Origin of the sequence: Duganella margarita (assembly GCF_009857535.1) — a bacterium.
GTDB lineage: Bacteria > Pseudomonadota > Gammaproteobacteria > Burkholderiales > Burkholderiaceae_D > Rugamonas > Rugamonas margarita.
In genome coordinates this window covers 393,909-451,579 of record NZ_WWCS01000002.1, presented here as the reverse complement: position 1 = coordinate 451,579, position 57,671 = coordinate 393,909, and the positions used below count along the sequence as shown (strand labels likewise).

Below are 57,671 nucleotides of genomic sequence, written 5' to 3'. Positions count from 1 at the left end.
CGATGGTTTCGGTACCGGTACGCACCTGGCTGACGATGTCGCGCAGGCTGTTGCGCATTTCACGCATTTCCACGACCAGGCTGTTCTTGTCGGCGCCGGTGGTGTTGATCGAGATCGACAGGTCGCCAGCGGCGATGCTGCCGGCGATCGAGGCGGTGTAGTCCGGCTCGCCGCCCAGCTGCTTCAGCAGGCCGCGGGTGATGACCAGCGCAGCCACGACCGAGATCGCCACGGCCAGCAGGCCCATGATGATCATAAAGGTACGGGCGCTGGAGAAGCCATTGGCGGCATCCACCTGCATCTGTGCGTTCATCTTGTCTTCCAGCGCGCCCAGTTGCTCCAGGGACGCCATCCATTTTTTCTGGGCTGGACGAATTTCTTTCACCAGCACGCGGGTGGCTTCTTCAGGCTTGCTGGCCAGCCACAGTTCCGAGGCCTTGGCGATGGCCGGCATGGCGACCGCTTCCGCTTCCTTGACTGCGACCAGCAGGTTTTTCTCTTCCGGCAGCGATTCCTCCGCGAACTGCTTGCTCAGCTTGTTTTGGAACTCGGTATAAGTAACCGACAGTTCCTTGATGCGCTTCATGTCCTGTTCCATGTCGGCCGGATCGGCAATCATGGTCAGCACGCGCAGCGAGTTGATGCGCTCGGCGACGTTGTTGCGCATGTCCACCACCAGGCGGGAGACGACGTTGTTGACGCTGATGACGTGGTCCAGACGGTTCTGGATCTGCGACATGCGCAGGATGCCGACAGCAGTCACGGCCACCAGGAATACCAGCACCAGGGCGAATCCGAGGCCCAGGCGGGTACCGACTTTCATTTTTGCTAAATTCATTTCGTCTTCTTCTTAAGTGACACAGTTGATAGAAGTTGCCATGGATGACACAACGCTTGGGATGTCATCGGAACAAAACCCTTGCTGCTAAGTAATAAGCTGTGACAGTAGCAAACAATGACTGCGAATGCAAAAATTTGCAGCTCCACCAGCAGCCAGCGTGTCGTTTTTTGGAACCCCAATACATCACGAAAGTCGGTGGATATGTGTGTATATTCAGGAATTATAGATGCAAATTTTGCCTCAAAGCAAGCAATTACTGCCCGGAAAATACGCAAACGAACTTTCTGTGTGGAAATGCCACCACAGCCAATGAAAGTTTGTCAATATACGTAGTTCTACGCAGCAATACGCAGTCGGGCTGCGGCTTCGAGCAGGAGATTGGCGTCGCCGAGGGCGAGCTTTTTGGAGTCGGACAACGTCTGACGGAAGGCGCGGGCGCCCGGCAGGCCGGTCATGATGCCGAGCATGTGACGGGTGATGGAATTGAGCTTGAGGCCGAGCGGGCCGTACTGCGCCAGCTGGGCCTGGATGTAGGGAATCATGGCTTCCAGCACCTGGTCGCGGGTCAGCGGCGCACGGCTGTCGCCGTAGTAGCGCTGGTCGAAGTTGGCCATCACGAACGGGTTGTGATACGCCTCGCGGCCCAGCATCACGCCGTCCAGATGCTTCAGGTGCTCATCGATTTCGGCCTCGGTCTTGATGCCGCCGTTGATGATGATTTCGAAGTCAGGGAAGTCGCGCTTGAGCTGGTACGCATAGTCATACTTCAGCGGCGGGATTTCGCGGTTTTCCTTCGGCGACAGCCCTTTCAGGATCGCATTGCGGGCGTGGACGATGAAGGTGGTACACCCCGCATCCGCCACTTTACCGACGAAATCGCGGACGAAGTCATAACTTTGCACGTCATCGATGCCGATGCGGTGCTTGACGGTGACGTCGATCGACACCGCGTCGCGCATCGCCTTGACGCAGTCCGCCACCAGTTGCGGCTCGGCCATCAGGCAGGCGCCGAACGCGCCCTTCTGCACGCGCTCCGACGGGCAACCGCAGTTGAGGTTGATCTCGTCGTAGCCCCACTGCTCGCCCAGTTTGGCGCTGGTGGCCAGGTCGGTCGGGTCGCTGCCGCCCAGTTGCAGGGCCACCGGATGCTCTTCCTCGTTGAAGCGCAGGTGGCGTTCTACGTCGCCATACACCAGCGCGCCGGTGGTCACCATCTCGGTGTACAGCCAGGTGTGCTTGCTGATATGACGGTGGAATACGCGGCAGTGGCGGTCGGTCCAGTCCATCATCGGTGCAACGGACAGGCGGCGGCTTGGCACTACGGGTGCTTGGTCGGCGGTCGGCAAAGTGATGATGGTCATGGAGGCAACTGAAGTAAACAATCAGGGGGTCGTCATTATACAGCGAAAAGCCGGCCTGCCGCCGGGCCTGTCACGCCGCCGGGTAACGATATTCTTGCATATTCCACCATATTCACCTTTCCATTCTTGCATGAATACCCAAGAATACGTTCCATGTTCACCGTCGAAAGGTCTTGAGTATGAATTTTGGAGAAAAGCTGAAGCAGATCCGCACAGCGAGAAATCTGACGCAGCCGCAGTTTGCGGAAGCGATCGGCATTGAGCAGTCGTATCTGTCCAAACTGGAAAATGACAAGTCGCAGCCGTCGGCCGATATGTTCAGCAGCATCGTCAAGGCGCTGCAATTGGCGCCACAGGAGTTGCTGGCCGATATAGACCGGGCGATCCTGCAAAGCTCGTTGCGCCATATTCCGGAGGTCAGCCAGTTCCTCAACGGCGAAGTGCAGCGGCGTTTGCATGACGCCCGCAAATACATCTGGGGTGCGGCGGCGGCCTGCCTGCTCGGTTTTGCGATGATGCTCGCTGCCAACGATGGCATTTTCTTCGCCAATAATCTGTACAAATATAAGTCACAGGGCGTGATTCTGGACGGCGAATCGGACCAGATCTTCGAACAGTTCCCCAAAATCCAGGATCTCAAAATGGCCGCGCGCATTATCACCATGGAAGAGTCGATGCGTTCGCAGGCCGAGTTCCAGGCCAACCGCGGCAAGGTGCAGACCATCGAGGTCTGGGGCAATCGCGGCGGCGTGTTTTTCGAGCCCGCCGGCAACGGCAAACGCAAATTTGAACTGGTCGATGTGACTTATGTCCACTCGTCAAAAAACATCCTCCTGCAATACCTCGGCGCGCTGCTGATGTTTAGTGGACTGTTGCTGGCAGTGGTCGAGTGGCGCATGCGCAAAGCCGGTGGAGGTCGCCATGTCGCAGCTTAAGACCTTCCTGGCCGGCGCCGCCGCCATGGCCGGCGGCCTCATCGCGGTAGTCCTGCTGACCGGCGCGCGCGATCCCGGCAAGCTGGCCGCGTTTGACGAAATCACCGTCGGCCGCATCAACGTCGTCGAGCCGGACGGCACCAGGCGGCTGGTGATTTCCAACCGCGCGCAGTTCCCCGGCGATTTCATGCAGGGCAAGGAGGGCGAGCGGCCCGACCGCCGCGCCTTCGCCGGCATGCTGTTCATTAATGACGAAGGCACCGAGAACGGCGGCCTGATCCAGAAAGGCAGCATCAGCGCCGACGGCAAGGTCTCGTCCGGCCTGTCGCTGACCTTCGACCGCTTCCGCCAGGACCAGGCGCTGCAACTGTTGAATAACGACAGCGCCAACCACCGGCAGACCGGTGTCAGGATCAACGACGTGCCCTACTTCCAGAAAACCTCGATGGCCGACATCCAGCGTTTCGGCGAGGAGGCGCGCAAGCTGCCGGCCGATCAGCGCGACGCCTACTGGCAAAAGCTGAGCGACGAAGGACGCCTGAGCGTCAACCGCATCTGGCTGGGCAATACGCGCGACAAGGGCTCGGCGCTGCAACTGAAGGACGCCCAGGGCCGCGTGCGCATGATGCTGCTGGTAAGCGCAGACGGCGCGCCATTGATCCAGATGCTGGACGAACGCGGCAACGTCAGCAAAACCATTTCGCCCGGCTCGAAGGATTAGCCGGCAGGCGGGGAGCGGCGGAGTTGGCTATGCAGGTAAATGCCGACGCCCGCCGCCCCCATCCAGCCAAACAGCACGGCGATCAGCGCCAGCGCCAATGCCAGCAGCTGTCGATGGCTGTGCACGGCAATCAGGTAGACAAACACGGCGTTGAGCACCAGCATGAGCAAGGTCAGCCACCGCAATGCCATATCGGCGACCAGCGACAAATCAACGTGGGCCAACGCCAGCAGCAGCGGCATGAGCTGCATCAGCAAGGTCAGCCCCAGCACCACGCGCGATAGTTTCACCAGTTGTGCTGACGGCGCGTCTGCCATCGGCACCGGTGGCGGCGTGGCGTCCCGCCCCCGCCTGAAATACAGTGCGGCGGCGCCGAGAAATAACAGCGGCCATAGCAACACGGCCATGCCGGCAGCGGTCCACATGGCCCCGTAACCGCACCCGCCTTCGAAACTGGAGCCAAACCACCGACACGGCATCCACTCCAGCGCGAGGTAGGCGGCGATCACCGTCACCAGGCCGGACAGCAATAGCATCGCGACCAGCATGGCAATGGAACGGGCAGGCGTGCGGGCGGGCGCGTGGGGAGCAGTAGGCGGGGTCATGCATGAATGGTAACGCGTAGTTTTTTTCCAGTCCACGCGATACGCCGCTCCGTGACGGCCGCTATACTAGCTCCATGCACATCACCTTTGAATCCCCCAACCAGCCGGACGTGATCGCCCTGATCGCCGATCTCGATGCTTACCACCTGACGTTGTATCCGCCGGAATCCGTCTACGCGCTGGACCTGAATGCGCTGATGCAGCCGGAAGTAAAGTTCGCCGTGGCGCGCGGCGTGGACGGCGTGATCGCCGGCTGCGGCGCGGTGGTGCTGTCCCCTGCATACGGCGAGATCAAACGCATGTACGTGCAGCCGGCGGCGCGCGGCCAGGGGCTGGCGGGCCGGCTGATGGAAACGCTGGAACAGGCCGCGCGCGACGCCGGCTGTCCGCTGATGGTGCTGGAAACCGGGCCGTCGCAGCCGGCAGCGCTCGCTCTCTACGAGCGCCACGGCTTTGAGCGCTGCGGCCCGTACGGCGACTATCCGGACGATCCCTGCAGCGTCTTCATGCGCAAGCAGCTGCGCTAGGCTGCTGCCGGCCTAGCCCCCCTTCTTCTTGCCGTTCACCACCGCCAGCTTGGGCGCCGCCGGGCCGAAGATGTCGGCGATCCGCTCCAGCCGCGCGGCGGCGTCGCCGGTCAGCGTGCCGGTGGCGCCGGCGACCTGGCGCACGATGCTCAGCGCGGTCGCGCGCGCTTCGGGCTCCTCCGGCAACAACAGCGGCAAGTCCGCCAGCGCCGCCGCCTCGTTCAGCTGCAACATCACATACTGTTCCCGCAGGATGCGCTTGAGCACGGTTACGCTCATCTCCTTGTCGTCCGTGGTGCGCAGGCGCAGCTGGCGCATCGCCGCGAACGCGCGCTCGTCGGCCGCGCTCATTTCCGGGCTGCGGAAGATGTACAGCAAGCCGCGGATGATGGCCTCGGTCGTGCCGCCCTCTTTGGTCAGCAACGCCGCCGCCGCGCGGTGCGCGGTGACAGCGGCCTCGCGCGCGATGTCGCGGCCGATGCGGCGCGGCTTGCCGCCATCGGTGCTCAGCCCCACCAGCGACTGCAGCAACGGCGAACCATACACGCCGAGGAAGGTGCTTTCGGTGAGCTGGTCGCGCAGATCGCGGTAGCGGTCCAGCGACTCGACGATCTGCTTCGACCACGCCTCCTGCAGCTGCATGAACACATTGTCCTTGGCCACTGGCCGCCGTTCGGCGCGCACCTTCTCGGCCAGCGCCGGAATGTGGTTCAGCAGCGGGTTCTTGCTGGAGAACGCGGTGTAGCGCATGCGCAGCGGATGGGCCTCGCGCAGGTGTTCGGCGCTGGTCTCGGTGACCAGGCTTTTCACCACCGGACTCAGCAGGGTCTGGTACAGGCCCTTGTTGATTTCCGACACGCGGGCGACGGTGGCGAAGCGGCGCTCGTCGGCCACGTCGTTGCCGCCCAGCGCGCGCAGCGCATCCAGGTTGCGGCGTTCAAAACGCATCACGTAGTCACCGGCCGCCAGGTCGCCGGCGGCGATTTCCGCCTGCAGCATTTCCTCGTCTTTATCGAGGAACACCGCTTCGTACAGGCCGGGCGGCATGATGTCGATCATGTCCATCGCGGCGGTGAATTCTTCATGCTCCTTGTTGGCCACCGAGGCCGAGACGAAGATGCCCAGGTGACCGATGCTCTGGTGCATGGAATAGATGATGGTCTGGCCGCCGGCCACCAGCGCCGCGTCGTCCTCGTACAGGTCGAGCACCCAGCCCAGCGCCTGCTGCGGCGGCGTGATGTCGTCGCCCCACGAGCAGAACACCACGATCGGCGACTTCACGTTGCGCAGATCGATGCGGTGGCCGGCGCTGTCGAGCAGCGCGGCGTCGCTCAGGCGGTTGCCGACGAACAGCGAGTCGGCGATGTATTGCATCTCGCCGGCGTTCAGCAGCACCGGATTGCCCCACCATTTTTCAAAGTCGAGGAAGCGCTGCGCTTCGGTATCGATCTTCGAGTAGACGTTGTAGTTCTTGCTCCACAGTGTATTCGACGGATTCATCTTCTCGAAGTTTTCGACCAGTTGCGCGCCGTCGAAAATGCCGTTGCCCAGGTCGCCCGCCAGTGCCGTCATCCAGGTGCCGCCGAGAATGCCGCCGAGATAGCGCAGCGGATTCTTGCCGCGCACGCCGGCCCAGTACGACAGCGGCGCACCGGCCAGCACCAGCGGTCCGACCAGGTCGGGATTGAGCGCGCTGGTCATCATGATCTGCCAGCCGGCCTGGCAGTTGCCGATCAGCGCCGGCTTGCCGTCGGCGTGCGGATGCAGCTCGGCCACTTTGGCGATGAATTGCGCTTCGGCGCGGCACACGTCTTCAATCGTCTGGCCGGGCACCGGGTGCGGCGTGAAGCCGACGAAATAGCACGGGTGGCCGGCTTTCAGCACCACGCCGATTTCACTGTCGTGCTTCATGCCGCCGATGCCGGGACCATGGCCGGCGCGCGGATCGAACACGATAAACGGGCGCTTGGTGGGATCGGGCTGGACGCCGTCCGGCTGCTGGATGTGCAGCAGGCCGTAGTTGACTGGACGCTCGAGGTGACGGCCGTCCATCACCACGTCGAAGGCAAAAGTCAGCACGTGCGGCGCGGTCTGCTCGGCACGGTGGTTGCGTTCATCGCCGCGTTGGCGCAGCACGTCCATGAACAAGACCGAGCGCTGCGCAGCGTCGATCCAGTAATCGCTTGCCTGCTGGGCAAGGTTGAAGGGATTGCCTGGCCAATTCAGCCAGGGATTGCTCTTGTCTTCGCTCACCGGGATCCTCCATTGCGTTTATGCTGCCACGCACAAAAGTACCCCAGCGGAACGGAAAAGGCAAACAAAAACCGCAGCCGAGGCTGCGGTTTCCGGTGACGTGGCGCCCTGTTGCCGGCGCCATGACACAGGCTTAGAACTTGTGGTTGTATTCCACGGTGAACTTGGCATAACGTGGCGATTGGTAGCTCATCACTTCACCGTATTTGGCGGTGATCACGCTGCTATCGCCGTCGTCATAGGTTGGGTTGGTGCTGATCGGCACTTGCTTGTTCAACACGTTGAACACGTCCACTTTCACGGTGAAGCCTTTGAGGTAGGCCGGCGCGTAAGCCAGGTTCAGGTCCAGACGTTTTTCCCAAGGCATACGCCCCAGGCTGCCACGTGGGCTTGGCTTGTCGCCGCAGTAGTAGTACTCGGCGCCATAACCAGGACCGCCGTAGATCTGACCCAGCGGGTACGCCGGGTTGCTGCCGTTGTCGGACGCATCATTGGTGCCCAGGCACAGCTTGGGACGACCCGACTGCAGCAGCGCGAACGCACCTACCGTCACTTCAGGCGTGATCTGGTAGAAGCCGTACATCTTCAGCTGATGCTTGCGGTCGTTCGGCAGCAGGCCATCGGAACCTGGCGCAAACTCTGGGAAGTCCCAGCCTGCCGAGGTGCCGACGTCGGTCTGGCCGGTGTCGGAACGGGTCTGGCCTTCCATGTTGCCGGTGCTACGCGACAGCGTATAGTTGATGCGGCCATACCAGCCGTTGCGCATCGGGTGCTCGGCGAAGAAGTCCAGTGCGGCGTAGGTACGCTTGGCGTCTGGTTCGCCGATTTCCGCAGCGCTGAAGTGGGCAATCTGGCCTTTGCCGGTGACCACCGGATTACCGGCTGCATCGTTGCCGTCCACCCACAGGCTGACATCGCGGCCTGGATTGAAGATGAAGCAGTTGACGGCCCCGGTGTTCTGAATATCGATACCGTGTTCGGCTGCGAATTTCAGAATCGGACGGGTGTCGCAGCTGTCGTCGATACCGGCGCCCAGTTTGCGGTAGGTGCCTTTGATACCAAAGTTCAGGTCAGGGCTGAAGGCTTTTTCGAAGCCCAGCGTGATTTCGTCCTGATAGTTAGGCTTCAGATCTGCCGCCACCACCGACTGCACGTTCTTGGCCTGGCCGTATTCGCCGTCCGACGAGACCGGGGTGTTGACTGCCTTCAGGCCCAGCGGTACGCCGGTATTCGGATCGATGCCGGTGTAGGTGAACTCCTGGGTGGTGTAGGTCGAACGACTGGCGGCACGGGCAGCTACCTGGGTCGGCAGTTGCAGGTAGTAACGGCCAGCGCTACCGTAGATCTTCAGCGAGGCGTCGCCGTTGGCATCCCACGACGCCGAGAAGCGTGGCGCCACTTCGTGCTTCATATCGACGAACTTGGCGCCGTCACCGGTGGAGTTGCTATACGAATCGTTACGCAGACCCAGCGTCAGCAGCAGGTCCTTGCGTACTTGCCAGCGGTCTTCCACATACTGCGCCGATTGCTTCGCAGCAGCCGAGGTCAGCGAGTTGAAGATCGATTGCGACACGTAGTAGCCGGCGGTACCGGAGCCGCCGAAGTCGGCGACGTTGCCAGGACGGGCGCCCGACAGGTTGATGGTCTGGCCGACGTTGGCGGCGCCAACGTATTTATATGCCCACGACGAGCCGCCACTGCGGACCTGACCGGCAGCCGATGTATTCAGCTTGGCGGAATCGATACCGGCGCGCAGCGTGTGATTGTCCAGTTTGTATTCCAGATCGAAACGTGCCGCTTTGGTTTCATCTTCGCCAGGGCTGCTGATGTAGCCAGGGAAGATATTGTAGTTGCGGTACAGCGCTGGATCGATCGCGCCCCACTTGGCGGTGGTGCCGTAGGTAATGGTCGGCGGTACGCCACCGGTGCCGGCATTGGCGCCCAGTGCTTCGTAGCTGACGCCGTGTTTGCTCTTCAGTACGCCGTACAGGCCGGTGATCACCAGGTTGTCGGTCAGGTTGCCGGTGTACTTCAGCATGTTGACGGTAGCGCCTGGGGTGCCTGGGAATTCAGGATCGGTCGGGCCCAGGTTTTTGCCCACGGCCGACGAGTACAACTGGCCGTTCGGTACGCCATCGAGTTGCGCCGCAGCGTTAGGATTGTTCGGATTCAGCGTGTAGCCGTATTTCTGGTAGCGGGTCTGGCTGCTGTCGCCGGCACTGGTGAATTCCAGGCGGTGATCGTCATTGATGTTCCAGTCCAGCTTGCCCAACCAGCGGTTTTCCTGCGAACGGTTCCGGTTCCAGCCGCTCTGGTTGATGGTGGCCGGGTTGGTGACCGAGGTCGAACCGACATACGAATCCTTGCCGATGGTCTGGTCACCGGCAATGAACATGAACAGCTTGTCCTTGATGATCGGGCCGCCCAGGTAGGCGCCATACTGCTGGCTGCTGACCGAACGGTTGTCGCGGCGCAGGTCCAGCTTGCCGTCGGTGCCGACGTTGTTGACGTCGCCGGTCTTGGCGTAGTTGATGTTTTTATACGAAGCGCGCATGCTGGCTGGCTCGATGCTGTACATCGCGCCGCCTTCCCAGGTGTTGGTGCCGCTCTTCGAGGTCACGCTCAACACGCCACCGATCGAACGGCCATATTCGGCGCCGAAGCCGCCGGTCATCACCGACGCTTGCTGGATCGCACCGAATGGCAGTTCCATCGAACCCAGCTGGCTGAGTGGATTGGTGATCGGGAAGCCGTTAAGGTAGAACGAGTTTTCCGACACGCCCGAACCGCCAAACGACGAGGTATTGCCGAACGCGGAGTCACCCTTGGTGGTGTTCGGCGCCAGCAGCACGATGGCGTTCAACGTCTGGGCCACCGGCAGTTTCTCCAGTTCCTTGGCGGTGAAGATCGCGCCGTTGTTGGTGTTGGAGACGTCGATGCGGTTGCGGCGACCGGTCACTTGCACGGCCTGGACGGCCGCAGCGGTGAAGGACGCGTTAGCGCCCTGGCCGGCCAGGACATCCACTTCCGTGGTTTGCGCAACTTTGCCATCGCGCAGCAGCTCCACGCGGTAGTGGCCGGCTGGCAGCGCGGTGGCCTGGTAACGGCCGCTGGCGTCCAGGCTGATGGCGCGCTTCAGACCGGTTTCGGTATTGGTCAACGATACCGAGGCGCCGGCAGGCGCATCGATCGAACCGTAGATGTTACCGCTGGAGTTCGACTGCGCCATAACTGGCTGGACGACACCCGCAGCGACAATAACGCTACCAAACGCGATGGTTAAGGCGCGCGCGATCACAGTTTTTCTCAACATAGTTTTATCAATTCCCGATTAGTAGGCTGGCGGTGGTGAGTGGGTGTGTTTCCACCGTCCAGCTTTTTTAGTCATTCGACTTTTTGTAACCAAAAAGCGCTTTTTCTACCAACTTTTAGAGGGCGTTTCTTAACAATCTAAGAATGAGCCCGTGGAATGATCAGACCATGTTGCTCAAACTGATGTCAATTGCACAGGAATAATTTCATCATTAATACAACGTTGCAGTGTTGTTTTGTCGAAAAATGCACCATATAAGTGCAATAAATCACCATTTTGTAGCGTTCGTGCACCGTGATTTTTAGCCATAAATTTTACTTAACATGGTTTAACGGCGTTTTAAATTAGATTAAACCAAATAATTAGAAATTTAATTTAGTTAAAAGGCCATCACCCAGAATGGTGCAGTTGGCGGACGATCCGCGCTATGCGTACCATTGTATCGTCATGCACCGTTTTGTATCGCCGGTAACGAAATGTAAATTCCTGCGTAACGTAATGTAACTGCGAGTAACACCAAGTAGCAAAAAATACCGTCAGAAATAAAAAAAACCGCCCGGTTTGCACCGGGCGGTTTCTTTAACAGCGCTCTAAGATCGGCTTATGCTTCGCGCGAAGCCTTCTTACGCTCGTGCTCTTTCAGGAAGCGCTTGCGCAGACGGATCGATTTCGGGGTGATTTCCACCAGCTCGTCGTCGTCGATGAATTCCACGGCGTATTCCAGCGACATCTGGATCGGCGGCACCAGGCGCACGGCTTCGTCGGTACCCGACGAACGCACGTTGGTCAGCTGCTTGCCCTTGATCGGGTTGACCACCAGATCGTTGTCGCGCGAGTGGATACCGATGATCATGCCTTCGTACACCGGGTCGTTGTGGACCACGAACATACGGCCGCGATCCTGCAGTTTCCAGATCGCGTAAGCAACAGCGGCGCCGTCATCTTGCGAGATCAGCACGCCGTTGCGACGGCCGCCCAGTTCGCCCTTGGTGTTGTCGACCGGAGCGTAGGCATCAAACACGTGCGACATCAGGCCGGTACCGCGGGTCAGGGTCATGAATTCGCCCTGGAAGCCGATCAGGCCACGCGCTGGAATACGGTATTCCAGGCGCACACGGCCCTTGCCGTCGGATTCCATGTTCTGCAGGTCGCCACGACGACGGCCCAGTTCTTCCATCACGCCGCCCTGGTTGGCTTCTTCCACGTCAACCGACAGCTGCTCGAACGGCTCATGGCGCACGCCATCGACCATTTTGAACACCACGCGCGGACGAGATACGGCCAGTTCGAAACCTTCACGACGCATGTTTTCGATCAGGATGGTCAGGTGCAGCTCGCCGCGACCCGATACTTCGAAGGTGGTGTCGTCGTCGGTTGGCGCAACGCGCAGCGCCACGTTGGCTTTCAGTTCTTTGTCCAGACGGTCGCGCAGCTGGCGCGAGGTCACGAACTTGCCTTCGCGGCCGGCCAGTGGCGAGTTGTTGACCATGAAGTTCATGGTCAGGGTCGGCTCATCGACGGTCAGCATCGGCAGCGGATCAGGGGTGTCGGTGGCGCACAGCGTCGAACCGATACCGATTTCATCGATACCGTTGATCAGGCAGATGTCGCCGGCCACGGCTTCGTCCACCAGCACGCGCTCCAGGCCCTTGAAGTTCAGCACCTGGTTGATGCGGCCCTTGATCGGGGTGGCGCCTGGGCCATTGATGACCAGCACGTCCTGGCCGACCTTGATGGTGCCGCGGTTGACGCGGCCAATGCCGATTTTACCAACGTAGGACGAGTAGTCCAGCGAGGTGATTTGCATCTGCAGCGGGCCTTCCGGATTGTCGTCACGGACTGGCACGTGTTCCAGGATGGCGTCGAACAGCGGCTTCATGTCGCCCGAACGTACGTCTTCGGTCAGGCCGGCGTAGCCGTTCAGGCCCGAAGCGTAAACAATCGGGAAGTCCAGTTGTTCGTCGGTGGCGCCCAGCTTGTCGAACAGTTCGAAGGTCTGGTTGATGGCCCAGTCGGCGCGCGCGCCCGGACGGTCAACCTTGTTGACCACGACGATCGGCTTCAGGCCCAGGGCCAGCGCTTTACGGGTCACGAAGCGGGTCTGTGGCATTGGGCCTTCCTGGGCATCCACCAGCAGCAGAACCGAGTCCACCATCGACAGTACACGTTCCACTTCGCCGCCGAAGTCGGCGTGGCCTGGGGTGTCGACGATGTTGATGTGGGTGCCTTCGTACTCAACCGCGCAATTCTTCGACAGAATCGTAATGCCGCGCTCTTTTTCGAGGTCGTTCGAGTCCATCACGCGGGTATCAACCGCCTGGTTTTCGCGGAAGGTGCCGGACTGGCGCAGCAGTTGGTCAACCAGGGTGGTTTTACCGTGGTCAACGTGGGCGATGATTGCAATATTGCGAATTGCGCGTTTAGTAGTAGACATGGTCGTTATCTTGGGGAAAAACTTCAGGTGCGTACAAGTCGTACGGGTAGCCAGCTAGTATAGCATGTTGCGATGCAACTTCATCGCTTTATTCGGCGACAAAGGCGATTAATCGTTCCGGTTGCAGGATGCTGTACTCGCCGAGGATGGCCGTGCCCAGCAGCTTGGCGTCCAGGTACACGCGTACCCTGCCCTGCCCGGCCGGCACGCTGACCGACGGCTCCTTGCCCAGCGCCAGGCGCTGGCCGTTGAGGAAGCGCTTGGCCAGTTCGGCGTTCAGTTGCACCGCCGGAAAGCTGGACAGCAGCGCGTCGACCGGCGACAGCAGCGTCAGCGGCGCTGCGTGCGCGACCAGCTCCTCCAGCGTAATCATGTGCTCGGTGGTCAGCGCGCCGACCTGCGTGCGGCGCAGCGCGTTCAGATGGGCGCCGCAGCCGAGCGCTTCGCCGATGTCCTGGCCCAGCACGCGGATGTACGTGCCCTTGCTGCAGGTGACCGACAGCTTCAGGAACGGCGCGTCATACGCAATCAGCTCCAGCTTGTGGATGGTGACGTCGCGCGCTTCGCGTTCCAGCGTGATGCCTTCGCGGGCATATTCATACAGCGGTTTGCCGTCGCGCTTGAGCGCCGAATACATCGGCGGCACCTGCTTGATCGGACCGCGGAACTGCGCCAGCACGGCGTGGATCTGCTCCAGCGTGACGTTGACGTCGCGCGTATCGATCACTTCGCCTTCAGTGTCGCCGGTGTCGGTGGTCTGGCCCAGGTGCACGGTGGTGTCGTAGGCCTTGTCCGCCTCCAGCAAGTCCTGCGAGAACTTGGTGGCCTCGCCGAAACACAGCGGCAACAGGCCGGTGGCAAACGGGTCGAGCGTGCCGGTGTGGCCGGCCTTCTTGGCGTTGAGCACGCGCTTGGCCTTGATCAGCGCATCGTTGCTGGAAAAGCCCACCGGTTTGTCGAGCAGCAGCACGCCGTCCACCAGATCGCGGACTTTTTTGGGATGGTTTTGCTTCATATTCGCTTCAGCATAGGTTCCCGCCTGCGCGGGAACGACGGTCGCTCCCGCGCCGGCGGGAGCCCATAGAACGGTTGATTACTCCTGGCCGTCGTCCAGCGAGCGGGTGCTGTTGGCCTGGTCGATCAGCGCCGACATCGCCATGCCGCGCGCGGCCGAGGTGTCGTGCACGAAGTGCAGCTGCGGCAGCGTGTGGATATGCAGGCGCTTGCCCAGCATATTGCGCAGGTAGCCGGCGGCGGCGTGCAGGCCGGCCAGCGTGTTTTTGACCGACTCCGGATCGTCCTTCAGCATGGTGAAGAAGATTTTCGCGTGCGCGTAGTCCGGGGTGACTTGCACCTCGGCCAGCGTGATCATGCCGACGCGCGGGTCCTTGAGTTCAAAAACGATCAGTTCGGACAGGTCTTTCTGGATCTGATCGGCCACGCGCAGACCGCGCTGGGGGATGTTTTTACTATGTTTTGCCATGATGATTCCATAAACGGCAAGTGGACGGGAGCTGATGCCCCCGTCCACTTTACCAGATGCTGCTGTATGCGTCCGAAATTACAGGGTACGAGCGATTTCCTGTACTTCGAACACTTCCAGGGAGTCGCCCACCTGGATGTCGTTGTAGTTCTTCAGCGACAGGCCGCACTCCAGACCGGCGCGTACTTCTTTGGCGTCGTCCTTGAAGCGTTTGAGCGAGTCGATTTCGCCAGTCCACACCACGATGTTGTTGCGCAGCAGGCGAACCGACGACGAACGTTTGACCACGCCATCGGTGACCAGGCAACCGGCAACCGCGCCGACTTTGGACACCAGGATAACCTGGCGTACTTCGACCTGACCGATAACGGTCTCGCGCTTCTCTGGCGCCAACATGCCCGACAACGCCGATTTGATCTCGTCGATCGCATCGTAAATGATGTTGTAGTAGCGAATGTCCACACCGTTCGACTCGGCCAGCTTGCGGGCTTGGGCATCAGCACGGGCGTTAAAGCCGATGATGACTGCTTTCGAGGCCACCGCCAGATTGACGTCCGACTCGGTGATGCCACCGACCGCAGCGTGCACGATCTGGACCCGAACTTCCGAGGTCGACAGTTTTTGCAGCGAGCTGACCAGCGCTTCTTGCGAACCCTGCACGTCGGTCTTGACGATCAACGGCAGGTTTTTGACTTCGCCTTCGGCCATCTGGCCGAACATGTTTTCCAGCTTCGCAGCTTGCTGCTTGGCCAGTTTCACGTCGCGGAACTTACCTTGACGGAACAGACCAATTTCACGTGCTTTACGCTCGTCGGCCATGACCATGACTTCTTCACCGGCTTGCGGCACTTCGGTCAGACCCTGAATTTCGACCGGAATCGAAGGACCTGCTTCGTTGATCGGCTTGCCGTTCTCATCCAGCATGGCGCGCACGCGGCCGAACGAGGAACCAGCCAGAATCACGTCGCCGCGTTTCAGCGTACCGGACTGCACCAGCACGGTCGCAACCGGGCCCTTGCCTTTGTCCAGACGGCCTTCGACCACCAGGCCACGGGCCGGCGCATCGATCGGTGCTTTCAGTTCCAGCACCTCGGCTTGCAGCAGCACTTGCTCCAGCAGGTTGTCGATGCCTTCGCCGGTCTTGGCCGATACCGGCACGAATGGCGATTCGCCACCGTATTCTTCCGGCACCACGCTCTCGGCAACCAGCTCTTGCGTAACGCGGTCGACGTTGCCACCTGGTTTGTCGATCTTGTTGATCGCCACCACCAGCGGTACACCGGCTGCTTTCGCGTGAGCGATCGCTTCTTTGGTCTGCGGCATCACGCCGTCGTCGGCTGCCACCACCAGGATCACGATGTCGGTGGCTTTCGCACCGCGGGCACGCATTGCCGTAAAGGCTTCGTGACCCGGCGTATCCAGGAAGGTGATCATGCCGCGCGGGGTGTCCACGTGGTATGCGCCGATGTGCTGGGTAATGCCACCAGCTTCGCCCGACGCCACTTTGGCGCGGCGGATGTAATCCAGCAGCGAGGTCTTGCCGTGGTCGACGTGACCCATGACAGTGACCACCGGTGCGCGCGGCACCGATTCAAAGTGCGCATGCTCGCCCTGGTCGGCCAGGATCGCTTCCGGATCGTCCATCTCGGCAGCGTGGGCTTTGTGACCCATCTCCTCGACCACAATCATCGCGGTTTCCTGATCCAGCACCTGGTTGATGGTGCACATCTGGCCCAGCTTCATCAGCTGCTTGATGACTTCGGACGCCTTGACCGACATCTTGTGCGCCAGTTCGGCCACGGTGATGGTTTCCGGCACGTGCACGTCTTTGATGACGGCTTCGGTCGGGGCCTGGAAGTTGGTCTCGCGATCATCCGACTGATGATGACGACGACCGCCGCCCTTGCCACCGCGCCAGCTGTCGCGACCGGTGCCAGCACCTGGACCGCTACGGCCTTTGTTCGGGCCGCCTGGTGCGCCGCGTTTCTTGGCGTCGTCCGACCAGGTCGACGACACATTGGCCGACTTGATCGATTTCTTGTCCGCCGTACCAACCGCAGGTTTCTTGTCGCCTGGCTTGTCGCCCGGCTTGGCGGTGGCGCCGGTGGCTGGCTTGTGCAGCGTGCCTTCGGCAACTTTTGGCTTGACTGGCGCAGGCGCAGGCTCAGGCGCCTTGATGGCGCGGCGTGGCGCGTTCATCATGGCCTTGATCTGGGCGACCTCGTCGGCGACGGCCTGACGGGCGCGCTCCGTGGCAGCGGCCTGGTCGGCAGCTTCCTTGGCGGCCACGGCAGCCTTTTTCTTGGCTTCGTCGGCAGCAGCTTTTTTCTTCGCGTCTTCCGCAGCGGTGTCGACCGCAGGCGCGGCCGGCGCAGCCGAAGTCGGCGCAGCGGTCGCGGCCTTGGCGGCGGCAGCAGCTTTCTTGGCTTCTTCCTTGGCTTCGGCTTCCGCTTCCTTCTTGGCGGCGGCGGCGGCTTCGGCGTTGGCTTTGTCCTGGGCGGCTTTATCCGCTTCCAGCTTGGCCAGACGCTCCTGCTTCTCGCGCAGTTCCGCTTCCTGACGGGCGATCAGTTCCGCTTGTTTCTTGGCGTCTTCTTCACGGCGCGCAACGTCGGCCGGATCGACCACTGGCGCAGGCGCCGGGGCCGGCGTGGTGGTCAGCGGTTCGTCGCGCTGCACGAAGGTGCGCGTTTTCTTGACGGCGACCTGGATGGTGCGGGCCTTGCCATTGGCGTCGGCCTGCTTGATCTCGGTGGTTTCCTTGCGCGTCAGCGTAATTTTCTTCTTCTCTTCAGCACCGGCGCCATGGGTCCGGCGCAGGTGGTCGAGCAGCTTATCCTTATCCTCTTTCGACAATGGATCTGACGCCGAACTTTTTTCGACGCCGGCAGAACGCAGCTGCGTCAGCAGCAAGTCTGCAGGCATCTTCAGTTCGGTGGCAAATTGGGCTACGTTGTTACTCGCCATTCAGTCCTCTTTTCTATGTGTCGCGGAGATGATAAAGATAATCAAATTAAGCCTTTGCAGATTCAGTCAGACTCCAGGCCTTGGCTTGCAAGCCTTTGGCGCGGTCGTCGTACTTCGCATCAACCAACTTCATCTCATCGTCGGTCACATCTTCAAATTCACTCGTAATCAGTGCGCGTGCACGGTCAGACGACAGGGCCAGAATGGCGCCGAACTCGTCATAAGCCAGGCCGGCAAACGCTTCTACCGTTTTGATACCAGCCAGGCCCAGCTTGCCGGCGGTGATGCGGTCCATACCTTCCAGACCGACCAGCGCCTCGTCCATGCCTTCCAGGCCTTCTTCCGAAGCGATGGCTTCGGTGACCAGGGCGTCACGGGCGCGGGTGCGCAGTTCGTTGACCGTATCTTCGTCAAACGATTCGATTTCCAGCATTTCGGAGATCGGCACGTAAGCGATTTCTTCCAGGCTGGCAAAGCCTTCTTCCACCAGAATGTCGGCCACTTCCTGGTCGACATCCAATTTTTCCATGAACAGCGCGCGAATCGCGGCGGTTTCCTGGGCTGCCTTGTCGGCCGATTCCTCGGCCGTCATGATGTTAATTTTCCAGCCGGTCAGATCGGACGCCAGGCGCACGTTCTGGCCCGAGCGGCCGATGGCGATGGCCAGGTTTTCCTCGTCCACCACCACGTCCATGGCGTGCTTCTCTTCATCGACGACGATCGAGGACACATTGGCCGGGGCCAGCGCGCCGATCACGAACTGCGCCGGATCTTCCGACCACAGCACGATGTCGACGCGTTCGCCGCCCAGCTCACCGGTCACAGCCTGCACGCGCGAACCGCGCATGCCGACGCAGGTACCGATCGGGTCGATGCGTTTGTCGGCCGTGTAGACGGCGATCTTGGCGCGCACGCCGGCGTCGCGCGCCGCCGATTTAATTTCCAGCATGCCTTGTTCGATTTCCGGCACTTCCAGCTCGAACAGCTTGGCGATGAATTCCGGCGCGGTGCGCGACAGGATCACCTGCGGGCCGCGCATATTGCGGTCCACGCGCAGGATGTAAGCACGCACGCGGTCGCCGATACGCAGATTCTCTTTCGGGATCATCTGGTCGCGTGGCAGACGGGCTTCGATCTTGCCCGATTCCACGATGGCATCGCCGCGCTCCATGCGCTTGATGGTGCCGGTAACCAGCGAGTCGCCGCGTTCCAGAAAGTCGGCCAGGATCTGTTCGCGTTCAGCATCGCGCACGCGCTGCAGGACCACCTGTTTGGTGTCTTGCGCAAAGCGGCGGCCGAATTCCACGGATTCGATCGGCTCTTCGATGTGGTCGTCCACTTCGATGTCGGCGATCTGTTCCTTGGCTTCGAAGTGCAGGATTTCCTGGTCCGGCAGTTGCAGGCCCGCTTCATCCGGCACCACGTGCCAGCGGCGGAAGGATTCGAACTCACCCGACTCGCGGTCGATCGAAACGCGGATGTCTACTTCACCCTCATACCGTTTCTTCGTGGCTTGTGCCAACGCGAATTCCAGTGCGCCGAAAACGACATCTTTATCGACGTTCTTCTCACGCGCCAGCGCGTCTACCAATAACAAAACTTCGCGACTCATGCTTTGCGTCCCTTAAAATCCACCTGCGGCACCAAGCGTGCCTTATCCACATCGGCGAGCGTAAAATCCAACTGCGCCGGACCTTCATTACTTTCAAATTCCAACGACAAATTCTCGCCAACGGGTTCCAGCAGGACACCCGTGAACGATTTCCGGTTGTTCGTACCCGGCATGGCTGCGCGCAGTTTGATCACGACTTCACTGCCGGCAAAACGGCTGAAGTCCGACAGCTTGCGCAGCGGACGATCAAGGCCCGGCGACGAGATTTCGAGACGCTCGTAATTCACGTTCTCGACCGTCAGCACGTGCGACAACTGATGGCTGACCGTGGCGCAATCTTCCACGGTGATCATGCCTTTTTCTTCGGCATCTTCCGCGTTGAAATCGATAAACACGCGCAGCAGTCCGCGCTCGGCCCGTTCGACATCAACTAGCTCGTAGCCCAGACCGACAACGGTCTTTTCAATTAAATCCAGAAGCTGCAAGAAATTCTCCAGTCCAAGGCTTGTTTTTATGGTGCAAAACAAGCCGTTTAAAACGGTTCAACAAAAAAAAAATGGGCATCTGCCCATCTTTCTAAAACACCCAGCCAGATGAAGAGTTCCGCCGCGAGACGCAATTGGAACTTCTACCAGGCTGCATATTATAACCTTATATGAAGTCCGCTGCAATGCCGCACAGGCGGCATGGCAGACTTACAACAAGGCGAAAGCTGCCTGAGGTTGCTTCAAAATGCACGCAGCGAGGCGCGGCGACGAAGGCAGTGCACCTGCACGACGAGGAGCCGCAACGAAGCTGCGGGCTTTTTTAAGCGACCTCTCAGCCTTTGCGGCGACGTGGCATGCCATGATCGGCAGCGCCACCACGAGGCGGTTGGCCACGGCGTGGCGCACCGCTCGACGCGCCGAAACCAAACGTGGTTTGCAACGGATCTGGCTGACGCGGACCACGGCTCGGCCCCTTGGCTTGCTGACCGCGTGGCTGCCCCTGGCCGCCCTGACCCTGACCGCCCTGACCTTGCGGACGACCACCCTGGCCTTGTACACGCGGCGCCGGGCCTTCACCCAGCGGACGGCCACCGGCGTAGCCGCCAATACCTTGCGGACGACCGCCCGGACGGCCGGAAGTCTGTCCCTGGCCGCCTTGACCAGCTGGACGACCCTTGCCGCCGCGAGCAGCATTGCCGCCGCCAGCACCGCCACCAAAACCACCACCCTGGCCACGACCGCCATTGCGGGCTGGCTTGCCAAATGGCAACGCATTGGCGTTGCTGGTGTCGGCGCGGTTGAAGTTCGGCTCGTTGTCGTCATCTTCGTCGTCATCGTCGAAGTCACGCTCATCGCGCCGGTTGCCGCGTTCGATGTGCTGATCGCCCTGGCCGTTGCGGCCGCGTTTTTCCGGACCTTTGTTCTGCGCCGGCTTGGCTTGCTGCTGACCCGGACCTTTGGCGCGCGGAGCGACTGCAGCCGGCGCGGCGCCATCGCCACTGCCTTTTTTCTCGATGCTGTAAGCAGCCATCAGACCGCGCACTGCATTCTCTTCCATCTCTTCCCAGCGGCCGCGTTTCAGGCTGCTTGGCAAGGTCATGGCGCCGTAGCGGGTACGGATCAGGCGCGACACGGTCAGGCCGATCGCTTCAAACATGCGGCGCACTTCGCGGTTACGGCCTTCGCCGATGATCACGCGGTACCACTTGTTGATGCCCTCGCCGCCGCCGTCGGCGATCTTGGAGAACTGCGCGACGCCGTCTTCCAGCTCCACGCCGGCCAGCAACTTCTGGCGCATGCCTTCTTCCAGCGGCCCCAGGGTACGCACCGCGTATTCGCGGTCGATGCCGTAGCGCGGGTGCATCAGGCGGTTCGCCAGATCACCGGAGGTGGTAAACAGCAGCAGCCCTTCGGTATTGAAGTCGAGGCGGCCAACGGCCAGCCATTTGCCGGCTTTCATGGTCGGCAAACGATCGAATACCGATGGACGGCCATCCGGATCATCCATCGAGACGATCTCGCCGGCTGGCTTGTGGTACACCAGCACGCGCGGCGGCTTCTTGCTGACGCGGCGCTGAATCAGCTTGCCGTTGATGCGCACAGCATCGGTCGGCAGGATGCGCTGGCCGATGTGGGCCGGCTCACCGTTGACCGACACGCGGCCGGACACGATCAGCTCTTCCATGTCGCGACGCGAACCCAGGCCGGCTTCCGCCAGCACCTTGTGCAGTTTTGGCGCGTCGTCGTCCGCCGTCAGGTCGCGGCGGGCCGCTTTCTGTGGCTGGCGACCCTTGCTGTCGTCGCTGTCGAACGCATCCGAAGTGACGTAGGAGAACGCGGCATCCGCGTCGTTTGGCTTGCCGCCGGCGTTCTGACCGCCGCGCTGCTTGCCGTTCTTGCCGCCATTGCGCGGCGGCTTGCCGTTGCGCGCATTGTTGCGGTCGCCGCGCTCGTGGCGTGGCTTGCCGTCGGCAGCAACTGGCGCCGCACCTTCCGCACCTTCAACCACTGGAGTTGCCTCGACGGCGACTGGCTCAGGACGCGGATTCAGCGCCTCGCGCACGGCGCGCTGTTCGCGCATCTGGCGCGGACCACGCGGACGCTGCTGGCGCTCAACGCGCTCACCGGCTGCGGCCGGCGCTGCATCAGCGGCAGGCGCCGATGCCGGCGCGGCGGACGCCTCGGCAACAACCGCATCGGCGGCTGGCGCGGCTTTCTTGGCACGCGGCTTGGCGGCTGGCTTGACGGCCGGCTCGGCAGCAGCTGCTTCAGCTGCCGGTGCGGCGGCTTCCACGGCGACGTCGGCTTTCTTGGCGCGCGCTTTTTTCACTGGCGCCAGCGTGTTGGAAGCGACTGTTTCAGCAGCTTCCGCTTTTGGCTTGGCTTTGGCTTTCGGCTTGGCGGCTGGCGCGTCACCGGAAGTGGCGGCGGCATCGGCCTCGATTTGGGCTTTGGTACGGCGCTTAGGCTTGGCGACTACGTCCGCCGCGGGTGCGTCGATGATCTCTGGGGTATCAGGTTTGTTCATTATTCGTTTCTTGGTTGTGCTCAGCGTCAACCGTTAAATCTGGCGCAGGGCCGGGTTCTTGCTCAATGTCCGCATGGTCGGCACCGTCCTGCTGCGCCGCTTTCTCAAAGTTCTCTTGCAGAGCCGCTTCCAGGGTTTCCATCGCGTTCTGACCATCACTGATTTGCTGCAATGGCGGCAGCTGGGACAGCGAATTCAAGCCCAAATCATCTAAAAACTGTTTGGTGGTGCCCAGCAAGGCTGGACGGCCGACCACATCGCGATAACCGATGGCGTCGACCCAACCACGGTCTTCCAGCATCTTGATCGTCTGCGAATTGACGGCCACGCCACGGATTTCCTCGATATCGCCGCGCGTCACCGGCTGGCGATAAGCGATGATGGCCAGGGTTTCCAGCGTGGCCCGCGAATACTTCGGCGGCTTTTCCGGATTCAGGCGCTCAAGATACAGCTTCATTTCCGGACGGCTCTGGAAGCGCCAGCCGGTCGACAGGCTGATCACCTCGACGCCCTTGCCGGCCCAGTCCAGCCGCAACTCCTCCAACAATTCCTTGATCGTATCGGCGCCGACACCGGGGCCGCGCGGCCGGTCCTGATCGTCCAGCTCGACAAACAGTTTTTTCAGACTGTGGATCGACAACGGCTCACGGGCGCATAGCAAGGCGGTTTCGAGGACTTTTTTAGCCTCAACTGTATCCATAAGCAAAATCGAAAGAAATCAATCACATTCAGTGAGTCAGTGATACGTGCGGGAGGACTCGCTGAAGCTGCTTTTCCGACACCAAGGCCTATGCGCACCCGGCGGGAAGGAGGGACTTGCCGGCAACCGCCGAAGCCGTTGCTTTCTACGTAAAACGTGGGCAGGAAGCCAGACGTTTCATCCAACAACGCGAATTGTACCTGATAAAACGACAAAAAGCGCATTTCGCCGTCATCGAAATGTAACGGACGCCGGCAATCTAACTTACACGGCGGTAAGGCGATCCGAAAGAATGGCGGAAACGCCAACAAAAGCCGGATATTCGGCGGTAATCACCCAGGTCGGCACCGCCGCCAGGTATTTGTCGAAGCGGCCCTTGGCTTCAAAGCGGGCGCGGAAACCGGAACGGTCGAAACGTTCGCCGAGCTTCGGCACGATGCCGCCGCCAATATAGATACCGCCCTGCGCGCCCAGCGTGACGGCGATATTGCCGGCAATCGTGCCCAACATGCAGCAGAACGCTTCGATCACCTGGTCGCACAGCGGGCATTCGCCACTCAGCGCGCGGCGCGAGATTTCGGCCGCGCTGAGCTTCTCGGCCGACAGGCCACCGTGATCGGCCAGCGCGCGGTAGATCAGTTCGATACCGGCGCCGGACATCAGGCGCTCGGCCGACACGTGCTCAAATTCTTTCCAGGCAAATTGCAGGATCGCCACCTCGGTCGGATTGGCCGGCGAGAAGGTCACGTGGCCGCCCTCGCTCAGCAGTGCGGTCCAGCCGTCCTTGCCCGGAATCAGGCCGGAGACGCCGAGGCCGGTGCCGGCGCCGATCAGGCCGAGCGGGGTGCCCGGCACGCCGACGCCCCCACCCACCTGATGTTTCTGGGTGGCCGACAGCTGTGGCAGCGAACTGGCCAGCGCGGTGAAATCATTGACCACCACCAGCGTGTCGAAATTGACTTCGCGGCGCAGCGCCTCGATGGAGAAAGCCCAGTGGTGATTGGTCATGCGCACCATGTCGCCGGTGACCGGGTTGGCAATGGCGATGGCGCCGTTGCGGATACCGGTCACGCCAGCCTGGGCGACCACCGGCGACGCCAGATACGCAACCAGGGCGGCGGCCAGGGTTGGGTAGGCGGCGCACGCCAGCACTTCGATCGCTTCAATCTTGCCAGGGGCGGTTTCCAGCGCAAAGCGCGCATTGGTGCCGCCGATGTCCGCCAGCAGACGCGGGCCACCAGGGAATACAGTGGTCAGGGAGGGAGGCGTTTGTACGGACTGAGCTGTCATGATTGAGCGAAAATAGTTGAGGCTTAAGCTTAAGGTAACTCGTCAGAACAGGCAAGCGAAGTTTGTAGTTTTAGTACAGTTTGCTACAGAAATTGGGAAATGCCGAGATTAGAGGCGTAGTATGACTACCAGCAACGCCGATTACTGTCAGCCCATGTCATTCCCGCGAACGCGGGAATCCATGGGCATAAAGTGGGTGCAAGCGCCGTATGGATTCCCGCCTGCGCGGGAATGACTGGCAATGCGGCGCGGGAATGACTGGCAATGCGGTGCGGGACAATCAGACCGAGGCGGGCGTGTCCTGCGGCAGCGATTCGCTACGAAAAGCGGCATTCCACGCCTCCAGCCCGCCATGCAGCGGACGGGCGCGATGGAAGCCCTGCCCGATCAGGCTCTTGGCCACATGGGCGGCGGTGACGTCGTTGGGGCAGCTGCAATACACGATGATCGGCCGGCTTTTATCCAGGCCACTAATCTCCGCACTCAGTTCGCCGCCGTTGAACAGCAGAGCGCCGGGCACGGCCGGGTCCAGCATTTGCGCCGTGGCGCTGCGGGCGTCGATCAGGATCGGTTCATGCCCTTGGTCCATCAGCTGCTTGAAGTCCTCGACGGTAATCCGGTCGATTTCCACCGACTGGCGGAAACGCTTACGCTCGACATATTTAAACGCCACGAACAGGGCCAGCAACACCAGCAGCACGATCAGCGCGGTCGAGCCCATGGTGCTGAGAATATCCAGCAACTGGTCGACACTGGTGTGGAAGAAGGCGCCGATGCCGATACCGGTACCGGCCCACAGCAAACTGCCCATGATGCTGAAGCACAGGAACGTGCCGCGGCTGGTGCCCAGCGCGCCGGCCAGCGGCGGCGCAATCACGTTAAAACCGGGGATGAACTTGGAGACGATCAGCGCCTTCGGGCCCCAGCGCTTGAAATTGTCTTCCGTCTGGCTGACGCAGTAATCCGGCGACAGCGAAATCTTGCACAGCAGCTTGAGGATGCGCTTGCCGTAAAAGCGGCCGGCGCGGAACCAGAAGCTGTCGCTGATCAGGCAAGCCAGCATGGCCACCGCCAGCACCGAGATCCACGGCGTGTCGCCGTCAACCGACATGGCGCCGGCCACGATCAGAATCGGGAACGCAGGAATCGGCATGCCGATCTGTTCGACCAGCACAATCCCGAACACAATCAGGACGCCATATTCTTGGAGCAGGAGGATTAAATTCGCCATACAGATATCTTAACTTAAAAAACGCTTAACCGCTGCGAGGGATCGCCGCCAGCAAGGCCTGCGTGTAGGGATGTTGCGGGTTACGGTACAACGCGTCCGCGTCGGCCAGTTCCACTACTTCTCCTTGTTTCATGACCATCACCTGATCGGCCATGTACTTCACCACCGCCAGGTCATGCGAGATGAAGATGTATGACAGACCCAGCTCATCCTGCAAATCCTGCAACAGGTTAAGCACCTGCGCCTGCACCGACACATCCAGCGCCGACACCGACTCGTCGCACACCAGGATTTCCGGCTGCAAGGTCAGGCAGCGGGCGAAGGCGATGCGTTGCCGCTGGCCGCCGGAGAACGCGTGCGGATAGCGGGACATGGCAGATGCGGGCAAGCCGACTTTTTCCAGGAGCGCTTGCGCCATCGCCCTGCGCGCCTGATCGTCGGCCCCGATGCGGTGGATGCGCATCGGCTCGAGCAAAATGTCGCCGACGGTGAAGCGCGGGTTCAGCGATGCATACGGGTTCTGGAACACGATCTGCATGCGCCGTTTGTACGCCTGGAATGCGCGCGGGGACAGGCTGAGCAGGTCCCGGCCGTCAAACAGCACGCTGCCGCCGCTGGCCTGGTGCAGCCGCAGCAAGGTCAGTCCGACGGTGGTCTTGCCGGAACCGGACTCCCCTACCACGCCCAGCGTCTTGCCGCGCGCCAGCGTGAACGAGACGTCCTTCACCGCGTGGAATTCGCGCTGGCGCCACCAGCCGTCGCGCAGCATGAAGTGCTTGCTGAGGTTGCGCACCTCCAGCAGCGGCACATCGTCCGGCGAAGCGCCGCGCCGGCGTTCGGGCTGTGGCGGCGGCGTCGCGCCATCCAGATAATCGGCGATGACCGGCAGCCGCCACGGCCGCGCATCCAGTCTCGGACGGCAATGCAGCAAAGCCCTCGTGTACGCATCCGCCGGCTGTTGCAGCACCTGCTGCGCCGGCCCCGCCTCGCGCACCTCGCCGCGGCGCATGACAACCACGTGGTCGGCAATCTGCGCCACCAGCCCGAGATCGTGCGTAATGAACAGCACCGACATCGCGCGCCGCCGTTGCAGGCGCGCGAGCAGCTCCATGATCTGCTGCTGGATGGTGACATCGAGCGCGGTGGTCGGCTCGTCGGCGATCAGCAGCCGTGGTTCGCAGGCGACGGCCATGGCGATCATCACGCGCTGCTGCTGGCCGCCGGACAGTTCGTTCGGATAGCCGTCGATGCGGGCGGCCGGATCGGGAATGCCGACTTCCTCCAGCAATTCCAGCGTGCGGCGGCGTGCCTGGCCCCGGTTCATACCCATGTGCAGCTTGAGCACCTCGGCGATCTGCGCGCCAACCGTGAACACCGGATTGAGCGATGACATCGGCTCCTGGAAAATCATGGCGATGTCCTTGCCGCACAGCGCGCGGCGCTGTTTGCCATCCAGCGCCAGCAGTTCCCGGCCGTCAAAGCGAATGCTGCTGGCTGGATCGACAATCGCCGCCGCCGGATCGAGCAAGCCCATCACCGCCAGTGACGCCACCGACTTGCCGCTGCCCGACTCGCCCACCAGCGCCACGGTGGCGTTGTGCGGCACGCTGAAGCTGATGCCCTTGAGCGCCTCGTTGGTGCTGTGGCGGTCCAGGCGGAAGCCGACGCGCAGATCCCGCACATCAAGCAAGCTCATGATTTCACCCTGGGGTCGAGGGCGTCGCGCAGCGCGTCGGTGAACAGCGAGAACGCCGTCACCAGCAGCGCCATGGCGCTGGCCGCCGCCGCCAACTGCCACCAGCGGCCCAGCAGCAGTTCGTTCTGCGCCTCGTTCAGCATGCTGCCCCACGAGACCGTGCCGACCGGCACGCCAAAGCCGAGGAAGCTGAGGATCACTTCCGCCTTGATGAAACCGACCACCAGGATCGACAGCTGCACCAGCGCCACATGGCTGACGTTGGGGAAAATATGCCGGAACATGCGGCGCCAGTGCGAGGCGCCGATGGCGTCGGCGGCCAGCACGTACTCGCGCGTCTTGTGCTTCAGGTATTCGGCGCGGATCAGGCGATACGGGCCGGTCCAGCCGGTCAGGCCAAGAATCAGCACAATGGTCAGCACGCCCTTCTGTTGCAGCACCGCCGCCACGGCCAGGATCATCAGCACCGAGGGGATCGCCGTGAACACGCTGTAGAACCAATTAAAGACATCGTCCACCACGCCACCGCAATAGCCGGACAGCGCGCCGAACAGCGAGCCCAGGCCCACCGCCAGCGCAGCCGCCACCAGCCCGACCACAATCGAGGTCTGGCCGCCCTTGATGGTTTTCTTGATGACGTCGTGGCCCCACTTGTCGGCGCCGAACGGCAAGGTGGCGCGCCGCGCACTGTCGGCCGCCGACCCGCGCGCCGCCAGTTGGGCGCGCAGGTCGCGGATATCCGCCGCCAGCGGATCGAAGGGATTGTCGGGCAAGGCCCGCTGCTGCGCGGGCGCTGCCGGCGTTTCGGCAGTGTCCGCACCAAGAAAAGCCGGCGGCGCATAGCTGACGCCGGCCTCATCCTCCCAGTCGGCCGCGACCAGCCCGGTGGCCGACAGCACCACCATCAGCAGGAACGCCGCCACCACCGCCAGCGACGCCATCGCCACCCGGTCCGCGCGCAAACGCTGCCAGGCCGTCATGCGAGTTTCACCCGTGGATCGACCGCCTGGTACAACAGATCGGTCAGCAAGTTGAACACCATCGTGGCAACCGCGACATACACCGTAACCGCCTTAATCACCGGAAAATCGCTGCGTTCGACCGCCAGGATCACCTCCCTGCCGATACCCGGAATGCCAAAGAAACGCTCCAGCAGGAACGCGCCGATCAACAAGGCCGGCAAGTTGGACATCACATGCGTCAGGATCGGGATCGCCGCATTGCGCAGCACGTGCACCCACATCACGCGCCGTTCGCTCAGCCCCTTGGCGCGCGCCGTGCGCACATAATCCTGCCCCACCTCGTCCAGCACAAAGCTGCGGAACAGGCGCAAGGTCGGCGCCAGCGACACCGCCAGCCCGATCAGGATCGGCAGCACCGCATAGCGCCAGCCGCCCCAGCCCTGCACCGGAAACCAGCCCAGCCGATACGCCAGCCAGTACTGGAACACGATGATGTAGACCAGGATGCTGATCGACATCCCCATCGTGCAGGCCAGCATCACCGCGCGCTCGGTCAGCGAGCCGCGCACGAAGGCCACCATCAGCGCCAGCGCGATGCCGATGCCGGTTTCCAGCACCGTCAGCGGCGCCAGCACCGCCAGCGATGGTCCCAGCCGGGTGACGACCAATTCGGAAACCGGCTCGCCCGTCGCCCAGCTCAGGCCGAAATCAAAGGTGGCAACCTGCCTGATAAAAATCCACAGCTGCACGTAGTACGGCTGATCCACGCCGAGCTGGCGACGGATATTGGCGATGCTGTCCGCATCCGCCATCTTGCCCGCCAACAGGTAAGCCGGATCGCCGCCGACCCAGTTAAACAGCACGAACAGCAGCAGCACCACGCCCAGCATGGTCGGCAGCATCTGCCACAGGCGGCGAATTATGTAAGCAAACATGCAATCTCCGGTGAGGTTGCAAGGCTACATGATTTTGCCTGTGTGGGGACAATGCAACAAAATGTAACAGCATGAACCTGGATTAACAGAAATTTACATTCACTAAACTAGTGCACCTGCCCGATTACGGACAATATTTTTACTTACTTTTAAATCGCAACTCTGTTTTTCTTTCGTCACCCCCATCCATCGCACCAAATTAGAGCGCTTTTATCCCGGATTTCAGGCGTGATTACTGCGCGACCCACCGCGTTAATTCGGCATCCGCGTAGGGGTTTCCACATTGACAGTAATTTGACCCAAATGGTCAGATGAATTACTGAAAAGAGCGGCCACGCTCTTATTCGGATAAAAAAATACATACCAACACACCCGTTGTTTATCGTTTTAATTGGGAGCTACATCAATGATGGTTGAAACCGTATTATCGCGGTCGGTCCGCCTGATCTGCGCCAGTGGACTGGCACTCGGCATGCACACCGCCTTGGCACAAAGTACCGACGAGGCGCCGATCCAGCGCGTGGAAATCACCGGTTCGAGCATTAAGCGCATCAGCGCGGAAGGCGCGCTGCCGGTGCAAACCCTGTCGAAACTGCAGATCGAGCAGAGCGGCGCCACCAACGTCGCCGACCTGATCGCCACCCTGCCGTCGATGCAAGGCTTCACCACCTCGTCGATGTCGGTCAACGGCGGCGGCGGCGGTCTGCAGACGGCCTCGATCCACGCCATCGGCGAAGGCTACACCCTGGTGCTGCTGAACGGCCGCCGTCTGGCGCCGTCCACCTCCGGTTCCACCGTCAACCTGGCCAGCATTCCGCTGGCCGCCGTCGAGCGCGTCGAAATCCTGACCGACGGCGCCAACACCCTGTACGGTTCCGACGCGATTGCCGGCGTGGTCAACTTCATCCTGAAGAAAAACCAGACCGACGCCATCATCGAAGCGTCTTATAACCAGCCGCGCAGCAGCGGCGGCACCACCTCGACCGCCTCCATTTCCAAGGGCTGGGGCGACCTCGACAAAGACGGCTTCAACATCCTGCTGTCGGCGTCCCACGATGAAAGCACCGCGTCCTACGCCAAGGACCAGCCGTTCTCGCAAAGCGGCGTGATTCCGTTCTACGCCAACGGCAAGGCCTACAGCCTGTACCAGCTGAGCTCCAATTCGATTCCCGGCACCGCCACCGTCAAATACACCAAGGCCGACGGCACCGCCAGCAGCGTCGCCTTCAGCCCCAATCTGCTGGCCACCGGCGCCTGTAACGGCGCCAACCTGTTCAAGGTCGGCAACCGCTGCCTGTATGACTATGCCGCCACGGTGGAAAACACCCCGGGCCTGCGCCGCGACAGCGGCTTCGCCTCGGTCAATATCAAGGTCAACGAGAATACCAATTTCTTCGCCGAAGGCCTGATCTCGTCGTTCAGCAACACCGCGCAGTACGCCGCGCCGGCGCAACCGCTGGGCCTGCCACTGAGCAGCCCGCTGTACGCCAAGTACATCACCCCTTACCTCACCAAGCTGGGCGTACCAGCCGGCGCCACCGTCAACAGCGTGACCATGAACCTGCGTCTGGTCGACGCCGGCGGCCGCGCCGACGAGTACAAGACCGTCGCCAAGCATGCCGCCTTCGGCTTCGACGGCAGCTACAAGGGCTTCGACTGGCGCACCGCCTATACCCACTCGGAGAACAAGCAGACCGACACCGCCGCCGGCGGCTACATGTCGCTGAACATGTTCGACGCGCTGGTCGCGGCCGGCAAGTTCGATCCGTTCGCGCCGCCGGGCACCTCGCAGGCGGTGCTGGCCCCGGCCGTGCTGCACAACGAGTTCAGCGTCACCAAGTCGAAGATCGATATGCTGCAGGCCAGCGCTTCGACCGAAGTGTTCAAGATGCCGGCTGGCGTTGCCCAGCTGGCGCTCGGCGCCGACTTCACCCAGCAGAAATATTCGGAAGCGCCGGATGCGTTCTCGCAGGGCCAGAACAAGCAGCAGCCCAACTTCACCGACGCCATCGTCGGCGGCGGCGCCGGCGCGCTGCCGATCGACGCCAAGCGCAACAACTGGGGCACCTACGGCGAGCTGCTGCTGCCGGTGCTGAAGAACATGGACCTGACCGTGTCCGGCCGTTACGACGACTTCAGCGCCGTCACCAACAACCAGAACTTCGACACCGACGGCAACCTGATTGCGCCGGGCAAGCAGGGTGAATCGGCCAGCAAGGCCACCTATAAAGTGGCGCTGCGCTGGAATCCGGTGGAATCGGTGCTGATCCGCGGTTCGTACGGCACCGGCTTCAAGGCGCCGACCATGACCAACATCGTCAAGCCACTGGTCAACGGCGGCTCGTCGGCGTTCCACGCCTGCCCGATCACCTCGGCCAGCGACCCGCGCTTCAAGCTGTGCAACCCGGGCTCGTCGGAATACGGCCTGCTGTCGGGCGGCAACGCCGCCACCGGCGCCGGTGCGCTGCGTCCGGAACAATCGAAACAGGCCACGCTGGGCATCCGCATCGAGCCGGTCAGCAACCTGTCGATCGGCTTCGACTGGTGGGACGTCAAGCTGCGCGACCAGATCCAGACCCTGTCGGAAGACCTGGTGTTCAACAACCCGGCCGTGTATGACAGCCTGCTGCGCACCTACTTCGATCCGATCCAGAAGCAGAACGTGCTGGTGGCCGCGCTGACCCCGTTCAACCTGGCCAGCTCGCACTACCAGGGCATCGACTGGGATCACAGCTACAAGGTCAACACCGCGCTCGGCAAGGCCGCGCTGCAGTGGACTGGCACCTTCATGAGCAAGGCCGAGCAGACCACGCCGGGCACCGGCCTGGAGAAAAACATCGGCCGCTTCAATTCCTACTCGGACGTCACCTTCCGCTGGATTTCCAAGCTGACCGCGTCGCTCAACACCGGCCGCTTCACCCATGCGCTGACCGCCAACTACCACTCCGGCTACACCGACCAGGTGTACAACGAGGACGACTCGGTGGTGCGGGAAGTGCTGGCCGACGGCTCGCTCGGCAACTACGTGCCGATCACGCGCCAGGTGTCGTCGTACACCACCTTCGACTGGCAGACCAAGGCCCAGTTGGCCAAGAACTTCACCTTGACCGGCGGCATCAAAAACCTGGCCGACATCGCGCCGCCATTCACGATTCGTAATGCCGGCGGCGGCAACCAGTCTGGCTACGATGGCCGCTACGCCGATCCGTTGGGCCGTCAGTTCTACCTGAACGCGTCGTACAAGTTCTAACCAACGCGATAACGGTACCCTAGGCAATACCTTTGGCCGGCGCACGCCGGCCTTTTTTATTATTCATGAAGGACATATCTCATATGGCAAGAGATATCGACTTTGGCTATGGCGCCTATCAGAACATAGAATTATATTTATATCTGGGCTTCCTGTAATCTACACCCATCGACATTCACCGCAGTACACAGGAGAGCTTCCATGACCACCGCTACCGCCACTTACGCCGCCAAACCAGCCAAGCCAGCGACCACCCCATCGTGGAAACGCATCATCCGCCGCGCCTTCGAAACGCTGGGCAAGCACTACTCGCACGGCCCGTACATGCTGTAAAGCAGCCGCTGCAAAAAACATCAAGGGCCACACGGCCCTTTTTTTTCGTCGTTGTTTTTTACAAACAGATAATCTTTACATATTTGACACCCCAGCGCAGGCAGTGAATTATCAGGGATGGCTTCCTTACCGGCGGTCATACCCAGCCACCAACTTTCCATCAGGAAGTTGATTTGATAATAATATGAAGTTCGCTTTGGGAGTAGAGCAATGTTGAAAGAGACTGTGTTGTCCCGATCCATGCGCCGTATCTATGCGAGTGGCATGCTGGGCCTGGGACTGATCGCGCCGCTGGCGCAAGCGCAAACCGACGCGCCGATGCAGCGCGTGGAAATTACCGGCTCGTCGATCAAGCGGCTGGCGGCGGAAACCGCCAATCCGCTGACGGTCATCAAGGCCGACGACTTCATCAAGCAGGGCCTGACCACCGCGCAGGAAGTGCTGGACCGGATTCCGTCCAACAGTTCCAGCTTCGGCTCCAGCAACGTGGTGGGCGGCAACAGCTCCGGCCTGCCGACCGGCGGCCAGGCCAGCGCCGACCTGCGCGGCCTGGGCGGCGACAAGACGCTGGTGCTGCTGAACGGCCGCCGCATCGCCAACCACCCGTACGACGGCGCCAGCGTCGACCTCAACATCATTCCGGTTTCCGCGCTGGAGCGGGTCGAAGTGCTGCGCGACGGCGCCTCGGCCATCTACGGCACCGACGCCATTGGCGGCGTGATCAACTTCATCACCAAACGCTCGGTGCAGACCACCACCATCACCGCCGAAGCGATCCTGCCGCGCAAGGACGGCGCCGATGAGAAACGGGTCAACCTGTCGAGCGGCTTCGGCAACCTCGACACCGACGGCTACAATGTCTTCGGCGTGTTCGATTACCACAAGCTCGACATCCTGACCTCGCAGCAGCGCGACTTTTCCAAGACCGGCGTGATTCCGGACCGCGGCCTGAGCCTGACCTCCGGCACCACCTTCCCCGGCAACTACTTCGACCCGACCTCGGGCGCCACCGGCAACCCGTATTTTGCGGCCGGCTGCGACGCCCCGCTGTCGCTGCCGATCTCCGGCAACGGCACCTGCCGCCAGGATTACACGCGCCAGATCGACGACCTGCCGGAACAGAAGCAGACCTCCTTCTTCGGCAAGGCCACCTTCAAGCTGAACGGCGACCATCTGGCGTCGATCGAATACCTGCACTCGGAAAACGACGTGGTGTCGCACACTGCGCCGCCGCCGCAGACCGGCCTGCTGCTGCCGATCACCAGCAAATACTATCCGGGCAATTCCGGCGGCGTGCCGGCGGTGGCCGGGCTGTCGGGCGACCCGCTGTCGGTCAACTGGCGTCCGACCGAGGCCGGCCAGCGTGAAATCAATTCCAAGGGCGCGGCCGACCGCCTGGTGTTCAGCGCCGAAGGCCTGTTCAAGAGCTGGGACTACAAGGCCGGCTTCACGCTGTCGGAAAGCCGCTCGGCGGAATACTTCACCAACGGCTACGTCAACGACGCCAAATTCGCCGCCGGCGTGGCCAACGGCATCCTCAATCCGTTCGGCAAGCAGGACGCCGCTGGCGCCACCTATCTGGCCAGCACCGCGCTGCGCGGCAAGGTGCAGAACGGCAAGAGCCGCAACACCGGCATCGACGCCAAGGCCAGCCGCGACCTGATGGACCTGGCCGGCGGCAAGCTGGCAGTCGCCATCGGCGGCGAGCTGCGCCGCGAAGAAGCCGACTTCATCGTCAACCGCGACATCGCCGGCCAGGCTTCGTCGTCCGGCCTGTCGGGTTCGCAATCGACCAACGGCGCCCGCACCATCAAGGCGGTGTTCGGCGAGGTCAACCTGCCGCTGCTGCAGGACCTGGAAGTCAACCTCGCTGCCCGCTACGATGATTACAGCGACGTCGGCAGCACCACCAATCCGAAACTGGGCCTGCGTTACCAGCCGACCAAGGAAGTGCTGCTGCGCGGTTCGGCCTCGACCGGCTTCCGCGCGCCGACGCTGTTCGAGAAGAACGCGCCGCAGTCGAAGAACGATACCAACAACTCGTACAACGATCCGATCCTGTGCCCGGGCGGCGTGCTGTCGTCCAACCCGATCGCCAACCCGCTGCGCGACTGCGACCTGCAACAGTTCAAGCTGCAAGGCGGCAACCAGAACCTGAGTCCGGAAAAATCCAAGACTTTCTCGGTCGGCGTGGTACTGGAGCCGGTGCCGCAAGCCACGGTGGCGATCGACTACTGGAACATCCGCCTGAAGGACAAGATCAACGCGCTGCCGGAAGAAGCCATTTATGGCGACTACGCGAAATACCAGGCGCGCTTCCTGCGCAATCCGGACGGTTCGCCGTATGCGATTCTGGACCTGAAGGAAAACCTGGGCAAGGTCAACACCGACGGCGTCGACCTCAGCGTGACGCTGCGTTCGGGTGCGACCCAGGCCGGCAATTTCACGCTGACGCTGGACGGCACTTATGTGCACAAGTATGAGTACCAGGACGAGCGCGACGGTCCGTTCATCCAGAACGTCGGCCGCTATGCCGCCAACAATCCGGTGTTCCGCTGGAAGCACAACCTGGCGCTGAACTGGCGCCTGGCTGACTGGAATGCGACGCTGGCGCAGTCCTACAAATCGGGCTACACCGACCAGAACCTGGACATCGAGGACAAGTACCTGAACAAGGTGCCGTCGTATGCGCTGTGGAACCTGAGCGGCAGCTACACCGGCTTCAAGGGCGTCATCCTGACCGCCGGCGTGAAAAACCTGCTGGACAAGGAGCCGCCGTTCTCCAACCAGGGCACGCTGTTCCAGAAGGGCTACGATCCGCGCTACACCGACCCGGTCGGCCGCGCGCTGTACCTGCGCGGAACCTACAGCTTCTGATCACCACCGTCATTCCCGCGCAGGCGGGAATCCATACCACGCCGGCTCAGCATGGACTCCCGCCTGCGCGGGAGTGACGGCGACGACTCTGCTTACTTGGCGGCCGCTTCGGCGGCTTGCGTCGCCAGACGGCGCTGACGCACGGCGGCCGCCAGCCCCTGCAGCACCTGCACGCTGCTGTCCCAGTCGATGCAGCCGTCGGTAATCGACTGACCGTACGTCAGCTCCTTGCCTGGCACCAGATCCTGGCGTCCCGCCACCAGGTGCGACTCCACCATCACCCCGACAATCCGCGTATCGCCCGCCGCCACCTGGCCGCCGATATCGGCGCACACCGGCACCTGGTTCTCCGGCTTCTTCGAGCTGTTCGCGTGCGACGCGTCGATCATCAGGCGCGGCGCCAGGCCCTGTCCGGCAATCGCCTTGCAGGCCTCGTCCACACTGGCCGCATCGTAGTTCGGCGCCTTGCCGCCGCGCAGGATGATGTGGCAGTCCTCATTGCCATTGGTCGACACGATCGCCGAATGGCCGCCCTTGGTCACCGACAGGAAATGGTGCGGCTGCGACGCCGCCTTGATCGCATCCACCGCGATCCGCACATTGCCATCGGTGCCGTTCTTGAAGCCCACCGGGCACGACAAACCCGACGCCAGCTCGCGGTGCACCTGCGACTCAGTGGTGCGCGCGCCGATCGCGCCCCACGAGATCAGGTCGGCGATGTACTGCGGCGAAATCACATCCAGGAACTCGGTGCCGGCTGGCAGGCCCAGCTCGTTGATGTCGCGCAGCAGCTCGCGCGCCATGCGCAGACCGTCGTTGATGCGGAAGCTGTTGTCCATGTATGGATCGTTGATCAGCCCCTTCCAGCCGACCGTGGTGCGCGGCTTTTCGAAGTACACGCGCATGACGATTTCCAAGTCGCCGGCCAGCTCCTGGCGCAGCGGCGCCAGCAGGCGCGCGTATTCCATCGCCGCCTTCGGATCGTGGATCGAGCACGGGCCGATCACCACCAGCAAGCGGTCGTCCTGGCCGTGCAGGATGCGGTGCAGCGCCACGCGGGCGTTGGCGGCAGTCTGCTCCGCTGCTTCCGTGCACGCAAACTCGCGGATCAGGTGGGACGGTGGCGTCAATTCCTTCATCTCGCGGATGCGCAAATCATCGGTACGGGGCATTGCTGTTCTCCAAGTGATCTAAAAACATGGGTAAAAAAAAACCGCCTCGGAAGGAGGCGGTTTTTTGAGGATTCTGCTGGGACTCGTCTTGCTTCTACGTGCACCGGCCGCTATCCACCGCCTGAAGGGTTGGAAAGCTAAAGTAAAACCAGCCGGTAAAGAAGAAGTGGGTCATGTCGGTCCGTAAAGTGTCCAACGACTATAACAACAACTTGCGCCGTTTGGCAAGCGGTTTATCGCGCACACCTGATGCAGATCAGGTTTCACCCCATTGAACCCCGCAAAACTGGAAGGCTGCGCATGCATCCGCAATGCGGCAACTTCCCGGGAGAAACATGATGACCAAACGACTTTACACGCAGCTCGCCATGGCGTTGTTGGCGGCCAACGCCGCCGCCCAGACTACGGAACCGGAACCGGAACCCACCATGCAACGGGTGGAAATCACCGGCAGCTCGATCCGCCGCATCGCCAGCGAAACGGCGCTGCCGCTGACCTCGATCCGCGCCGAGGATTTTGCCCGGCAGGGCATGACCACCGCCCAGCAAGTGCTCAACAGTATTCCGATGAACCAGACCTCGCTGTCCAGCGCGCAATCCATCGGCGCCGGCACCGGCGGCCAGTCGCAGGCCGATTTGCGCGGCCTGGGCGGCGAGCGCACGCTGGTGCTGCTCAACGGCCGCCGCATCGCCGCCCATCCGATCATCGGCGACAGCGTCGACCTCAACGTGATTCCGCTGTCGGCGCTGGACCGGGTCGAAGTGCTGCGCGACGGCGCCTCGGCGGTGTACGGCAGCGACGCCATCGGCGGCGTGGTCAACTTCATCACCAAGCGCCAGGTCAAGGGCGGCGAAGTGACGGTGGAAGCCTACCAGCCGCAGCAGGAAGGCGGCGGCAGCGAGCGCCGTCTCAACCTCAGCGGCGGCTTCGGCGACCTCGCCACCGACCGCTTCAACGTCTTCGGCGTGCTGGACGTGCATCGCCAGCTGGCGCTGCCGGCCACCGCGCGGCCGTTCTCGGCCACCGGCGTCATCCCCAGCCGTGGCGTCAGCCAGACCAGCGGCACGCCTTTCCCCGCCAACTTCTTTTCCGACAACGGCATCAGCGGCAATCCCGGCTTTGCCAGCGGCTGCCTGCCGCCGGCCTCGGTCCCCAACACCACCGGCTCGCCGACCTGCCGCTACGACTACACGCGCGAAGTCGACGACATTCCGTACACCAAGCAGGAATCGTATCTGGGACGGCTGTCGTACAAGCCGAACGACGACCACACACTGGCGCTCGAAGCGCTGCACGCGCGCAGCACCAACACCGCGCGGGTGGCGCCGCCGCCCTTGGCCGGCATCGGCCTGATCATGCACGGCGACAGTCCCTACTATCCGGGCGGCAGCGCCGGCGTGCCGGCCGTGGCCGGCCTGGCCGGCGAAGACCTCGATATCAGCTGGCGACCGCTGGTCACCGGCCGCCGCGCCGACTACTCCACCAGCACCGCCGACCGGCTGGTGCTGAGCGCCGAAGGCACGCTGCAAGGCTGGGACTACAGCGCCGGCCTGAGCCACTCGATCAGCCAGGCCGCCAGCGCCTTCGCCGGCGGCTACGTGATCGACCAGCGCATGATCGACGGCGTCGGCAGCGGCCTGCTGAATCCGTTCGGCGACCAGAGCGCGGCCGGCCTGGCCTACCTCAACGACTCGCTGCTGATCGGCGAATACCTGCGCGCGCGCATGCGCGCGACCGCGCTCGACGCCCGCGCCAGCCGCGAGCTGACCCAGCTGCAAGGCGGCGCGCTCAGCTTCGCGCTGGGCGCCGAGGCGCGCAAGGAGCGCGCGCTGTACACCATCAACCGCGCGCTGGCGTCGCAGGCTTCCAGCTCGGGCTTCGCCGACGCCCAGGACCAGTCCGGCGACCGCCGGATCTACGCGCTGTTCGCCGAACTCAACGCCCCCGTGATCAAGAACCTGGAACTCAACGCCGCCGCCCGCTTCGACCATTACAGCGACGTCGGCCGCAGCTTCACGCCCAAGCTCAGCGCGCGCTACCAGCCGGTCACGCCGCTGCTGTTGCGGGCCTCGTGGAACCGCGGCTTCCGCGCGCCGACGCTGTTCGACCTGCACGGCCCGCAGACGGTGACCAACACCTCCGATCCGTGGAACGATCCGGTGCTGTGTCCGGGCGGCGTGCCGGTGCCCGGCGCCAATCCCAATCTGTCGTGCGACCAGCAGCAGAACAAGCGCCAGGGCGGCAATCCGGACGTCAAGCCGGAGCGCTCCAAGACCTACAGCGCCGGCGTGGTGTTGGAGCCGGTGCGGGCGCTGACGCTGTCGCTCGACTACTGGAACATCCGCCTGCGCGACCAGATCAGCGCGCTGGCCGAGCAGACCGTGTTCAACGACTACGCCAAGTACCAGAGCCTGTTCCACTACAACGCCGCCGGCACCCGCCTCGACGATGTCTCGCTGATCACCAACAACCTCGGCGAAGTCAAGACCAGCGGCGTCGACGCCAGCGTGCTGTGGCGCATGCCGCAAGGACCGTATGGCGGCATCTCCTTGCAGGTCGACGGCACCTGGGTGCGCAACTACGATTACCAGAACGAGCGCGGCGGCGCCTTCATCGAAAACGTCGGCCGCTACGCCGACGCCACGCCGGTCTTCCGCTGGCGCCACAACGTCACCATCAGCTGGAACAAGGGACCGTGGGGCGCATCGCTGACCAACCGCTACATGTCCGGCTACACCGACCAGAACGCGGTCGAGCCGGCGTTCTTCAACCAGGTCAAGTCGTATTCGGTGTGGGCGCTGTCGGGCAACTACACCGGCATCAAGCATGTCGACCTGACGGTGGGCGTGCGCAACCTGTTCGATGAAGACCCGCCGTTCACCAACCAGAGCACCACCTTCCAGCAGGGGTACGATCCGCGCTACACCGATCCGCTGGGTCGCACGTGGTATGCGCGCATCACCTACAAGTTCTGACATGGATTTACACTTCGCAAAACCGTGTTAAGTTCTTTGGGCTTGTAAGCAGTTGTAATGGCGGCGCGACGGCGGCCACCAGCGCCCTGCCGCCGCTGCGCCGCGCTGCCGGCACAAAACGCCCTTTACACCTGTGACGCTTTGCGCACTGTGGCGGCGCTGCACACTTGTCGAAGCTTCATTGTTCCCGCCCCTGCCCGGATGGTCTGATGGCCTTTGCTCAAAAAGCAAACACCCATTCCCATATCCATGCAGGAGTTAAAACAATGACGATTGAAAGAGCGATGTCCCGTACCTTGCGTGCGCTGTTTGCCGGCGGCCTGTTGGTCGGCATGCACGCAGCCCAGGCGCAAACCGATGAGGCGCCGATCCAGCGCGTGGAAGTGACCGGTTCCAGCATCAAGCGCCTGGCCACTGAAACGGCGCTGCCGATCACCACCATCAAAGCCTCCGACTTCGAAAAACAAGGTCTGACCACCGCCGCCGAAGTGATGAACACGCTGTCGATGAACCAGAGCGTCACCGGCAGCAGCCAGTCGGTCGGCTCCGGCACCGGCGGCATCGCCACTGCCGACCTGCGCGGCCTGGGCAGCAACAAGACGCTGGTGCTGCTGAATGGCCGCCGTCTGGCCAGCCACCCGTTCAACGGCTCGTCGGTCGACCTCAACATCATTCCGCTGTCGGCGCTGGAACGGGTTGAAGTGCTGCGCGACGGCGCCTCGGCCATCTACGGCACCGACGCCATCGGCGGCGTGATCAACTTCATCACCAAGCGTTCGGTGACCGGCGCCACCGTCAGCGTCGAGCGCTACCAGCCGCAGGCCAGCGGCGCCGGCGCCGAGTCGCGCCTCAACCTGTCGGGCGGCTACGGCGACCTCGACAAGGACGGCTGGAATGTGTTCGGCGTGATCGACCTGCACAAGCAGACCGCGCTGCAAGCCGCCGACCGCGACTTCTCCAGCACCAGCGTGCGTCCCGACAAGGGCATCAACAACAGCAGCGGCACTTCGCAGCCGGGCAACTTCTACTCGGACAACGGCATCACCGGCAACCCGTACTACGCCAGCGGCTGCGTCGGCAAAGGGCTGATCAAGAACGCCAACGGCACCTGCCGCACCGACACCATCGCCTACATCCAGGACATTCCGAAGACGCAGCAGGAATCCTTCCTCGGCAAGGCCACCTTCAAGCTGAGCGAAGACAACGTCGCCACGATTGAATACCTGCACAGCCGCTCGACCAACCAGAGCAGCATCGCGCCGTCGCCGCTGACCGGCATCACCATGACCTCGGCCAGCCCGTACTATCCGGGCGGCAGCGCCGGCGTGCCGGCCGTCGCCGGCCTGACCGGTGAAGACCTGACCATCAACTGGCGCACCGTGGCGGCCGGCAACCGCATGGGCTACGACACCTCGATTTCCGACCGCCTGGTGGTGGCGTCGGAAGGCCTGGTGGGCGGCTGGGATTACAACGTCGGCCTGACCTACGGCATCAGCAAGGCTGCCAGCGCCTTCGTCGGCGGCTACACCAACGATTCGCTGATGAAGGCGGGCGTGTTGAGCGGTATCCTGAATCCGTTCGGCGACCAGTCGGCCGCCGGCACCGCCTACATCGACGCGGCCCAGCTGCGCGGCGAATACCTGGCCGCCAAGATGACCAGCATCGGCGTCGACGCCAAAGTCAGCCGCGAAATCTACCAGCTGCCGGCAGGCGGCGTCGGCTTTGCAATCGGTTCGGAATTCCGTCACGACAAGGCTACCTACGACGTCAACACCGCGCTGGCGTCGCAGGCGTCGAGCTCCGGTTACGCCGATGCGCAAGACCAGGCCGGCCAGCGCAATATCGCCGCGCTGTATTCGGAAGTCAGCGTGCCGCTGACCAAGACGCTGGAACTGTCGGGCGCCGCCCGTTACGACCACTACAACGACGTCGGCGGCAGCTTCAATCCGAAGGTCGGCCTGCGCTGGGAAGCCAGCAAGCAGGTGCTGTTCCGCACCTCGTACAACACCGGCTTCCGCGCGCCGACGCTGTACGACCTGCACGGCCCGGCCACCTCGACCTTCACCAGCAATGCGTATGACGATCCGGTGCTGTGCCCGGGCGGCGTGGCGGCCAGCGGCGCCAATCCGAACATCGCCTGCAACCAGCAGCAGTACATCCGCAGCGGCGGCAACGCCAACCTGAAGCCGGAGAAATCCAAGACCTTCGCGCTGGGCGTGGTGTTCGAGCCGGTCAGCGCAGTCAGCGTGTCGTTCGATTACTTCAACATCAAGATCAAGGATTCGATCGGCACCGTGTCCGAGTCGACCATCTTCGACAACTACGACAAGTACAAGGACTACTTCGTCTACTCGGCCGACGGCAAGACGCTGCAGTACGTCAACGCCGTGCTGGACAACCTGGGGGAAGTGAAAACCTCCGGCATCGACACCAGCCTGCGCTGGAAACTGCCGCGCACCTCGGTGGGCGACTTCGGCTTCCAGTTCGACGGCACCTGGGTACACAGCTACAAGTACCAGAACGAGACCGGTGGCGAATTCGTGGAAAACGTCGGCGTGTATGGCGACAATGCGCCGGTGTTCCGCTGGAAGCACAACGCCACCATCAGCTGGAAGAAAGGGCCGTGGAGCGCCAGTTTCTCCAACAAGTATCTGAGCGGCTACGTGGATGAGAACGATGTGGCGGATGCCTACTACCACAAGGTGCGGGCGTACTCGACGTACTCGCTGTCGAGCAGCTTTACCGGTTTCAAGAATACCGACCTGACGGTGGGTATCAAGAACCTGTTTGACAGCGCGCCGCCATACACCAACCAGGGCACGACGTTCCAGAGCGGCTACGATCCCCGCTTCACGGATCCGCTGGGCCGTACCTTCTACGTGAAGGCCAGCTACAAGTTCTAAAAGAGGTCGCTCCCGCGCAGGCGGGAGCCCATACTGAGCAAGCGTTCTATAGGCTCCCGCCTGCGCGGGAGCGACGCCATCAGGCCGTACCGCCGACGGTCACGCCGTCGATACGCAGTGTCGGCTGGCCAACGCCGACCGGCACGCTCTGGCCTTCCTTGCCGCATACGCCGACGCCCGGATCCAGCTTCATGTCGTTACCGATCATCGACACGCGGTTCAGCACTTCCGGACCGTTGCCGATCAGGGTCGCGCCTTTCACCGGGTAGGTGATCTTGCCATTCTCAATCATGTACGCTTCGCTGGCCGAGAACACGAACTTGCCGTTGGTGATATCGACCTGGCCGCCACCGAAGTTGACCGCATACAGGCCGTTCTTCACCGACGCCAGGATTTCGCCCGGATCCTTGTCGCCACCCAGCATATAGGTGTTGGTCATGCGCGGCATTGGCAGGTGCGCGAACGATTCGCGGCGCGCGTTGCCGGTCACCGGCATCTTCATCAGGCGCGCATTCATGGTGTCCTGGATATAGCCCTTCAGGATGCCGTCTTCGATCAGCGTAGTGCACTGGGTCGGGTTGCCTTCATCGTCGATATTCAGCGAACCGCGGCGATCCGCCAGCGTGCCGTCATCGACCACCGTGACGCCCTTGGCGGCCACGCGCTCGCCGATACGGCCGGAGAAGGTCGACGAACCCTTGCGGTTGAAATCGCCTTCCAGACCGTGACCGATCGCTTCGTGCAGCAGGATGCCCGGCCAGCCAGGGCCCAGCACCACGGTCATCGGACCGGCCGGCGCCGGACGCGCGTCCAGGTTCACCAGCGCCGACTTGACGGCCTCGGTTGCGTACTCTTCCAGCAGCGTATCGCTGAAGTAGCCGTAGTCGTAGCGGCCGCCGCCGCCGGACGACCCCATTTCGCGACGGCCATTCTGCTCGACGATCACGGTCAGCGACACCCGCACCAGCGGACGAATGTCAGCCGCCAGCACGCCATCGCTGCGCACCACCAGCACCACATCGTATTCGCCGGCCAGGCTGGCCATCACCTGCACCACGCGGGGATCCTTGGCGCGCGCCATCTTCTCGATGCGTTCCAGCAGCTTGACCTTGGCAGTGGCGTCCAGCGACACCAGCGGGTCGTGCGGCAGATACAGCGAACGGCCGCCGACCTGGTTCATCGCGCCGGCCACCTTGATCTTGCCAGCGCCGGCACGGGCGATGGTGCGGGTGGCGGAGGCGGCATCCATCAGCGCCGCTTCGGAAATCTCGTCCGAATACGAAAACGCGGTCTTGTCGCCCGACACCGCGCGCACGCCGACGCCCTGGTCGATCGAGAAACTGCCGGTCTTGACGATGCCCTCTTCCAGGCTCCAGCCTTCGTTTTTGGTAAATTGGAAATACAAGTCGGCATAGTCGACTTTGTGGGTGAACATGCTGCCCAGAGTCTTGAGCAGCTTGCCTTCGTCCAGCCCGAACGGCGTCAGCAGGATATCGCGCGCTACGGCCAGGGTGGACAGGTTCGGTTCAAATGGCTTCATGGTAGTGTCTTTATTTGAGTTGCCGCGTCGTTCCCGCCTCGGCGGGAATCCATAGTCAGCATGGGTTCCCGCGTGCGCGGGAATGACGCTATTGTAGTGGATATCACATGGTCCGGTGTTTGAGCGCCGGCAGGCTGTCGCGCACGCCCTGCATGTATTCCGGATCGATCACGCCCTGCACCACGCCCTCGCCCTCGGCCAGCACCGACTTGACCGTGCCCCACGGGTCGATCAGCATGCTGTGGCCCCAGGTGCGGCGGCCGTTCGGGTGGATGCCGCCCTGCGCCGCCGCCAGCACGTAGCACTGGTTCTCGATGGCGCGCGCGCGCAGCAGGATTTCCCAGTGCGCCATGCCGGTGGTGTAGGTAAACGCGGCGGGCAGCACAATCAGCGACACCGGGCCCATGGCGCGGAACAGTTCCGGGAAGCGCAGGTCGTAACAAACCGACATGCCGACCTTGCCGAACGGCGCTTCGAATACGCCCAGGTGTTTGCCTGGCACGATCGTCTTCGATTCGTTGTACGACTCGGCGCCCTTGGTGAAGCCGAACAGGTGGATCTTGTCGTAGCGGCCGACATGCTCGCCCTGCGGGTTGTACACCAGCGTGGTGTTGATGACCTTTTCGGCATCGTCCGACGCCAGCGGCAGCGTGCCGCCGATCAGCCAGATGCCCAGCTCGCGCGCCAGTCCGGCCATGAAGTCCTGGATCGGCCCCTGGCCCAGCGGCTCGGCCACCTTGACCTTGTCGCTGTCGGCCAGGCCCATGATGGCCCAGTACTCCGGCAGCAGCACCAGCCCGGCGCCGTCCTGCGCGGCCTGGGTGACCAGGCGGCGCGCGGTGGCGATGTTTTCATCCACGGTGGGCGAGGAAATCATTTGTACGGCGGCGACGGTATGGTTCATGGCGATCCCTTTGACGGTTCCAGTTTTGTGGCGTCCAGCTTGGTGACGACCGGCGCCTTCCACGGCCCGGCCACCTCCATATGATAGGTCAGCGCCTTCATCACCGGCGCACTGAGGAATAGCTGGGCCAGGAAACTGCCGAGGCCGATGACGGGATTGACCGCCAGCGCATACACCAGCGGCGCCGTACCCAGGTTGACCTCGGGAATCACCACCACGTGCAGATTGGTGGTCTCATTGGCGATGTCGGCGCTGCCGTCCATCAATACAGTGGCGGCCACGCCGTGCATTTTCAAGTTGTCGGTCTTGAGGATGCCGTGATTCAGGGAGGCATTGGCGGTAATGCCGTCAAACGCCAGCCCTTCCGAGAACACATCGTGGAAGTCCAGCTTGAGCAAACGCGGCAAGGCTTGCAGGCTCAGTACGCCCAGCAGTTTGGCCGCACCGGGGTCCTGCTTGAGGAACTGGCCCTTCTCCACATTCAGCGTGATCTGGCCGGACAGGCTTGGCAGATCGAGCGAGTACGGTAAGCCTTTCCAGGCGATATCGCCTTTCAGCGAGCCCTTGCCGCCCTTCAGCGTATCGGCATAGCCAAAGCGCTCCAGCAGCTTGCCGGCGTCGATGATGGCGAGATTGAAATTCAGGCTGGTGTCGTGCACGCCGTCCTTGCTGACCCACTTGCCGGTGCCGTTCAGTTCGCCGTCGGCATTGACCAGCGACAGCTTGCTGACGCGCCATTCGCGCGCGTTCGCCAGCTGGGCGTTGTTGGCCTGCAGTTCCAGCCGGCCCAGCGGCTTGTTGAACAGTTCAAAACGCTCGACCACCACATCCAGCGCCGGAATGGTGGCGGCCGCGCTCTTGTCGTCCAGCAGCGCCTGCACGTCGCCCGAGGCCGATTCCGGGATCACCAGCGACGACAGCCGCGCCGTCACCTTGCCGAGACCGGCGCCGGTGGACGGTTCGGCCCAGGTGATGTAGCCATTGGCCTGGGTGGAGTCGATGCTGGCTTGCCACATGCCTTTTTTATGGGTCACGCCGACCACCACGTTTTCCAGCTTGCGGCCGCCGATCACCAGTTCGCTGCTGCGGGCGGCGATGGCGTCCGGCATGACGTACTGGGCGAAATCGCCGGCATCGGACGGCGCCGCCAGCGCCGCCGCCGAGCCGGCAGCGGCCGGGCCGGCGATGGCGTCGCCGAAGTCCAGCCAGTTGTCGACGTTCAGCTGGTGCATGCTGATATTGAAGGCCATGCCGCTGTCCGGCTCCGGCGCCGCCGCGTTGACGCCAATGCCGCCGCGCACCAGCTTCCAGTGCTGCTTGCCCTGCTTCTGGCGCTGATAACGCGCGGCGATGCCGCTGCCAAGGTTGATGCGGATATCATCGTGCAGGAAGCCGGCCGCGTCCGCCGTCAGGCCGCTGGTCAGCACGAAGCGCAACGGCATGCTGTCGGTGGCGGTTTTATTGGCCGGCGCCGGCAGGTCCAGCGCCAGCCCGGTCAGCGAAGACTCGACCGCGACGATGACCTGATGGTCGCGCGCGGTCACCGTGCCGCTGTAGCGCGTGCCGCCGTTGAAGTGATCGGCCAGACGCTGCATGGCTGGCATCTGGAAGGCCTGGCGGAAGCCATCGGCGGTCAGCAGGCCGCCCAGCCTGACGACGATGGCGCCATCCTTCTGGGTGCCGCCGGTGATCGACACCGGGCCGCCGAGGAAGTTGCCGCTGATCTGGTTGAGGTTGACGCCGCGCTCGTTGAATTCAATCTTGCCCTGCGACGATTGCACCACCGGCAAATCATTCATCAGCACGATGTCGTTGTTGGCCAGCTGCACCGTGCCCTGCACCTTGGTGTCGATCGCGTGCGCCAGCGGAATGCGCAGGCTCAGCGTCAGCTTGGCGTTGCCGCTGGCCTGGGTCTCGTCGGTGAAGTGCGAGATCCAGTCCAGCACCGGGCTGATGGTCAGGTAGCGCAGGAATTCCTGCATCGGCGCGGCGGCGTTGCCGTCGATCTCCAGCATGGAATCGTGCACGCTCAAATCCGGAATCACCGCCTTGACGTTGCTCAGCGCGGCGCCGGCGGTGGTGGCGGTGTCGCCGCGGATTTCCATGCGCGCGCCTTCGAACAGGAAGCTGCCCTTGATGTGCTCGGCTTGCGGCCACAACGGCAGCGGCTGGCCGTCCTTGCCCAGGTCCTTGCCGTCGTGCAGGTAGTAACCCGGCTCGTAATTCAGCCTGGCGTCGGTCAGCTTGCCGGCCACGCGGAATTCACCGCGCGCCTTGTCGTCCTTGAACGGGAAATGCGTCAGGTCGCCGCGCAGGCGGATCGTCACGTCGCTGGCGACGCCGCCTTCCAGCGCCCCGGTCAGCCAGTGGGTCAGGTCGCGCGGGGTCTGCATCGGCAGGTAGCGGCCGATACGGTTGATCTGGAAGCCGGTCAGCGTGCCGCTCAGGTCGGCTTTGCCCGGCCCCTTGCCGGCCAGCGACAGGGTGTGCGTTCCCTGCAAGGTGCCGCTCATGCCTTCCTGCTCGAAGTCCATCGAATCGATCTGCAACAGCAGCTGGTTGTCGTCCTCAAACGACCAGCGCGCCTTCAGGTTCAGGTGGTCGAACGGCATCGACGCTTCGGCGAAATAGTCCGGCATCTGCAGCACCAGCTGCTGCGAGCTCAGACTGAAACTGCCGCCGCGCTCGGTGGCGTCGATCGAGCCGCTGAGGTTGTCGAATCCGGGGATCGCGGGCATGCCGGCAATCGCCGGCGTCTTGCCGCTCTTCGGCTGCGCCAGGCGCGGCGGCTGCGGCTTCAGGCCCAGTCCCACCAGGTCGCCCTTGACGCGGTAGGTCTGCAGGGCCGGGTAAGCGCCCTGCCACTCGGCGGAGAAATTCTGCAACAGGCCGCGCGGCGCGAAGCCGGCCACCATCTTGTGCTGCTGTTCGCTCAGCGGCAGGCGCTCGGCCAGGCCGGCCAGGGTTTGCAGGTCCAGCTGGCGGGCCCGCACTTCAAAGCGCTCCGGCTTGGCGCCGGCCGCCGCCACGTAAGTTTCCGACAGCGAAGTCGGCGCCATCACCAGGCCGTCGCGCGTGGTCAGCGTCAGCTTGGTCAGTTCCAGGCTGTGGCCGAGCGCGCCGAAGCGCGGCGTGGCGGCGCCCTGGCGCGCGGCCGGCGGCCGGATGTCTTCGCGCACGGCGATGCGGCCGCTCATCTGCTGCAGGTCCAGCAACGGCAGGTCCTTGCCCAGCACGGCGGTAATGTCGTCCAGGCCGACATCGGCGGTCAGGTTGGTCAGGCGCGACTGGTCGAAGCCGACCCAGGCGCGCAGCCAGCCGTGGCCCTTGCTCAGGTCGAACGGATAATCGACCCAGGCCTTCCACGCCTGCAAGTCGGTGTTGCGGATGTCGGCATAGACCTCGCCCTTCCACATGGAGAAGTTGGAGATGCGGGCGCCAAACGCCGGATGGCTGAAGTCGGCCCGCAGGTCGAGCGGCTGCGCCAGCGCCGCCGGCGGCGTGGCCCGCACCGACAGCTGGTGATGCAGCCACTCGTTGCGCAGCACCAGCTGGAAGTTGTCCAGCGCCAGCGGCGCTGCGTTGCGCAGACGGTCGGTCCACTGCAGGCGGCCATCGCGGATGACGATGTCGCGTTGCAAGAGCAGCCAGTCCAGCCCTTTGCCGTCGCTCGGCTTGTTCGGGTCGATGAACATGCCGGCCACATACAGGCGGCCGTCGGTCTCGCGCACGATGGACAGGTCGGGCCGCGTCAGCTCCAGCGAACGGAAGCGCAGATTGCCCGTCACCGCCGTCCACCACGACAGCGTGGCCGATACGCTCGGCAAGCTCAGCGCCGGACGGCCCTGCGGGTCGTGCAGCACCACGTCCCCCAGGAACAGGTTGGGACGGAAGCCGTTCCATGACGCATACACGCGGGCAATGGTGACCTGGTTGCCGACGGCGCCACTGGCGGCGCGCTCGATATTGCCCTTGTAGTGGTCGATATTCGGCAGCACCACATAGCGCAGCGTCAGGAACAGGATGGTAAACGCGAAATACAGCAGTAGCGCCAGCTTCAGCATGAAGCCCAGCACGTGATGGGTGGCCAGATTGCAGATCCGATAGGCGGTACGAAGCCGGTGCCAGCGCGCGGCCAATGGGCCCTCGCCTGTCACGGTCTCCTCTTCTGGTTTTTGCATTAATACGCTAATAAATCAGGCCATGCGTCAAATAAGTACGAAACTCGCGCTAAACTCGGTTGTCACAGCAATTCTACCTTATCCCTCTATGAGTTCATCGCCTGTCTCCCCGACTGTTTTGCCAACTGTTTCCCGTTTTTATCAACGCTGGCTGGCCGCCGCGCCCGATCGTGCCGTGAAAATAGATGAACTATCGCAATTATCGCTTGCCGACATCGATTTGGCGGATTATTTACGCCAAGAAGCAGAAAACAGCCTGCCGCTGGTGCGTTCCATGCGCCGCCTGCGCAATCTGCTGGTGTGCACCCTGATCCGGCGCGACCTGGAAGGCAAGGCCAACCTGGCCGAAGTGGTCACCACCATGACCAGGTTCGCCGACTTTGCCATCCAGCAGCACATGGCCGAACTGTACGCAGAAATGGTCGCGGCGCACGGCGTGCCGACCGGCCATGAGTCCGGCCTGCCGCAGGAAATGATCGTGCTGGCCATGGGCAAGCAAGGCGGCGGCGAACTCAACGTCTCCTCCGACATCGACCTGATCTTCGTCTACCCGGAAGACGGCGACACCGTCGCCGGCCCTGGCCAGCGCAGCCTGTCCAACCACGAATTCTTCATCCGCATCGGCAAGAAGTTAATCGCCGCTTTGGCGGAGATCACCGAAGATGGCTACACGTTCCGGGTCGATATGGCCTTGCGACCGAACGGCAACTCGGGCCCGCTGGCCGCCAGCCTGGGCATGGTGGAGCAATATCTGATCGTCCAGGGCCGCGAATGGGAGCGCTACGCCTGGGTCAAGGCGCGCGCCGTTACCGGCCGCGCCGAGGATATCGCCGCGCTGGACGCGATTGTGCGGCCGTTCGTGTTCCGCCGCTACCTGGACTTCGGCGTGATTGACGCCATCCGCAATATGCACGCGCAGATCCGCGCCGAGGTCAACCGGCAGGAGCGACTGCATCCGGACCGCAGCAACAACGTCAAGCTGGGCCGCGGCGGCATCCGCGAAATCGAGTTCCTGGCACAGGTGTTCCAGCTGATCCGCGGCGGCCGCGACGCCGCCCTGCGCGACCGCTCGACCCGCACCACGCTGCGCATCATCGCCGAAAAAGGCCTGCTAAGCCACGCCATCGTCTATCAATTACTGGCTTCCTACACCTTCCTGCGCAATCTGGAGCACCGCCTGCAATACCTGGACGACGCCCAGACCCACACGCTGCCGGCCAACGACACCGACCGCCAGACCGTGGCCGAAATGATGGGTCTGCCGGATGTCGCCACCCTGCTGGTCCAGCTGGAAGCGCACCGCCAGTTCGTCGCCGGCCAGTTCGACGAAATGTTTTCGGACAAGACCGAGAGCAGCGAAAACGACATCGATCTGCAATCGAGCAATGAATGCGCCGATCCCGACAACCGCGAAGCCATGGTGGCCCGCTTCACCGCGCTCGGCTTCGAGGCCCCGGAGGACGCCACCAGGCGTCTGATCGCCACCTGGCAGGCGCCGCGCCTGCAATCGCTGCCGGAAGCCAGCCGCAACCGGTTGCAAGGCCTGATCAACAGCGCACTGCCGCTGATTATCCAGGCCGCCAGCGAATCGAGCGGCGGCAATCAGCTGGCTACGCTGGGCCGGCTGCTGGATTTCCTGGAAGCGGTGGCGCGCCGTTCAGCCTATCTTTCGCTGCTGACCGAATATCCGCACACGCTGGCGCGGGTGATCCGCATGGTGCACGCCAGCGGCTGGGCCGCCAAGTTCCTCAGCCAGCACCCGATCCTGCTCGATGAACTGCTGGACGACCGCCTGCGCAACGCGGTATTCGACCCGGCCGCGCTGGCGGCCGACCTCGACCTGCAACTGGCGGCCGCTCCCGGCGACACCGAGCGCCAGATGGACATCCTGCGCGAGGTGCACCACGTCCAGCTGTTCCACCTGCTGGCGCAAGACCTGGCCGGCGACCTGACCGTGGAAAAACTGGCCGACCACCTGTCGGCGCTGGCTGACACCATCGTCGCCGCCACCATCAAGGCGGTGTGGCAGACGGTCGCCACGCGCCACCGCGAGGTGCCGCTGTTCACCGTCATCGCCTACGGCAAGCTGGGCGGCAAGGAACTGGGCTATGTGTCCGACCTCGACGTCATCTTCCTGTACGACGATCCGGACCAGGAGGCGCCGGCCCAGTACGCCAAGCTGGCGCAGCGCTTCATTACCTGGATGACCTCGCACACCTCGGCCGGCATCCTGTTCGACATCGACACCGCCTTACGGCCGGACGGCGCCAGCGGCATGCTGGTGTCGTCGGTGTCGGCGTTCGAGAAATACCAGACCAGCGCGGCCTGGGTGTGGGAGCACCAGGCGCTGACCCGGGCCCGCTATTGCGCCGGCGACTTGGCGATCGGACAACGTTTCGAGCAGATCCGCGAGGCGGTGCTGCGCAAGGAGCGCCCGGCCGACGGTCCGCTGAAGCAGGAAGTGCTGGCGATGCGCAAGCGTATGGTGGACGCCAAGCCGAACCACAGCGCGCTGTTCGACCTGAAACAGGACCCGGGCGGCATGATCGATATCGAGTTCATCGTCCAGTTCCTGGTACTGCAATACGCGGCGGCTTATCCTGAACTGACGGCCAACTTTGGCAATATCGCATTGCTACGCATCTGTGCCGAACTTGGGCTGATCGACGGCCCGCTGTCAGCCAGCGTGGCCGACGCCTACCGCAAATACCGCAAGCTGCAACACCAGTTGCGGCTGCAAGGCCAGGATCTGGCGCGTATCGACCCGGCGCTGGTGGCCACCGAGGCGCAGCAAGTGCGGGCGTTGTGGAACAGCTTGTTTGGGGAGGATGTTGCCATTTAGCAACGGCCAAGACTACAGCATCGGCAAGCTGCGCTAATATGGATAGACATAATCATAAGAGGAGAACTTGCATGAAGACCTTATTAGCAGCGGTGATCAGTCTGGCATTATGTGGTGCTGCAGGGGCAGCGGAAAAAGGCAGCAAGGAAGAAGCAGTGGCCATGGTTAAAAAAGCCGTGGCCATGGTGAAGTCGGACGGCAAGGAAAAAACCTTCGCGGCGATTTCCGATCCGACCAATACGACTTTCCATGATCGCGATTTATATATTTATGTGTACGACTTTAATGGCGTCGCCTTAGCCCACGGAAATAATCCCAAAATGGTGGGTAAATCCTTGATCGGCCTGAAAGATAATGAGGGCAAGTTAATGATCAAGGAAATGATTGAAGTCGCCAAGACCAAAGGCTCCGGCACGGTGGATTTTAAATGGCCGAATCCCGTCACTAAAACGGTAGAGTCGAAAGCAGGTTATGTCGAGAAAGTCGACGATTTTTTGATAGGCTCTGGCGCGTATAAATAAGCCTTCGGAACTTCTCAGGCAGCCGGGTTAATCCCGGCTTTTTTTTCGTCAACAGCATCCACAGCAAGCCAAAAATTAGCTTAATCACACCAATAGCCGGCGTGCCTGGCCCCGGCAGATGCCGCGTATGCCACATCGTGGTGCACTGACTGTTGTTTTTCAGACCATCATGCTGTTTTTTTACCGGACGTCACCTATACTGACTTTGTAATTAAAAAAATAATTTTTTAAAAACCCCAGGGAGCATCAATGAACAAAATTGCCTTGAAAAGTGGCGTGATTGCCGTCGCGTTGACATTAGCTTCGTCACAAGTGGTATTGGCACAGGATGACGGCGCCAAACCACTCGAAAAAGTTATTATCACCGGTTCCAATATTAAACGGATTGATACTGAAACTTCGACACCGGTGCAGATTCTGCGCCGTGAGGAGATTGCCCGACTCGGTGTCAATTCGGTGCGCGATATTATCGATACCCTGACTTCTTCCAATAGCTCATTGTCCGATATCGGCGGGTCCAATTCATTTGCCAGCGGCGCCTCGTCGGCATCGCTGCGCAATCTCGGCAAACAGTCGACGCTGGTCCTGCTGAATTCACGCCGCGTCGCCCCTTATGCGCTGGCCGATTACAACGAGGTATTTACCAATCTGGATGCGCTGCCGCTGGACGCCATCGACCGCGTGGAAATTCTGCGTAACGGCGGCTCGGCGATTTATGGCTCCGACGCCGTCGCCGGGGTCATCAACATCATCACCCGCAACGATTTCCAGGGCGTGCAGGTGCGCGGCAACTACGAGCAATCGGTCGCAAACGAGCAATTCAAGACCAAGACCGCCAGCATCACCGGCGGCTTCGGCAACTACGCCAATGACGGTTACAACGTGCTGGCCAACATAGAAGTGTTCCACCGAGACAATGTCATCTGGCGCGACGTGCTAGACGACATCAACCCGGTCTACGGCCAGAAATTCGCTACCGTGGCGCCCAAGAGCGGCCTGATGTTCGGCAATCGCGGCGCGCCATCGACGTTTTCCTATCCCGGCAACCTGATCGGCCAGGGCCCGATCGCCGGGTGCGCCACCGTCAGCGCCGCCGGCCTGTGCGTGTTCGACCGCTTCGCCCACTTCGAGGCGGTGCCCAAGGCAGACCGCGTCAATGCGCTGGTATCCGGCAAGCTCAACCTGGGCAACGGCACCGAAGGCTACGCCGAAGTGCTGTATTCCAAGACCAAGACCACTTATACCGGCGCGCCGGGCACTTATGGCTCCAACAGCTCCGACTCGATCTGGGGCGATCCCCGCACCGGCCTGGGCAAGGCGTTCGGCTACCGCTTCCTGTCGCCGGACTCGCCGCTCAACACCACCGGCGAACCGCTGGAACTGCGCTACCGCTACGCCGACGCGCCGGACCAGAATCCCAACGACAGTGACCAGTACCGGGTGCTTGCCGGCGCGCGCGGCAGCTGGGCCGGCAAATACGACTGGGACACCGCCGTCGGCGTAATGGGCAGCAAAACCAAGTCGCGCAACAACGGCGCGATCAGCGACAGCGGCTTCAAGGCCCTGGTGGGCGACTACACCAAGACGCTGGCGGGCGATCCCAACTGCGAAGCCAATTTCCCCGGCTATTGCGAGTACACGGCGGCGGACCCGAATTTCTTCAACCATGGCTACAAACTCGGCCAGGTTAACTCGCCCGAGGTGCTGCGCCAGCTGTTCCCGGAGCAAGGCTATGACGGCAAAATCACCCAGTATTTCATCGACGGCAAGGTGACCGGGGAAATCGGCAAGATCGGCGAGCGCGCCATCGGCATCGCCGTCGGCGGCGAAGTCCGTCATGAGAAATTCAACATCACGCCGACCGACAACCTGCTGTCCGGCGATATCGTCGGCTATGGCGCCGCCACGGCGGACGCCAGCCGCACCACCGAAGCGGTGTTCACCGAGCTCAATTTGCCGGTGACCAGCCAGCTGGAACTGGTCGGCGCCGCCCGCGTCGACAAATTCCCCGGTTTCAAAACCCACGTATCGCCAAAAGTGGCGGCCCGCTTCGAGGCGTCGCCGGCGCTGATGCTGCGCGCCACCTTCGAGGGCGGCTTCCGCGCCCCCAACCTGACCGAGAGCGCGCAATCGAGCAAGTTCGCCTTCGTCAGCGCCCAGGATCCGAAGCGGTGCGACCAGGCCCAGGCGCTGGCGCGCGACCTGCGCAACGCCGGCAACGCCCTGCCGTCCAGCGATCCGAACCAGGCCCTGCTGCTGGCGCGGGCCGACACCGTCCAGCAGAACGAGTGCTCGGCCGGGGTGGCTAGCATCGTCAGCAACAATCCGAATCTGAAGCCGGAAATCACCCGCAGCGCCACCGCCGGCTTCGTGCTGGAACCAGTCAAGGGCACCAGCGTCTCGCTGGACTACTGGCACATCGAGCGCAAGGATGAAATCGGCCTGAAATCGGTGGACGACCTGCTGGCGGCGGAAGCCGACCAGGCGCCGGGCGTCATCAACCGCGCGCCGCTGTCCCAGGACAAGACCTTCAGCGCCGCCGAGCAGGCCAAGTATGGCGTGACTGCCGGCAAGCTGCTGTCGACCACGGGCCAGTTCGAGAACGTGTCGCGCACCAAGACCAGCGGCCTTGACCTCGCCGCCACGTCGCGCTTCGACACCCGCTACGGCCGCCTGGACCTGGGCGCCAACGCCACCTACCTGCTGGACCTGAAGAACTTCAGCTCGACGCTGAACGACTACGGCGACAACCTGGCCGGCCGCTACGGCTACTCGAAAACCGTCGCCAACTTCAGCGCGGCGCTGCAGACCGGCAAGTTCACCAACAGCCTGCGCCTGGTCTACAACAGCAAAACCAAGCTGAACACCGACTATTTCGACGACAAGTACACGCTCGAAGGCTGCAAGGATCTGGGCTGGAACGCCAGCGACTGCCAGATCAAGGCCTATGAGCGGCTGGATTACAACCTCAGCTACGCCGGCATCAAGGATCTGACACTGTCGATGTACGTGCGCAACGTGACCAACCGCCGGCCGCCGGTCGACCTGCGCGCGTTCAACTTCGACGGCGGCGCCGTGATTCCACAAAGCACGGCGGACGTCCAGGGCCGCATGGTGCGCGTGACCGCAGAATACAAATTCCGCTAAGCGTCATGGCAAAAAAAAAACCCTCGCGGCGCAGGCCGCGAGGGTTTTTTTATGGAACAGCGTTAATTACTTGGCGTTCATCAGCGCCACGGTGGTGTCCAGCATACGGTTCGAGAAACCCCACTCATTGTCATACCACGACGATACTTTCACCAGGCGGCCCGACACTTTGGTCAGGGTCGAATCGAAGTTCGACGACGCCGGGTTGTGGTTGAAGTCGACCGACACCAGTGGTTCGGTCTGGTAGGTCAGCACTTCTTTCAGGTCGCCTTCCGCAGCGGCCTTCATCAGTGCATTGATTTCTTCCACGGTGGTGTCGCGCTTGGCGATGAACGACAGGTCGACCAGCGAGACATTGATGGTCGGCACGCGGATCGCGTAGCCGTCCAGCTTGCCGTTCAGCTCAGGCAGCACCAGGCCCACTGCGGCGGCAGCGCCAGTCTTGGTCGGGATCATCGAATGGGTGGCCGAGCGCGCGCGGCGCAGGTCTTCGTGCATCACGTCCGACAGCACCTGGTCGTTGGTGTACGCGTGGACGGTGGTCATCAGGCCGTTTTCCAGACCGATGGCGTCGTTCAGCGGCTTGACCAGCGGGGCCAGGCAGTTGGTGGTGCACGAGGCGTTCGAGATCACGGTATCCGACGCTTTCAGCACGTGCTGGTTGACGCCGTAGACGATGGTGGCGTCGACATCCTTGCCGCCCGGGGCCGAGATGATGACTTTCTTGGCGCCGCCTTTGAGGTGGGCCGAAGCCTTTTCCTTGGTGGTGAAGAAGCCGGTGCACTCCAGCACCACGTCCACGCCCAGCTCGCCCCATGGAATTTCCGCCGGGTTGCGCTGCGCGAACACGCGGATCACGTCACCGTTGACGATCATCTTGTCGCCATCCACTTCCACGGTGCCAGGGAACTTGCCGTGGGTGGTGTCGTAACGGGTCAGGTGGGCGTTCGACTTGGCGTCGCCCAGATCGTTGATCGCCACGATCTGGATGTCTTGCTTTTTGCCGCCTTCGTAGAAAGCGCGCAGTACATTACGGCCAATACGGCCATAGCCATTGATTGCAACTTTGATCGTCATACTTTGCTCCTGATTAAAAATATTGTTAATGCAACCAGCAATTATAGATTAAGCAATGACCGCTTTGACTTTTGCCACGACATTTTCCACCGTGAAGCCGAAGTGTTTGAACAACACGCCTGCCGGGGCCGATTCACCGAAGGTATCGATGCCGACCACGGCGCCTTCCAGGCCGACATACTTGTACCAGAAATCGGTGACGCCGGCTTCGATCGCCACGCGCGGCACGCCTTTGGTCAATACGCTGGCCTTGTAGGCGGCTTCCTGGCGGTCGAACACGTCGGTCGACGGCATCGACACCACGCGGGCGGTGATGCCTTCCGAAGCCAGCGCCGAAGCGGCGGCCTGGGCCAGTTCGATTTCCGAGCCGGTGGCGATCAGCGTGACCTTGGCGTCGGCCGCTTCGCGCAGCACATAGCCGCCGCGGGCGATGTCGGCGATCTGTTCGGCGCTACGCTCCTGGTACGGCAGGTTCTGGCGCGAGAAGATCAGCGTCGACGGGCCGTCCTTGCGCTGGACCGCCGCGCCCCAGGCCACCATCGATTCGGTGGTGTCGCATGGACGCCAGTTGTCCAGGTTAGGAATCAGGCGCAGCGACGAAACGTGCTCGACCGATTGGTGGGTCGGGCCGTCTTCGCCCAGGCCGATCGAATCGTGGGTGAACACAAAGATCGAACGCTGTTTCATCAGCGCCGCCATGCGCAGCGCGTTGCGGCTGTAGTCGGCGAAGGTCAGGAAGGTGGCGCCGAACGGGATGTAACCGCCGTGCAGGGCGACGCCGTTCATGATCGCCGACATGCCGAACTCGCGCACGCCGTAATTAATATGGTTGCCTGGCTGGCCGGAACGCACCGGGGTGATTTCCTTCCAGTTGGTCAGGTTGGAGCCGGTCAGGTCGGCCGAGCCGCCCAGGAATTCCGGCAGCACCGGCGCCAGCGCCTGGATGGCGTTCTGGCTGGCCTTGCGGGTGGCGATGTTTTCTTTCTTCTCGACGGTCGCGGCGATGCCGGCCGCCAAGGTCGCGTCGAAGTTGCCTGGCAGCTCGCCGGCCATGCGGCGGCGCAGTTC

At 62.4% G+C, this 57,671-nt stretch carries 35 protein-coding genes (2 of these 35 cut by a window edge); 11 read left to right on the top strand and 24 right to left on the bottom strand.

All coding sequences use genetic code 11. The features are described from left to right. Together GTP55_RS04480 and dusA are read right to left on the bottom strand one after the other, a co-directional pair. Positions 1 to 838, bottom strand: partial view of a methyl-accepting chemotaxis protein gene (locus GTP55_RS04480; protein WP_202423527.1) — the 5' end (the start) only. Its footprint begins 914 nt before the window's first position; 838 of the gene's 1,752 nt are visible here — the first part of the coding sequence; it begins with the start codon at positions 836 to 838; its stop codon lies off the left edge, out of view. A gap of 338 nt (positions 839 to 1,176) precedes the next feature. Beyond that, entirely contained in the window at positions 1,177 to 2,202 is a 1,026-nt protein-coding gene (gene dusA, locus GTP55_RS04475; protein WP_161043763.1) for a tRNA dihydrouridine(20/20a) synthase DusA, read from the bottom strand. A gap of 179 nt (positions 2,203 to 2,381) precedes the next feature. Here dusA and GTP55_RS04470 point away from each other — a divergent pair, with 179 nt between their 5' ends. Further along, positions 2,382 to 3,137: a helix-turn-helix domain-containing protein gene (locus GTP55_RS04470; protein WP_161043762.1), complete on the top strand. Its 756-nt coding sequence runs from the start codon at positions 2,382 to 2,384 to the stop codon at positions 3,135 to 3,137. Further along, positions 3,124 to 3,858 (top strand): hypothetical protein, encoded by a 735-nt coding sequence (locus tag GTP55_RS04465; protein WP_161043761.1) that lies wholly within the window; start codon positions 3,124 to 3,126, stop codon positions 3,856 to 3,858. Before GTP55_RS04470 ends, GTP55_RS04465 begins: the two co-directional genes overlap by 14 nt. Here GTP55_RS04465 and GTP55_RS04460 read toward each other — a convergent pair. Further along, positions 3,855 to 4,499, bottom strand: a complete 645-nt coding sequence (locus tag GTP55_RS04460; protein WP_229257727.1) for a hypothetical protein — start codon at positions 4,497 to 4,499, stop codon at positions 3,855 to 3,857. The genes GTP55_RS04465 and GTP55_RS04460 overlap by 4 nt on opposite strands. 38 nt (positions 4,500 to 4,537) lie before the next feature. Here GTP55_RS04460 and GTP55_RS04455 point away from each other — a divergent pair, with 38 nt between their 5' ends. After that, positions 4,538 to 4,990, top strand: coding sequence for a GNAT family N-acetyltransferase (locus GTP55_RS04455; protein WP_161043759.1), 453 nt, complete (start codon positions 4,538 to 4,540; stop codon positions 4,988 to 4,990). Positions 4,991 to 5,002: 12 nt separating this feature from the next. Here the strand turns inward: GTP55_RS04455 and GTP55_RS04450 are convergent, their stop codons facing one another. From GTP55_RS04450 to GTP55_RS04380, 15 genes are all read right to left on the bottom strand, one after another. Continuing rightward, the gene (locus GTP55_RS04450; RefSeq protein WP_161043758.1) at positions 5,003 to 7,243 is read right to left on the bottom strand and encodes a DUF3141 domain-containing protein; all 2,241 of its coding nucleotides are present in this window, start codon (positions 7,241 to 7,243) and stop codon (positions 5,003 to 5,005) included. A 133-nt stretch (positions 7,244 to 7,376) separates the two neighbouring features. After that, on the bottom strand, positions 7,377 to 10,472 hold the full coding sequence (locus GTP55_RS04445) for a TonB-dependent receptor (RefSeq protein WP_161043757.1): 3,096 nt from the start codon (positions 10,470 to 10,472) through the stop codon (positions 7,377 to 7,379). A 685-nt stretch (positions 10,473 to 11,157) separates the two neighbouring features. Then, on the bottom strand, positions 11,158 to 12,990 hold the full coding sequence (gene typA / locus GTP55_RS04440) for a translational GTPase TypA (RefSeq protein ID WP_161043756.1): 1,833 nt from the start codon (positions 12,988 to 12,990) through the stop codon (positions 11,158 to 11,160). A gap of 88 nt (positions 12,991 to 13,078) precedes the next feature. Then, positions 13,079 to 14,005, bottom strand: coding sequence for a tRNA pseudouridine(55) synthase TruB (gene truB, locus GTP55_RS04435; protein ID WP_161043755.1), 927 nt, complete (start codon positions 14,003 to 14,005; stop codon positions 13,079 to 13,081). A 78-nt stretch (positions 14,006 to 14,083) separates the two neighbouring features. After that, positions 14,084 to 14,473 carry a 30S ribosome-binding factor RbfA gene (rbfA, locus tag GTP55_RS04430; RefSeq protein WP_161043754.1) on the bottom strand — a complete coding sequence of 130 codons (390 nt, stop codon included), beginning with the start codon at positions 14,471 to 14,473 and terminating at the stop codon, positions 14,084 to 14,086. A gap of 78 nt (positions 14,474 to 14,551) precedes the next feature. Then, positions 14,552 to 17,440: a translation initiation factor IF-2 gene (gene infB, locus GTP55_RS04425; protein WP_161043753.1), complete on the bottom strand. Its 2,889-nt coding sequence runs from the start codon at positions 17,438 to 17,440 to the stop codon at positions 14,552 to 14,554. Between the two features lie 46 nt (positions 17,441 to 17,486). Continuing rightward, positions 17,487 to 19,052 (bottom strand): transcription termination factor NusA, encoded by a 1,566-nt coding sequence (nusA, locus tag GTP55_RS04420; protein ID WP_110847054.1) that lies wholly within the window; start codon positions 19,050 to 19,052, stop codon positions 17,487 to 17,489. Continuing rightward, a complete protein-coding gene (gene rimP, locus GTP55_RS04415) occupies positions 19,049 to 19,537 on the bottom strand; it encodes a ribosome maturation factor RimP (RefSeq protein ID WP_110847055.1) in 489 nt (162 codons plus the stop codon). Before rimP ends, nusA begins: the two co-directional genes overlap by 4 nt. Before the next feature lie 334 nt (positions 19,538 to 19,871). After that, positions 19,872 to 22,067, bottom strand: a complete 2,196-nt coding sequence (locus tag GTP55_RS04410; RefSeq protein ID WP_161043752.1) for a pseudouridine synthase — start codon at positions 22,065 to 22,067, stop codon at positions 19,872 to 19,874. Continuing rightward, a complete protein-coding gene (gene scpB / locus GTP55_RS04405; RefSeq protein WP_161043751.1) occupies positions 22,054 to 22,767 on the bottom strand; it encodes an SMC-Scp complex subunit ScpB in 714 nt (237 codons plus the stop codon). The genes GTP55_RS04410 and scpB overlap by 14 nt, the downstream gene beginning before the upstream one ends. A gap of 264 nt (positions 22,768 to 23,031) precedes the next feature. Further along, positions 23,032 to 24,057 carry a glucokinase gene (locus tag GTP55_RS04400; RefSeq protein ID WP_161043750.1) on the bottom strand — a complete coding sequence of 342 codons (1,026 nt, stop codon included), beginning with the start codon at positions 24,055 to 24,057 and terminating at the stop codon, positions 23,032 to 23,034. A gap of 280 nt (positions 24,058 to 24,337) precedes the next feature. Next, complete coding sequence (locus tag GTP55_RS04395) at positions 24,338 to 25,288, bottom strand: VTT domain-containing protein (RefSeq protein ID WP_161043749.1); 951 nt, start codon at positions 25,286 to 25,288, stop codon at positions 24,338 to 24,340. 25 nt (positions 25,289 to 25,313) lie between these two features. Further along, positions 25,314 to 26,984 carry an ABC transporter ATP-binding protein gene (locus GTP55_RS04390; RefSeq protein ID WP_161043748.1) on the bottom strand — a complete coding sequence of 557 codons (1,671 nt, stop codon included), beginning with the start codon at positions 26,982 to 26,984 and terminating at the stop codon, positions 25,314 to 25,316. After that, on the bottom strand, positions 26,981 to 27,964 hold the full coding sequence (locus GTP55_RS04385; RefSeq protein ID WP_161043747.1) for an ABC transporter permease: 984 nt from the start codon (positions 27,962 to 27,964) through the stop codon (positions 26,981 to 26,983). Before GTP55_RS04385 ends, GTP55_RS04390 begins: the two co-directional genes overlap by 4 nt. After that, positions 27,961 to 28,881 (bottom strand): ABC transporter permease, encoded by a 921-nt coding sequence (locus GTP55_RS04380; RefSeq protein WP_161043746.1) that lies wholly within the window; start codon positions 28,879 to 28,881, stop codon positions 27,961 to 27,963. Before GTP55_RS04380 ends, GTP55_RS04385 begins: the two co-directional genes overlap by 4 nt. 406 nt (positions 28,882 to 29,287) lie before the next feature. On the opposite strand from GTP55_RS04380, the gene GTP55_RS04375 reads away from it, so the two are divergent. From GTP55_RS04375 to GTP55_RS04370, 3 genes are all read left to right on the top strand, one after another. Beyond that, positions 29,288 to 32,131, top strand: a complete 2,844-nt coding sequence (locus tag GTP55_RS04375) for a TonB-dependent receptor domain-containing protein (protein WP_161043745.1) — start codon at positions 29,288 to 29,290, stop codon at positions 32,129 to 32,131. Positions 32,132 to 32,332: 201 nt separating this feature from the next. Further along, positions 32,333 to 32,464, top strand: coding sequence for a hypothetical protein (locus GTP55_RS30020; protein WP_255458126.1), 132 nt, complete (start codon positions 32,333 to 32,335; stop codon positions 32,462 to 32,464). 210 nt (positions 32,465 to 32,674) lie between these two features. Continuing rightward, on the top strand, positions 32,675 to 35,341 hold the full coding sequence (locus GTP55_RS04370; protein WP_161043744.1) for a TonB-dependent receptor: 2,667 nt from the start codon (positions 32,675 to 32,677) through the stop codon (positions 35,339 to 35,341). Between the two features lie 92 nt (positions 35,342 to 35,433). Here GTP55_RS04370 and aroG read toward each other — a convergent pair whose 3' ends face one another. Further along, a complete protein-coding gene (aroG, locus tag GTP55_RS04365) occupies positions 35,434 to 36,513 on the bottom strand; it encodes a 3-deoxy-7-phosphoheptulonate synthase AroG (RefSeq protein ID WP_161043743.1) in 1,080 nt (359 codons plus the stop codon). A 338-nt stretch (positions 36,514 to 36,851) separates the two neighbouring features. On the opposite strand from aroG, the gene GTP55_RS04360 reads away from it, so the two are divergent. Together GTP55_RS04360 and GTP55_RS04355 are read left to right on the top strand one after the other, a co-directional pair. After that, positions 36,852 to 39,488, top strand: a complete 2,637-nt coding sequence (locus GTP55_RS04360) for a TonB-dependent receptor (RefSeq protein WP_229257726.1) — start codon at positions 36,852 to 36,854, stop codon at positions 39,486 to 39,488. 266 nt (positions 39,489 to 39,754) lie between these two features. Beyond that, the gene (locus tag GTP55_RS04355) at positions 39,755 to 42,391 is read left to right on the top strand and encodes a TonB-dependent receptor (protein ID WP_229257725.1); all 2,637 of its coding nucleotides are present in this window, start codon (positions 39,755 to 39,757) and stop codon (positions 42,389 to 42,391) included. Between the two features lie 79 nt (positions 42,392 to 42,470). On the opposite strand, the gene tldD is transcribed toward GTP55_RS04355, so the two are convergent. The 3 genes from tldD to GTP55_RS04340 all read right to left on the bottom strand — a co-directional run bounded on the left by tldD (position 42,471) and on the right by GTP55_RS04340 (position 49,016). Next, a complete protein-coding gene (tldD, locus tag GTP55_RS04350) occupies positions 42,471 to 43,931 on the bottom strand; it encodes a metalloprotease TldD (RefSeq protein WP_161043741.1) in 1,461 nt (486 codons plus the stop codon). A gap of 103 nt (positions 43,932 to 44,034) precedes the next feature. Further along, entirely contained in the window at positions 44,035 to 44,835 is an 801-nt protein-coding gene (locus GTP55_RS04345) for a carbon-nitrogen hydrolase family protein (RefSeq protein ID WP_161043740.1), read from the bottom strand. After that, entirely contained in the window at positions 44,832 to 49,016 is a 4,185-nt protein-coding gene (locus GTP55_RS04340) for a YhdP family protein (protein WP_161043739.1), read from the bottom strand. Before GTP55_RS04340 ends, GTP55_RS04345 begins: the two co-directional genes overlap by 4 nt. An 88-nt stretch (positions 49,017 to 49,104) precedes the next feature. Here GTP55_RS04340 and glnE point away from each other — a divergent pair, with 88 nt between their 5' ends. The 3 genes from glnE (at position 49,105) to GTP55_RS04325 (ending at position 55,526) form a co-directional block, all read left to right on the top strand. Continuing rightward, positions 49,105 to 51,858, top strand: coding sequence for a bifunctional [glutamate--ammonia ligase]-adenylyl-L-tyrosine phosphorylase/[glutamate--ammonia-ligase] adenylyltransferase (glnE, locus tag GTP55_RS04335; protein WP_161043738.1), 2,754 nt, complete (start codon positions 49,105 to 49,107; stop codon positions 51,856 to 51,858). Positions 51,859 to 51,929: 71 nt separating this feature from the next. Beyond that, the gene (locus GTP55_RS04330) at positions 51,930 to 52,379 is read left to right on the top strand and encodes a cache domain-containing protein (RefSeq protein WP_161043737.1); all 450 of its coding nucleotides are present in this window, start codon (positions 51,930 to 51,932) and stop codon (positions 52,377 to 52,379) included. Between the two features lie 249 nt (positions 52,380 to 52,628). Continuing rightward, positions 52,629 to 55,526 carry a TonB-dependent receptor plug domain-containing protein gene (locus tag GTP55_RS04325; RefSeq protein WP_161043736.1) on the top strand — a complete coding sequence of 966 codons (2,898 nt, stop codon included), beginning with the start codon at positions 52,629 to 52,631 and terminating at the stop codon, positions 55,524 to 55,526. Between the two features lie 66 nt (positions 55,527 to 55,592). On the opposite strand, the gene gap is transcribed toward GTP55_RS04325, so the two are convergent. Next, positions 55,593 to 56,603 (bottom strand): type I glyceraldehyde-3-phosphate dehydrogenase, encoded by a 1,011-nt coding sequence (gene gap / locus GTP55_RS04320; RefSeq protein WP_110847074.1) that lies wholly within the window; start codon positions 56,601 to 56,603, stop codon positions 55,593 to 55,595. Between the two features lie 48 nt (positions 56,604 to 56,651). Next, positions 56,652 to 57,671, bottom strand: partial view of a transketolase gene (tkt, locus tag GTP55_RS04315; protein WP_161043735.1) — the 3' portion only. The gene runs 975 nt beyond the window's last position; 1,020 of the gene's 1,995 nt are visible here — the last part of the coding sequence; its start codon lies beyond the right edge, outside the window; its stop codon occupies positions 56,652 to 56,654.

Excerpts from the sequence above, each read along its gene's own strand:
- GTP55_RS04465 (WP_161043761.1), top strand. The coding sequence starts at position 3,124 with ATGTCGCAGCTTAAGACCTTCCTGGCCGGCGCCGCCGCCATGGCCGGC.
- rbfA (WP_161043754.1), bottom strand. The coding sequence starts at position 14,473 with ATGGCAAAACATAGTAAAAACATCCCCCAGCGCGGTCTGCGCGTGGCC.
- GTP55_RS04340 (WP_161043739.1), bottom strand. The coding sequence starts at position 49,016 with ATGCAAAAACCAGAAGAGGAGACCGTGACAGGCGAGGGCCCATTGGCC.
- GTP55_RS04325 (WP_161043736.1), top strand. The coding sequence starts at position 52,629 with ATGAACAAAATTGCCTTGAAAAGTGGCGTGATTGCCGTCGCGTTGACA.
- GTP55_RS04390 (WP_161043748.1), bottom strand. The coding sequence starts at position 26,984 with ATGAGCTTGCTTGATGTGCGGGATCTGCGCGTCGGCTTCCGCCTGGAC.
- GTP55_RS04345 (WP_161043740.1), bottom strand. The coding sequence starts at position 44,835 with ATGAACCATACCGTCGCCGCCGTACAAATGATTTCCTCGCCCACCGTG.
- dusA (WP_161043763.1), bottom strand. The coding sequence starts at position 2,202 with ATGACCATCATCACTTTGCCGACCGCCGACCAAGCACCCGTAGTGCCA.
- GTP55_RS04380 (WP_161043746.1), bottom strand. The coding sequence starts at position 28,881 with ATGTTTGCTTACATAATTCGCCGCCTGTGGCAGATGCTGCCGACCATG.
- truB (WP_161043755.1), bottom strand. The coding sequence starts at position 14,005 with ATGAAGCAAAACCATCCCAAAAAAGTCCGCGATCTGGTGGACGGCGTG.
- tldD (WP_161043741.1), bottom strand. The coding sequence starts at position 43,931 with ATGAAGCCATTTGAACCGAACCTGTCCACCCTGGCCGTAGCGCGCGAT.
- GTP55_RS04400 (WP_161043750.1), bottom strand. The coding sequence starts at position 24,057 with ATGACAGCTCAGTCCGTACAAACGCCTCCCTCCCTGACCACTGTATTC.
- gap (WP_110847074.1), bottom strand. The coding sequence starts at position 56,603 with ATGACGATCAAAGTTGCAATCAATGGCTATGGCCGTATTGGCCGTAAT.
- GTP55_RS04395 (WP_161043749.1), bottom strand. The coding sequence starts at position 25,288 with ATGGCGAATTTAATCCTCCTGCTCCAAGAATATGGCGTCCTGATTGTG.
- glnE (WP_161043738.1), top strand. The coding sequence starts at position 49,105 with ATGAGTTCATCGCCTGTCTCCCCGACTGTTTTGCCAACTGTTTCCCGT.
- nusA (WP_110847054.1), bottom strand. The coding sequence starts at position 19,052 with ATGAGTCGCGAAGTTTTGTTATTGGTAGACGCGCTGGCGCGTGAGAAG.
- GTP55_RS04360 (WP_229257726.1), top strand. The coding sequence starts at position 36,852 with ATGACCAAACGACTTTACACGCAGCTCGCCATGGCGTTGTTGGCGGCC.
- aroG (WP_161043743.1), bottom strand. The coding sequence starts at position 36,513 with ATGCCCCGTACCGATGATTTGCGCATCCGCGAGATGAAGGAATTGACG.
- typA (WP_161043756.1), bottom strand. The coding sequence starts at position 12,990 with ATGTCTACTACTAAACGCGCAATTCGCAATATTGCAATCATCGCCCAC.
- GTP55_RS04355 (WP_229257725.1), top strand. The coding sequence starts at position 39,755 with ATGACGATTGAAAGAGCGATGTCCCGTACCTTGCGTGCGCTGTTTGCC.
- GTP55_RS04455 (WP_161043759.1), top strand. The coding sequence starts at position 4,538 with ATGCACATCACCTTTGAATCCCCCAACCAGCCGGACGTGATCGCCCTG.
- GTP55_RS04445 (WP_161043757.1), bottom strand. The coding sequence starts at position 10,472 with ATGGCGCAGTCGAACTCCAGCGGTAACATCTACGGTTCGATCGATGCG.
- GTP55_RS04385 (WP_161043747.1), bottom strand. The coding sequence starts at position 27,964 with ATGACGGCCTGGCAGCGTTTGCGCGCGGACCGGGTGGCGATGGCGTCG.
- GTP55_RS04330 (WP_161043737.1), top strand. The coding sequence starts at position 51,930 with ATGAAGACCTTATTAGCAGCGGTGATCAGTCTGGCATTATGTGGTGCT.
- GTP55_RS04375 (WP_161043745.1), top strand. The coding sequence starts at position 29,288 with ATGATGGTTGAAACCGTATTATCGCGGTCGGTCCGCCTGATCTGCGCC.
- infB (WP_161043753.1), bottom strand. The coding sequence starts at position 17,440 with ATGGCGAGTAACAACGTAGCCCAATTTGCCACCGAACTGAAGATGCCT.
- GTP55_RS30020 (WP_255458126.1), top strand. The coding sequence starts at position 32,333 with ATGACCACCGCTACCGCCACTTACGCCGCCAAACCAGCCAAGCCAGCG.
- GTP55_RS04370 (WP_161043744.1), top strand. The coding sequence starts at position 32,675 with ATGTTGAAAGAGACTGTGTTGTCCCGATCCATGCGCCGTATCTATGCG.
- GTP55_RS04410 (WP_161043752.1), bottom strand. The coding sequence starts at position 22,067 with ATGAACAAACCTGATACCCCAGAGATCATCGACGCACCCGCGGCGGAC.
- GTP55_RS04470 (WP_161043762.1), top strand. The coding sequence starts at position 2,382 with ATGAATTTTGGAGAAAAGCTGAAGCAGATCCGCACAGCGAGAAATCTG.
- scpB (WP_161043751.1), bottom strand. The coding sequence starts at position 22,767 with ATGGATACAGTTGAGGCTAAAAAAGTCCTCGAAACCGCCTTGCTATGC.